Source organism: Pseudonocardia xishanensis, assembly GCF_039541715.1.
GTDB classification, from domain to species: domain Bacteria; phylum Actinomycetota; class Actinomycetes; order Mycobacteriales; family Pseudonocardiaceae; genus Pseudonocardia; species Pseudonocardia xishanensis.
The window spans coordinates 1-41,846 of sequence record NZ_BAABGT010000077.1 but is presented as its reverse complement, the minus strand read 5'-3'; the positions used below and the strand labels follow the sequence as shown (position 1 = coordinate 41,846).

At 73.3% G+C, this 41,846-nt stretch carries 35 protein-coding genes and 2 pseudogenes; 12 read left to right on the top strand and 25 right to left on the bottom strand.

Annotated features, from left to right (window positions below):
- Positions 1–55 precede the first annotated feature (55 nt).
- The 9 genes from ABD993_RS25610 to ABD993_RS25570 all read right to left on the bottom strand — a co-directional run bounded on the left by ABD993_RS25610 (position 56) and on the right by ABD993_RS25570 (position 12,713).
- On the bottom strand, positions 56–1,108 hold the full coding sequence (locus ABD993_RS25610; RefSeq protein ID WP_345423617.1) for a 3-isopropylmalate dehydrogenase: 1,053 nt from the start codon (positions 1,106–1,108) through the stop codon (positions 56–58).
- A 245-nt stretch (positions 1,109–1,353) separates the two neighbouring features.
- Positions 1,354–4,419, bottom strand: a complete 3,066-nt coding sequence (locus ABD993_RS25605) for a S8 family peptidase (protein WP_345423614.1) — start codon at positions 4,417–4,419, stop codon at positions 1,354–1,356.
- Positions 4,420–4,591: 172 nt separating this feature from the next.
- The gene (gene serA / locus ABD993_RS25600) at positions 4,592–6,199 is read right to left on the bottom strand and encodes a phosphoglycerate dehydrogenase (protein WP_345423612.1); all 1,608 of its coding nucleotides are present in this window, start codon (positions 6,197–6,199) and stop codon (positions 4,592–4,594) included.
- Positions 6,200–6,349: 150 nt separating this feature from the next.
- Complete coding sequence (locus ABD993_RS25595; RefSeq protein ID WP_345423610.1) at positions 6,350–7,342, bottom strand: LLM class flavin-dependent oxidoreductase; 993 nt, start codon at positions 7,340–7,342, stop codon at positions 6,350–6,352.
- Positions 7,343–7,511: 169 nt separating this feature from the next.
- Positions 7,512–8,516: a ketol-acid reductoisomerase gene (gene ilvC / locus ABD993_RS25590; protein ID WP_345423607.1), complete on the bottom strand. Its 1,005-nt coding sequence runs from the start codon at positions 8,514–8,516 to the stop codon at positions 7,512–7,514.
- A 76-nt stretch (positions 8,517–8,592) separates the two neighbouring features.
- Positions 8,593–9,102, bottom strand: coding sequence for an acetolactate synthase small subunit (gene ilvN / locus ABD993_RS25585; protein WP_345423604.1), 510 nt, complete (start codon positions 9,100–9,102; stop codon positions 8,593–8,595).
- Positions 9,099–11,084, bottom strand: coding sequence for an acetolactate synthase large subunit (locus ABD993_RS25580; protein WP_345423601.1), 1,986 nt, complete (start codon positions 11,082–11,084; stop codon positions 9,099–9,101). The genes ilvN and ABD993_RS25580 overlap by 4 nt, the downstream gene beginning before the upstream one ends.
- A gap of 238 nt (positions 11,085–11,322) precedes the next feature.
- The gene (locus ABD993_RS25575) at positions 11,323–12,099 is read right to left on the bottom strand and encodes a maleylpyruvate isomerase family mycothiol-dependent enzyme (protein ID WP_345423598.1); all 777 of its coding nucleotides are present in this window, start codon (positions 12,097–12,099) and stop codon (positions 11,323–11,325) included.
- On the bottom strand, positions 12,096–12,713 hold the full coding sequence (locus ABD993_RS25570; RefSeq protein WP_345423595.1) for a TetR/AcrR family transcriptional regulator: 618 nt from the start codon (positions 12,711–12,713) through the stop codon (positions 12,096–12,098). Before ABD993_RS25570 ends, ABD993_RS25575 begins: the two co-directional genes overlap by 4 nt.
- 88 nt (positions 12,714–12,801) lie before the next feature.
- Here ABD993_RS25570 and ABD993_RS25565 point away from each other — a divergent pair, with 88 nt between their 5' ends.
- From ABD993_RS25565 to ABD993_RS25555, 3 genes are all read left to right on the top strand, one after another.
- Positions 12,802–13,254 carry a PH domain-containing protein gene (locus ABD993_RS25565; protein WP_345423592.1) on the top strand — a complete coding sequence of 151 codons (453 nt, stop codon included), beginning with the start codon at positions 12,802–12,804 and terminating at the stop codon, positions 13,252–13,254.
- A gap of 4 nt (positions 13,255–13,258) precedes the next feature.
- Positions 13,259–15,100, top strand: coding sequence for a dihydroxy-acid dehydratase (gene ilvD / locus ABD993_RS25560; RefSeq protein WP_345423589.1), 1,842 nt, complete (start codon positions 13,259–13,261; stop codon positions 15,098–15,100).
- Positions 15,101–15,188: 88 nt separating this feature from the next.
- On the top strand, positions 15,189–16,160 hold the full coding sequence (locus ABD993_RS25555) for an aldo/keto reductase (RefSeq protein ID WP_345423586.1): 972 nt from the start codon (positions 15,189–15,191) through the stop codon (positions 16,158–16,160).
- Positions 16,161–16,332: 172 nt separating this feature from the next.
- Here the strand turns inward: ABD993_RS25555 and ABD993_RS25550 are convergent, their stop codons facing one another.
- The 3 genes from ABD993_RS25550 to ABD993_RS25540 all read right to left on the bottom strand — a co-directional run bounded on the left by ABD993_RS25550 (position 16,333) and on the right by ABD993_RS25540 (position 18,831).
- Positions 16,333–17,187 carry a phosphotransferase gene (locus ABD993_RS25550; protein ID WP_345423583.1) on the bottom strand — a complete coding sequence of 285 codons (855 nt, stop codon included), beginning with the start codon at positions 17,185–17,187 and terminating at the stop codon, positions 16,333–16,335.
- A complete protein-coding gene (locus ABD993_RS25545) occupies positions 17,184–17,768 on the bottom strand; it encodes a DoxX family protein (protein WP_345423580.1) in 585 nt (194 codons plus the stop codon). Before ABD993_RS25545 ends, ABD993_RS25550 begins: the two co-directional genes overlap by 4 nt.
- 151 nt (positions 17,769–17,919) lie before the next feature.
- Positions 17,920–18,831 carry a 2-hydroxyacid dehydrogenase gene (locus tag ABD993_RS25540; protein WP_345423577.1) on the bottom strand — a complete coding sequence of 304 codons (912 nt, stop codon included), beginning with the start codon at positions 18,829–18,831 and terminating at the stop codon, positions 17,920–17,922.
- Between the two features lie 51 nt (positions 18,832–18,882).
- Between ABD993_RS25540 and ABD993_RS25535 the strand changes: the two genes are divergently transcribed.
- Positions 18,883–20,019, top strand: a complete 1,137-nt coding sequence (locus ABD993_RS25535) for a PQQ-dependent sugar dehydrogenase (RefSeq protein ID WP_345423574.1) — start codon at positions 18,883–18,885, stop codon at positions 20,017–20,019.
- An 82-nt stretch (positions 20,020–20,101) separates the two neighbouring features.
- On the opposite strand, the gene gatB is transcribed toward ABD993_RS25535, so the two are convergent.
- The 3 genes from gatB to gatC are packed head-to-tail and all read right to left on the bottom strand — an operon-like array spanning position 20,102 to position 23,393.
- Positions 20,102–21,595: an Asp-tRNA(Asn)/Glu-tRNA(Gln) amidotransferase subunit GatB gene (gatB, locus tag ABD993_RS25530; RefSeq protein ID WP_345423571.1), complete on the bottom strand. Its 1,494-nt coding sequence runs from the start codon at positions 21,593–21,595 to the stop codon at positions 20,102–20,104.
- Positions 21,592–23,085: an Asp-tRNA(Asn)/Glu-tRNA(Gln) amidotransferase subunit GatA gene (gatA, locus tag ABD993_RS25525; RefSeq protein WP_345423568.1), complete on the bottom strand. Its 1,494-nt coding sequence runs from the start codon at positions 23,083–23,085 to the stop codon at positions 21,592–21,594. Before gatA ends, gatB begins: the two co-directional genes overlap by 4 nt.
- On the bottom strand, positions 23,082–23,393 hold the full coding sequence (gene gatC, locus ABD993_RS25520; protein ID WP_345423565.1) for an Asp-tRNA(Asn)/Glu-tRNA(Gln) amidotransferase subunit GatC: 312 nt from the start codon (positions 23,391–23,393) through the stop codon (positions 23,082–23,084). Before gatC ends, gatA begins: the two co-directional genes overlap by 4 nt.
- A gap of 179 nt (positions 23,394–23,572) precedes the next feature.
- On the opposite strand from gatC, the gene ABD993_RS25515 reads away from it, so the two are divergent.
- The gene (locus ABD993_RS25515) at positions 23,573–24,232 is read left to right on the top strand and encodes an ACT domain-containing protein (protein WP_345423562.1); all 660 of its coding nucleotides are present in this window, start codon (positions 23,573–23,575) and stop codon (positions 24,230–24,232) included.
- Between the two features lie 16 nt (positions 24,233–24,248).
- Positions 24,249–25,397: a PucR family transcriptional regulator gene (locus ABD993_RS25510; RefSeq protein WP_345423560.1), complete on the top strand. Its 1,149-nt coding sequence runs from the start codon at positions 24,249–24,251 to the stop codon at positions 25,395–25,397.
- An 84-nt stretch (positions 25,398–25,481) separates the two neighbouring features.
- Here the strand turns inward: ABD993_RS25510 and ABD993_RS25505 are convergent, their stop codons facing one another.
- The 5 genes and pseudogenes from ABD993_RS25505 to ABD993_RS25485 all read right to left on the bottom strand — a co-directional run bounded on the left by ABD993_RS25505 (position 25,482) and on the right by ABD993_RS25485 (position 31,698).
- Positions 25,482–26,648, bottom strand: coding sequence for a fatty acid desaturase family protein (locus ABD993_RS25505; protein WP_345423558.1), 1,167 nt, complete (start codon positions 26,646–26,648; stop codon positions 25,482–25,484).
- Positions 26,649–26,656: 8 nt separating this feature from the next.
- Complete coding sequence (locus ABD993_RS25500; protein WP_345423555.1) at positions 26,657–27,712, bottom strand: ferredoxin reductase; 1,056 nt, start codon at positions 27,710–27,712, stop codon at positions 26,657–26,659.
- Positions 27,713–27,865: 153 nt separating this feature from the next.
- Complete coding sequence (locus ABD993_RS25495; RefSeq protein ID WP_345423552.1) at positions 27,866–28,588, bottom strand: 3-keto-5-aminohexanoate cleavage protein; 723 nt, start codon at positions 28,586–28,588, stop codon at positions 27,866–27,868.
- A 277-nt stretch (positions 28,589–28,865) separates the two neighbouring features.
- Positions 28,866–31,172: pseudogene (ligA, locus tag ABD993_RS25490) on the bottom strand (NAD-dependent DNA ligase LigA); the annotation flags it as partial.
- Positions 31,173–31,182: 10 nt separating this feature from the next.
- On the bottom strand, positions 31,183–31,698 hold the full coding sequence (locus ABD993_RS25485) for a MarR family winged helix-turn-helix transcriptional regulator (RefSeq protein WP_345423549.1): 516 nt from the start codon (positions 31,696–31,698) through the stop codon (positions 31,183–31,185).
- A 51-nt stretch (positions 31,699–31,749) separates the two neighbouring features.
- On the opposite strand from ABD993_RS25485, the gene ABD993_RS25480 reads away from it, so the two are divergent.
- The gene (locus tag ABD993_RS25480; RefSeq protein ID WP_345423546.1) at positions 31,750–32,178 is read left to right on the top strand and encodes an SRPBCC family protein; all 429 of its coding nucleotides are present in this window, start codon (positions 31,750–31,752) and stop codon (positions 32,176–32,178) included.
- Here ABD993_RS25480 and ABD993_RS25475 read toward each other — a convergent pair.
- From ABD993_RS25475 to ABD993_RS25465, 3 genes are read right to left on the bottom strand one after another with little or no spacing between them, the layout of a single operon-like run.
- Entirely contained in the window at positions 32,152–33,822 is a 1,671-nt protein-coding gene (locus ABD993_RS25475; RefSeq protein WP_345423543.1) for an AMP-binding protein, read from the bottom strand. The two genes, ABD993_RS25480 and ABD993_RS25475, sit on opposite strands and share 27 nt — an antisense overlap.
- Positions 33,819–34,613 (bottom strand): alpha/beta fold hydrolase, encoded by a 795-nt coding sequence (locus tag ABD993_RS25470; RefSeq protein ID WP_345423540.1) that lies wholly within the window; start codon positions 34,611–34,613, stop codon positions 33,819–33,821. The genes ABD993_RS25475 and ABD993_RS25470 overlap by 4 nt, the downstream gene beginning before the upstream one ends.
- The gene (locus tag ABD993_RS25465) at positions 34,610–35,428 is read right to left on the bottom strand and encodes a hypothetical protein (protein WP_345423537.1); all 819 of its coding nucleotides are present in this window, start codon (positions 35,426–35,428) and stop codon (positions 34,610–34,612) included. Before ABD993_RS25465 ends, ABD993_RS25470 begins: the two co-directional genes overlap by 4 nt.
- 86 nt (positions 35,429–35,514) lie before the next feature.
- On the opposite strand from ABD993_RS25465, the gene ABD993_RS25460 reads away from it, so the two are divergent.
- Positions 35,515–36,126, top strand: a complete 612-nt coding sequence (locus tag ABD993_RS25460; protein ID WP_345423534.1) for a TetR-type transcription factor C-terminal domain-containing protein — start codon at positions 35,515–35,517, stop codon at positions 36,124–36,126.
- 86 nt (positions 36,127–36,212) lie between these two features.
- On the top strand, positions 36,213–37,556 hold the full coding sequence (locus ABD993_RS25455) for an MFS transporter (RefSeq protein WP_345423531.1): 1,344 nt from the start codon (positions 36,213–36,215) through the stop codon (positions 37,554–37,556).
- A gap of 33 nt (positions 37,557–37,589) precedes the next feature.
- On the opposite strand, the gene ABD993_RS25450 is transcribed toward ABD993_RS25455, so the two are convergent.
- A complete protein-coding gene (locus ABD993_RS25450; RefSeq protein ID WP_345423529.1) occupies positions 37,590–38,834 on the bottom strand; it encodes an MFS transporter in 1,245 nt (414 codons plus the stop codon).
- Positions 38,835–38,917: 83 nt separating this feature from the next.
- Between ABD993_RS25450 and ABD993_RS25445 the strand changes: the two genes are divergently transcribed.
- The 3 genes and pseudogenes from ABD993_RS25445 (at position 38,918) to ABD993_RS25435 (ending at position 40,816) form a co-directional block, all read left to right on the top strand.
- A complete protein-coding gene (locus ABD993_RS25445) occupies positions 38,918–39,082 on the top strand; it encodes a GntR family transcriptional regulator (RefSeq protein WP_345423526.1) in 165 nt (54 codons plus the stop codon).
- Between the two features lie 355 nt (positions 39,083–39,437).
- Positions 39,438–39,806: pseudogene (locus ABD993_RS25440) on the top strand (AAA family ATPase); the annotation flags it as partial.
- A gap of 359 nt (positions 39,807–40,165) precedes the next feature.
- The gene (locus ABD993_RS25435; RefSeq protein ID WP_345423620.1) at positions 40,166–40,816 is read left to right on the top strand and encodes a hypothetical protein; all 651 of its coding nucleotides are present in this window, start codon (positions 40,166–40,168) and stop codon (positions 40,814–40,816) included.
- A gap of 131 nt (positions 40,817–40,947) precedes the next feature.
- Here ABD993_RS25435 and ABD993_RS25430 read toward each other — a convergent pair whose 3' ends face one another.
- Positions 40,948–41,631 (bottom strand): TetR/AcrR family transcriptional regulator, encoded by a 684-nt coding sequence (locus tag ABD993_RS25430; RefSeq protein ID WP_345423523.1) that lies wholly within the window; start codon positions 41,629–41,631, stop codon positions 40,948–40,950.
- Positions 41,632–41,846 lie beyond the last annotated feature (215 nt).

Here is a 41,846-nt window from a genome sequence, read left to right as displayed (position 1 = left end):
TCTGACCATGCACCGATCATGGAGCTACACGCCGCCGATGTTTGGGAGACACGCTCTAGACGTCCGAGCCCATCGGGGTCACGTCCCGGCTCGACACCAGCGCCGCGAGGCGATCGCCGATCGCCTGGGTGTGCCCGGTGGCACTGTGGTCGCGGGTCGCGAGGTCGAAGGCCACCGCGGCCTCGATCCGGCGCGCGGACTCCTGCTGGCCGACGTGGTCCAGCAGCAGCGCGACCGACAGCACCGCCGCCGTGGGGTCCGCGATGCCCTGGCCCGCGATGTCCGGCGCCGAGCCGTGCACCGGCTCGAACATGGACGGGTTGCGGCCGCTGGCGTCGATGTTGCCGCTGGCCGCGAGGCCGATGCCGCCGGTCACGGCCGCAGCGAGGTCGGTCAGGATGTCGCCGAACAGGTTGTCGGTGACGATCACGTCGAACCGGCTCGGGTCGGTGACCAGGTGGATCGTGGTGGCGTCGACGTGCTGGTAGGCGACCGAGACGTCCGGGTGCTCCAGCGACACCTCCTCGACGATCCGCGACCACAGCGCGCCCGCGAAGGTCAGCACGTTGGTCTTGTGCACCAGGGTCAGGTGCTTGCGCGGGCGGCGCTCGGCGCGGGTGAACGCGTCCCGCACCACCCGCTCCACGCCGAACGCGGTGTTCGTGCTGACCTCGGTGGCGATCTCGTGCGGGGTGTCCTTGCGGAGCAGACCGCCGGTGCCGACGTACGGGCCCTCGGTGCCCTCGCGCACGATGACCATGTCGATCTCGGCGTTGCCGGACAGGGGTCCGCGCACGCCCGGGTACAGCCGGGACGGGCGCAGGTTGACGTGGTGGTCCATCTCGAAGCGCAGCCGCAGGAGCAGCCCGCGCTCGAGGATGCCGCTGGGGACCGACGGGTCGCCGACGGCCCCGAGCAGGATCGCGTCGTGCTGCTGGAGCTCGGTGAGGACCGTCTCGGGCAGCAGCTCGCCGGTGGAGTGCCACCGGGCCGCGCCCAGGTCGTAGGTCGTCGTCTCGACGTCCGGGGAGACCTCGTTCAAGACCTTCAGGGCCTCGTCGATGACCTCCGGCCCGATGCCGTCGCCGGGAATGACCGCAAGGCGCATGCTGCTCGACTGTCCTCTCTCGCTACGGTCGCGACCGCGACCGGGGGGCGATCAGACGCTACTAGCCGAGACCGCCGTCCAACGCCGCCGTCCACCCCATCGGGGTCACCCGGGACGGTGAAGTAGTGCCACCCGGCACGCCGGCACCCGACCGACACACCCCCGAGTGGGTGCGATTGTGCGCCTCGCCCGCGACACGCCGGGACCCGGGGTCCCCGTGCGCAGTCGGGAACGCAGTCGGGAGCTCACCCGTTCGGTGGGTCCAGGAGGGCCGCTTGGGCGCCGACGGCGTTCTGCGGGAACACGACGAGCGCCGATCCGGCCGGTGCGGGCAGCCGCATGCCCGGATCGGCGGGCCCCGGCCACCCACCGTCGTCGGCCAGGGGGTCCCAGGGGTCCAGGTCGACCACGTCCACCGGCGCGGAGGGCTCCGCGCCGGGCGCGGTGACGTCGCTCGCCCCGTAGTCGCCCTCGACCAGGACCTGCATCCGCAGCGGCGCGGAGGCGGCGGCCGGGTCGATCCCGAGCGCCGCGAGCCGGACGGGCAGCACCCAGGTGCCGGTGTCGAAGACGTTCGAGTCCGTGTCGCCGTCGAGCCCGTTCACCGGGAGGCTGTCGACCTCCTGCGGCGCGGGGCCGCGCAGGTCCATGACCCGGGCGACCAGCACGTCGGTCTCGGGGACCTTGACCAACCCGACGGCGCGGTCGACGGCCCCGTCCCCGTCGACGTCGAACCCGACGGAGGGCACCGTGGTGGCGCCGACGTCGGGCAGGGAGCCCCACATGACCAGCGCGATCCCGAGGGTGTCGCCGGCGCGGGTGGCGCCCACCCAGCGGACGTCGCCGCCCCGGCCGGTCTCGCCGGTGACGCAGCCGACGGCCAGGCCGGGTGCGCAGGCGGGCAGCGCCGGGCTCGCGCCGAGCAGCCGGAAGACCCCGGCGCGCGAGCGGTAGGCCTCGGAGCCGGTGCCCTGGTCGACGCCCCGGCCCGCCAGGAGGACGGAGTCGCCGTCCCGGGTCGCGGTGAGCGTCGAGACGGGCTTGGCCGCCGAGGTGACCGGCACGCGGACCTCGCGACCGGCGGCGGTGAGCACGATCCGGCCGGAGGCGTCCGCGACGTACTGGCGCGGGCGGCCCTCCTGGGTCGGGCTCATCGTGGGGTCGAGGGTGCGGCGCAGGGCGTCGCCCCGCGCGGTGAGGGTGACGGTGACCCGGCCGGGCCCGGTGAGCGTGGTCGGCGAGACCGTGATCGCGACGCCGGGCATCGTGGTGATCGGTTCGTAGCGCAGGCCGGCCGCGCCACCGACCTCGACGGTTCTCGTCCGGGTGACGGTCTCGCCCGCGGGCACCTCCACCACTCCGAACCCGACGCCGACGGCACCCGGCAGGTCGGCGTCCCCGGCGAGCACCGGCGGGTCCAGCGCGGCCCGGGCGTCGACGCGGCCCGACCCGACGCGCATCGGAGCCATGAGCGCACGTGTCGTGCTCGCAGCGTCGTCCCCGGCGCCGAGCGGTTCCGCGTGGACGTCGACCGCCGTGGTCACGATCGCCGTCTTCACCTGGGCCGGCGTCCAGTCCGGGTGCGCCTCCCGCACCAACGCCGCGACGCCGGCGACGAACGGGCTCGCCATCGACGTCCCGCTCTCGGAGATCCGGCCCGTCCCCGTCCCCACGGCGGCGGACACGATCGTCTCCCCCGGTGCCCCGACGTCCGGCTTCACGCCCGGCCCGCGGGTGCCGCGCGCCGAGCTCGCGCTGATCGTGTCGGCGATCTCGGGGACCCGACGGGCGGCGGTCCCGGCGAGCGTGCCGTCCAGGTGCACCCGCAGCGACCCCGGCGACGGGCGCAGGGCGGCGGTCGACGCGGCGTCGAGCTGGAACATCGGGACGGTCGCGTTCCCGGCGATCCGGGTGTCGCCGGGGTCCTCCGCGGAGGCGAGCAGCACCCCCACCGCGCCCGCGGCGGCGGCGTTGTCGGCGCGGGTCGCGGACCCGCAGGCCCGCCCGCTCGCAGGCCACTCGAGCCAGGCGATCGCGCCCCGCACCCCGTCGAAGGGGGCACAACCCTCCCCGCCCACGGCGACGACCGGCGCGGTCACGTCCGGGACGCCGCGGAAGTCGACGCTGTAGAGCCCGCTCACCCGGGCGGGGCTCGGCGCGACGACGTCCGCGCCGTCGAGCAGCACGCCCGGGTCCCGGACGTTCGCCACGGCGATCACGCCGGGGGCGGTCGCGGGCGCCCCGGCGGCGTCGGTGACGTCCCCGCCGTTGCCCGCGGCGGCCACCACGGACACGCCTGCGTCGACGAGCCGGGTCGCGAAGTCGTTGACGGGGTCGTCGGCCGGGGCGAAGTCCGAGCCGAGCGACAGGTTGACGACGTCGAGGCGGTCGGAGAGGTCCCCGTCGCCGTTCGGGTCGAGGGCCCGGTCGAGGGCGAGCGGGGTGAGCGCGGTCGCGCCGTCGCAGCCGAACACCCGGATCGCGTAGAGCTCGGCCCGCGGAGCGGCTCCCGGGCCGATCCGCATCGCGTCGAGGGCCTCCGGGGTCAGCGCGGAGTAGTCGCCGGTGAACGTGCTGCCGTCCGCGTTCACGCCGAATCCGGCGGCGGTGCCCGCGACGTGTGTGCCGTGGCCCTCGCAGTCGAGCGGGTCGGCGTCCGGCTGTGGGACGGTGCGGGCGGGGTCCGGGCTCGCCGAGTCGTAGTCGTCGCCCGCGAGGTCGATCCCGCCCACGACCTTCGCTGTGGGGAAGGCGGGCGGCCGACGGAACGCCGCCACGGTCCCGGGGCCCCCGAAGTCCGCGTGGGTGTAGTCGATGCCGGTGTCGACGATCCCGATCCGCACGCCCGTCCCGAGCCTGCCGATGTCCTGCCAGGCCTTCAGGCTGCCCGCGAGCTGGGCCGCGGAGGCGTTGCCCGGCCGGGCGTCCGGGATCCGCCGGACGGAGCGGACGCCGGGGCTGCGGGCCAGCAGCGCGGCGGTGGCCGCGTCCGCGCGCACGGCGACGCCGGGGACCGCGTTGTGCGTGCGGTAGAGCTCGCGCTGCCCCTCGGCGCCGCGCAGCCGGCCGACGAGGTCGTCCACGCGCGCGTCGATCCGGGCACGGGTGCGCTGGATGATCTGGCGGGCCGGGTCGCGGCCCAGCGGGAGCGTGGCCTGCCAGTCGTCGACGGCGGCGGTGTCGTCCAGCTCGACGAACAGGTTCCCGACCGGGGCCGCGGGCAGGGCCTCCGCCGGGGTGACGCCGAGGAGCAGCAGCGCTCCCGTCACGACGCCCGCGCCGATCACCCTCCGCCACCGCGCGCCGTGCACCCGCCACTCCTTCCGTGGGCCGAGACGACTCGGCCCGCGGGAGGAACCTAGATCGGGAGACGCACGGTGAGCGGAGACCGCACCACATCGGGTGAGACACGGCCGGGTGTGACCGGCCCGGACGCACGAACGGCGCCCCCACCTGCTCGGGGCGCCGCTCGGGAGACGGGGGTCAGTCGTCGAAGCTGATCATGCGGGTGGTGCGGGCACCGACGGAGGCGCCGATCGGCTCCAGCACGCCCGGGTCGATCGCCCGGTCCACGCGCAGCAGCATGACCGCGTCCGCCCCGTCCGTGGTCTGGCTGATCTGGGCGGCCTCGATGTTCACCGCGGCCTCGCCCAGCAGCGAGCCGACCCGGCCCATGACACCCGGACGGTCCGCGTACTCGAGCAGCAGGACCTCGCCCTCGGCCCGCAGGTCGAAGTGCCGCCCGTTGACCTCGACGAGCTTCTCCACCTGCGCCCGGCCGGTCAGGGTGCCGGAGACGGTGACCGCCTCGCCGTCCGGCATGGCCGCGCGCAGCTGCACGACCGAGCGGTGGTTCTCCGACTCCGGGGCGGTGGTCAGCTCGACCGACACGCCCCGCTCGGCGGCCAGCGCCGGCACGTTGACGAAGGTGACCTGGTCCTCGACGACGTGGGTGAACACGCCCCGCAGGGCCGCGAGGCTCAGCACGGACACGTCCTCCGAGGCGAGCTCACCGGCCACGTCGACCGTGACCGAGCTCGGCAGCCGACCGGCGACGGCGTACAGCACGGTGCCCAGCTTCTGCACCAGCGGCAGCCACGGCCGGACCTCCTCACCGACGGCGCCGTTGATCTGCACGTTCACCGCGTCCGGCACGAACTCACCCGCCAGCGCGAGCTGCACCGAGCGCGCGACGTCCGTGCCCGCGCGGTCCTGCGCCTCGGTCGTCGACGCGCCCAGGTGGGGGGTGACGGTGATGTTCTCCAGCTCGAACAGCGGGCTGGAGGTGGTGGGCTCGGAGACGTAGACGTCCACGCCCGCCCCGCCGACATGCCCGGAGCGGACCGCCTCGGCGAGCGCGTCCTCGTCGATCAGGCCGCCGCGCGCGGCGTTGACGATGATCACACCCGGCTTGGTCAGCGCGAGCTGGTCCTTGCCGATCAGGCCGAGGGTCTCGGCGGTCTTCGGCAGGTGGATGGAGATGAAGTCGGCGACCTTGAGCAGGTCCTCGAGGCCGAGCAGCTCGATGCCGAGCTGGGCGGCGCGGGCCGGGGCGACGTACGGGTCGTAGGCGACCAGCTTGACGTCGAACGCCGCGAGCCGCTGCGCGACCAGCTGGCCGATCTTGCCCAGGCCGACCACGCCGACCGTCTTGCCCTGCAGCTCGACGCCGCCGTACTGCGAGCGCTTCCACTGCCCCTGGCGCAGCGACGCGTCCGCCGCCGGGATGTGCCGGGCGGTGGCGAGCAGCAGCGCGACCGCGTGCTCCGCCGCCGAGACGATGTTCGACGTGGGCGCGTTCACGACCATGACGCCGCGCGCGGTGGCGGCGGGGACGTCGACGTTGTCCAGGCCCACGCCGGCCCGCGCGACGACCTTCAGCCGGGTCGAGGCGGCGAGCGCCTCGGCGTCCACCTTGGTCGCCGAGCGCACCAGCAGCGCATCGGCATCGGCGATCGCCGCGAGCAGCGCCGGGCGGTCCGTGCCGTCCACGTGGCGGATCTCGACATCGGAGCCGAGCAACTCCACGGCGGAGGGCGCGAGCTTCTCCGCGAGCAGGACGACGGGACGGGTGGCGGCTGCGGTACTCACGATGCTCCACTGCTCGACGGACGGGTCGGACCTGATTCTAGGAGGCCGCACCGGCAGGTCTCCCCCGGGCGTGGTGCAGCCGATACCACGACCCGGTCACCGCCGGGTGAACTGTGACTCGGACCGGGTGCTCCGTTCCGCACGCCTCGCTCAGGCCGCGACCGCGGCGCGCTCCGCGAGCAGCTCGAAGGAGCGGTACCAGCCCTCGCGGTCGATGACCGGGCAGGCCACGACCAGCTCGTCGATCCCGACGCGGCCTGCGAAGTCCTCCAGCCACGTCTGCACGGTCTCCGGGGTGCCGACGGCGGTGTAGCGCATCATCCCGAGGATCTGCCGCCCGGACGGGGTGGACAGGATCGCCTCGGCCTCGGCGTCCGTCAGGGTGCTGCCGCGGCGGGAGAGGAACAGCTTGACCCGGGCGATCCGGGCCCGGCGCTGCCGCTCGGCGGCCTCCTCCGCGGTGTCCGCGGCGATGACGTTGACGCCGGCGAGCACCCGGGGCTCGGCGAGCTGCGCCGACGGCCGGAACTCCTGCCGGTAGGTCGCGACGGCCTGCTCGAGGGCCTCGGGCGCGAAGTGCGAGGCGAACGCGTAGGGCAGCCCGAGGACCGCGGCGACCTGGGCGCCGTAGAGCGAGGACCCGAGGATGTAGAGGGGCACGTTCGTGCCCCGGCCCGGGTAGGCGTCGACGCCGTCGACCAGCGAGTGGTCACCCAGGAACGCCTGCAGCTCCTGGACGTCCTGCGGGAACGTCTCCGACGCCCGCGGGTCCCGGCGCAACGCCCGGAAGGTGTTCTGGTCGGTGCCCGGCGCGCGGCCCAGCCCCAGCTCGATGCGGCCCGGGAACAGCTCGGCGAGGGTGCCGAACTGCTCCGCGACCTGCAGCGGCGAGTGGTTCGGCAGCATGACGCCGCCCGCGCCTAGGGTGATCGTCGACGTCTGCGAGGCGACGTGCCCGATCAGCACGCTGGTGGCCGAGGACGCGATCGACCGCATGTTGTGGTGCTCGGCGTACCAGATCCGCCGGTAGCCCCACCGCTCCGCGCGCTGCGCCAGCCCGACGCTCGCCTCCAGCCCCTCCCGCACGCTCTCCCCCTCGGCGACGGTGGCCAGGTCGAGGATGTTCAACGGGGGCAGGGACACGGTAGGCACCTCTCACGATCGGGATCACTCCCTCGTGCCAACACGAGAGCCCCCGCTCCTCTTCCCCGCCCGCACGCACGTCCCCGAACGCACCCACCCCGAACGCACGAACGGCACTCTCGTGCGGACCTACCGCACAAGAGTGCCGTTCGTGCGCAAGAAGTGGGGGCTACTTGGCCTTCTCGCCCACCCAGCTCATCAGGCCGCGGAGCTTCTCGCCGACCTGCTCGATCGGGTGCTCGGCACCCTCCTTCTGCAGGCGGGTGAAGTTCGGGCGGCCCGCCTCGTCCTCGGCGACCCACTCGTTCGCGAAGGTGCCGTCCTGGATCTCGCCCAGGATCTTCTTCATCTCCGCCTTGGTCGCGGCGTTGACCACGCGCGGGCCGCGGGTGAGGTCGCCGTACTCGGCGGTGTCGGAGATGGAGAAGCGCTCGTTGGCGATGCCGCCCTCGTACATGAGGTCGACGATCAGCTTGAGCTCGTGCAGGCACTCGAAGTACGCGATCTCGGGGGCGTAGCCCGCCTCGGTGAGCACCTCGAAGCCGGTCTGGACCAGGGCCGCGGCGCCGCCGCAGAGGACGGCCTGCTCGCCGAACAGGTCGGTCTCGGTCTCCTCCTTGAAGGTGGTCTCGATGACGCCCGCGCGGGCGCCGCCGATCCCGGCCGCGTAGGAGAGCGCGATGGCCTTGGCGTTCCCCGACGGGTCCTGCTCGACCGCGATGAGCGCGGGGACGCCCTTGCCGTCCACGTACTGGCGGCGGACCAGGTGGCCCGGGCCCTTGGGCGCGATCATGATGACGTCGACGTCCGCCGGGGCCTTGATCAGGTCGTAGCGGATGTTGAAGCCGTGGCCGAAGGCGAGCACGTCGCCGCTCTTGAGGTTCGGTGCGATGTCCTCGGCGTAGATGAAGCGCTGCTTCGTGTCCGGCGCGAGGATCATGATCAGGTCGGCCCAGGCGGAGACCTCGGCCGGGGTGAGCACCTCGAGGCCCTCGTCGGTCGCCTTCTGCCTGCTCTTCGACCCCTCGGGCAGGCCGATCTTCACCTCGACACCGGAGTCACGGAGCGACAGCGCGTGCGCGTGCCCCTGCGAGCCGTAGCCGATCACCGCGACCTTGCGGCCCTGGATGATCGACAGGTCGGCGTCGTCGTCGTAGTAGATGTTGACACTCATGACGGGTGGTGAATCCTCTCCAAGGGGGTACTGCAGAAGTATCGATGTCGATGCTCGGACCCTGACGAGCAGGTCCTCAGCGAGCGGTGGCGGCGGTGATGCTCCGGGGTCCGCGGCCGACGGCCACCATCCCGGACTGCACCAGCTCACGGACACCGTAGGGCTCCAGCATCCGGAGCAGGGCGTTCAGCTTGTCCATCGTCCCGGTGGCCTCGATCGTGAGCGCCTCGGGCGCCACGTCGACCACCTTGGCGCGGAACAGCGTCACGGTCTCCAGGACCTGGCTGCGCACGCCCGCGTCGGCGCGCACCTTGACGAGCATCAGCTCCCGCTGCACCGAGGCGGCGGGCTCCAGCTCGACGATCTTGATGACGTTGATCAGCTTGTTGAGCTGCTTGGTCACCTGCTCCAGCGGGAAGTCCTCGACCGACACGACGATCGTCATCCGGGAGATCCCGGGGGTCTCGGTCTGCCCGACGGCGAGTGAGATGATGTTGAACCCGCGCCGGGAGAACAGCCCCGACACCCGGGCCAGCACGCCGGGCTTGTCCTCGACGAGGACGGACAGCGTGTGCGTCTCGGTCATTCGGAGGCACCTTCCCCGAGCGCGCGCTCGGTGACCGCGTCGATCTCGTCGACGCCCGCCACCAGCTCGTCGCCCTCGAACAGCGGCCGGATGGTCCGGGCCGCCATGATCTCGTCGTTGCCGGTGCCCGCGGCGACCATCGGCCACACCTGCGCATCGGCCCCGACCGTGAAGTCGATGACGACGGGCTGGTCGTTGATCTCCATCGCCTGCCGGATGACGCGGTCGACGTCGTCCTTCGACTCCGCCCGCAGCCCGACGCAGCCCATCGCCTCGGCGAGGAGCTTGAAGTCCGGGATGCGGTGCTTGTGCGTGCCGAGGTCGGTGTTGGAGTAGCGCTTCTCGTAGAACAGCGTCTGCCACTGCCGGACCATGCCCAGGTTGCCGTTGTTGATCACGGCGACCTTGATCGGGATGCCCTCGATCGCGCAGGTCGCCAGCTCCTGGTTGGTCATCTGGAAGCAGCCGTCGCCGTCGATGGCCCACACGACCTTGTCCGGCGCGCCCGCCTTGGCGCCCATGGCGGCGGGCACCGCGTAGCCCATCGTCCCGAGCCCACCGGAGTTGAGCCAGGTCCGCGGGTTCTCGTACTTGACGAACTGGGCCGCCCACATCTGGTGCTGCCCGACGCCCGCCGTGTAGATCGCCTCCGGCCCGGCGATCGCGCCGATCCGCTCGATGACGTACTGGGGGGAGAGCGAGCCGTCGTCCGGCCAGTCGTAGCCCAGCGGGAAGGTGGAGCGCCAGTCGTCGAGCCGGGCCCACCACTCGGTCAGGTCCGTGAGCTGCTCGCCCCGGACGGCCTCGATCAGCTCGACCAGGATCTCCTTCGCGTCCCCGACGATCGGCACGTCCGCCCGCCGGTTCTTCGAGATCTCCGCCGGGTCGATGTCCGCGTGCACGATCTTCGCGTGAGGCGCGAAGCTCGACAGCTGACCGGTGACCCGGTCGTCGAACCGGGCGCCGAGGGCGATGAGCAGGTCCGACTTCTGCATCGCGCCGACGGCCGCGACGGTGCCGTGCATGCCGGGCATCCCGACGTGCTGCGGGTGGCTGTCCGGGAACACGCCGCGCGCCATCAGCGTGGTGACGACCGGGATGTTCGTGAGCTCGGCGAGCTCCATCAGCTCGGCGGCCGCCTCGGCCTTGAGCACGCCGCCGCCGACGTAGAGGACCGGCTTGCGTGCCGCGGCGATCAGCTTCGCCGCCTCGCGGATCTGCTTGCCGTGCGGACGGGTGGTGGGCCGGTAGCCGGGGAGCTTCAGCTCCGGCGGCCAGGAGAACGTGGTCTGCGCCTGCTGCACGTCCTTGGGGATGTCCACCAGCACCGGGCCGGGTCGGCCCGTGGATGCCAGGTGAAAGGCCTCGGCGATCGCCCGCGGGATCTCCGCCGGGTCGGTCACCAGCATGTTGTGCTTGGTCACCGGCATGGTGATGCCGGTGATGTCGGCCTCCTGGAAGGCGTCCGTGCCGATCAGCGGCTTGGCCACCTGCCCCGTGATCGCGACGACCGGGACGGAGTCCATGTGGGCGTCCGCCAGCGGCGTGATCAGGTTCGTGGCACCCGGACCGGACGTGGCCATGCAGACCCCGACCTTGCCGGTGGCCTGCGCGTACCCGGTCGCGGCGTGGCCGCCGCCCTGCTCGTGCCGGACGAGCACGTGCCGGACGGTCGTCGAGTCGAGCAGCGGGTCGTAGGTCGGCAGGATGGTCCCGCCGGGGATCCCGAAGACGATCTCGCAGCCGATGGACTCCAGCGAGCGGACGATGGACTGGGCTCCCGTGACCTGCTCGGGGCCGGATCGCGGCCCCGGGACGGTGCTGTTCGGGGTGCTGCTGCTCTCCGCGCGCTCGTGGCGTACGGGCGAGTCGCTGCGCTGGCCCGGGGCGCCGGTCGGGCGTCCCGTGGCCACTCCGGTGCGTCCCGGCGGCGGTGCCGGTTTCGGTCCCGGGGTGCCGGGACGGGGAGTTGCGGTGGTCATTCGAATGCCTCACTGGAGGGGGGCCGGACATGAAAAAACCCCCGTCGCCTGGACCAGGCGGGACGAGGGTGGCGCGTCAGGTGTCCGAGTACTCGAAAGCCTCAGGCGGTGACGCGCCTGGGAATTACGAGGAGTCGGAGGCCGGACATGCCGCAGAAGTTAGCACGGCCGCAACACGTGGCGTCAATCGGTTGGGACGGGTCGTCCCGGATCGTGGGAGAACCCGCCCCGTGCCGACTCAGAACGGCACCTCCGTGGCCAGCAGGCCGGTGCCCCGTTCCCGCAGGCTGACGGCCCGACAGAACTCCGATGCGTCCAGCTCCAGCAGCGGGCCGGACTGGCCGATCTCCCACCGTCCGCCCGCGGGTCCACTCAGCACGAGCGTGCACGGCGCCCCGTGCCTGCCCGCCCACTCCGCGACGACGTCCGCGACCAGCACTCCGTCGTGGTCCGGGGTCAGGACGGGCTCGCGACCGACCGCGCGGCAGGTGTCCATCCGGTGCATCCACAGGTCCCGGGTGAGAATCGTGTCCAGCAGGTACCCCAGGCTCCACGGCTCGCTCGCCCCACCCTCCAGGGTGATCGCGCCGATCGGCACCGCCCGCATCGGCGCGGGCCTGCGGCGCCTGCCCTCCGCCGCCCGCGGCGCGACCTCGGCGAACCGGGCGACGATGTCCGCGGCCGTCATGCCCGCCCGGTCGGCGACCTGACGGGCCGTCATCCGGTCGGTCGCACTGCCGCCTCCCCCGTCGCGGCGCATCTCGCGCAGCGACGCGAGGTGCTCGCGCATCATCCGCACGACCGAGGCCCCGTTCTCGGCCATGCCGAGGTTGTGGGCGGCCATCGCCCGCACGTCCCAGCCGGGGCACTCGGTGGGCCGCGACCAGTCCGCCGGATCCAGCGAGCGGAGCAGGTCGAGGTACCGGTCGTACTCGGTGGCGGCCAGCCGGGCGGCCGTCGCGTGGTCGAGTGTGGAGCGGCGGACGGACGGGCGCGAGGGTGCCGTGGTGGTCATGGGTCCTCCCGTGGAGTGGTGGTGGGCAGGCCGAGGTCGTCGGCCAGCAGGTCGACCAGCCGGCCGAGCAGCCGGGTGTAGCGGTCTCCGCCGGGGTCGTTGGACCACTGCGCGGCCACCACTCCCCCGACGGCGGCGACGAAGAGGTCCACGTCCGCCTCGGCGAGCGCGACCCCCTGCAGCGCCCGGAACCGGCCGACCATGCGCTCCATCGCCCGCTGCGACGGCGCGTAGCTCTCCGGACTGGGGGTGAAGTCCGGGATCACGCGCTGGTCCATGAGCTGGTGGCGGGGCAGGTCGGCGAGGGCGAAGTCCACGTAGAACCGGGCGATCCCGTGCACGGCCGCGCGAGGGTCCGCGGGCAGCTCCAGCGCGGCGAACCGCTCGTCGAACTCCGACCAGGCCTGGCGGAACATCGCGTCGTAGAGGGCGTGCTTGGAGGCGAAGTGCGTGTAGAGCGACGGCGGTCGCATGCCCACCCGGTCGGCGACGGCCCGCAGCGTCAACCCGCCCAGGCCGTCCCGGCGCGCGACCTCCCACGCGGCGGCCAGGACCTCCCGACGCGCGGCGGCGCGCCGCCGGTCCTGCCACGTCTGCGTCGGAGTTCCTAACATGGTTAGGCATCATGCTCCTGATCAGCGATGATGTCTATCAGCACCGCTCGAAAGGAGCAGTGCCGCGCGGAGGTGGGACGATCGAGGGGTGAGCGGAGAGCAGAAGTCCAAACCGGGCGTCGCGGAGGGCCGCGTGTCGGCGGCGGATCCCGTCGCCCGCGGCGAGGTGCCCGCCCGGCTGGTGTTCCGGGCGTCCCCGTTGGCGCTGGCGGCGGTGGCGTTCCTCCTGGTCGCGGCGATCCCGTTCGCGTTCGGCGCGCCGTGGCTGTGGCTGATCTACGTCGTCCCGCTCGCGCTGGGGTACGGGATCGTGCGGATGCGCACCGTGGTCGATGCGGAGTCCGTCACCGCTCGTCGGCTGTTCGGCTCGAGGCGCGTACCGTGGTCGGAGATCAGCTCGCTGCGGCTGGGCCCACGAACCCGGGTCGGCGCGGTGCTGAAGGACGGGTCCGAGCTACCACTCCCGACCGTCCACGTCCGCGATCTGTCCGCGCTGGCCGCCGTCTCCGGCGGCAGGCTGCCCGACCCGGCTGGAGAGTAGAACGATGCCGGCCCTTCGTTCCCGAGTGACCACCCACGGCCGCAACGCCGCCGGTGCCCGTTCCCTGTGGCGCGCCACGGGCATGGGCGACGGCGACTTCGGCAAGCCGATCGTCGCGATCGCCAACTCCTACACCCAGTTCGTGCCCGGCCACGTGCACCTCAAGGACATGGGCGACCTGGTCGCCTCGGCGATCACCGCCGCGGGCGGGGTGGCGCGCGAGTTCAACACCATCGCCGTGGACGACGGCATCGCCATGGGCCACGGCGGGATGCTGTACTCGCTGCCCTCGCGCGAGGTCATCTCGGACGCCGTCGAGTACATGGTCAACGGCCACGCCGCGGACGCCCTGGTCTGCATCTCCAACTGCGACAAGATCACCCCGGGCATGCTCAACGCCGCCATGCGGCTCAACATCCCCACCGTGTTCGTCTCGGGCGGGCCGATGGAGGCGGGCAAGGCCGTCGTCGTCGGCGGCGTGGCGCAGGCCCCGACCGACCTGATCACCGCGATCTCCGCCTCGGCGTCGCCGAACGTGGACGAGGACGGGCTCGCCGCCGTCGAGCGGTCGGCCTGTCCCACCTGCGGCTCCTGCTCCGGCATGTTCACCGCGAACTCGATGAACTGCCTCACCGAGGCCCTCGGGCTCTCGCTGCCCGGCAACGGCTCCACGCTGGCCACGCACTCCGCGCGGCGCGAGCTGTTCCTGGAGGCCGGCCGCACGGTCATGCGGCTGTGCGAGCGCTGGTACGGGGAGGACGACGAGTCGGCCCTGCCGCGCAGCATCGCCACGAAGCAGGCGTTCGAGAACGCGATGGCGCTCGACGTGGCGATGGGCGGGTCCACCAACACCGTCCTGCACATCCTCGCCGCGGCGCAGGAGGGCGAGGTCCCCTTCACCCTGGCGGACATCGACGCGATCTCGCGTCGGGTGCCGTGCCTGTCGAAGGTCTCGCCCAACTCGGACTACCACATGGAAGACGTCCACCGGGCAGGCGGAATCCCCGCCATCCTCGGTGAGCTGTGGCGGGCCGGGCTGCTCAACACCGAGGTCCACACCGTGCACTCGCCGTCGCTGGCGGAGTGGCTGAACGAGTGGGACATCCGCGCCGAGTCGCCGTCGGAGACCGCGGTCGAGCTGTTCCACGCCGCCCCCGGCGGAGTCCGCACCACCGAGGCGTTCTCCACGTCGAACCGCTGGTCCTCACTGGACACGGACGCGGCGGGCGGCTGCATCCGGGACCTGGAGCACGCCTACACCGTCGAGGGCGGGCTGGCCGTGCTGCGCGGCAACCTCGCCGAGAACGGCGCCGTGATCAAGACCGCGGGCGTGCCCGAGGAGGTCTGGCACTTCGAGGGCCCGGCGCTGGTCGTCGAGAGCCAGGAGGAGGCCGTGTCGGTCATCCTCACCAAGCAGATCAAGCCCGGGGACGTGCTCGTCGTCCGCTACGAGGGTCCCGCGGGCGGGCCGGGGATGCAGGAGATGCTGCACCCCACGGCCTTCCTCAAGGGCGCGGGCCTGGGCGCGAAGTGCGCGCTGGTCACCGACGGCCGCTTCTCCGGCGGCTCCTCCGGCATCTCCGTGGGCCACATCGCCCCCGAGGCCGCCGCGGGCGGGGTCATCGGCCTGGTCGAGAACGGCGACCGGGTCGTGATCGACGTCCGCGAACGCGTCCTCCGCATCGACGTGTCCGACGAGGTCCTCGCCGAACGCCGCGCGAAGATGGACGCGAGCGAACGCCCCTGGACCCCGCGCGACCGCGACCGAGTCGTCAGCAAGGCACTTCGCGCCTACGCCGCCATGGCGACGAGCGCGGACACCGGCGCCGTCCGCCACGTCCCCTGACCCACCCGCCGAGATGAGCCTCGGTGTCGTTCGGAGCATGATCGAACAGCACTGAGGTTCACCTCGGCACGCGGGTAGCGTCGTCGCCATGAGTCTTCCGACCCGCACCCTCGGAGAGCTGACCGTGTCGGCCCAGGGTCTCGGCTGCATGGGCATGTCCCAGAGCTACGGCGCAGGCAACGACACCGAGTCGATCGCGACGATCCACCGCGCCCTGGACCTCGGGGTCACGCTGCTGGACACCGCGAACGTCTACGGCGGCGGGGTGAACGAGGAGCTCGTCGGCCGCGCGATCGCCGACCGCCGGGACGAGGTGGTGCTCGCCACCAAGTTCGGCATCGTCTGGCAGGACGGCGTCCAGACCGCCCGTGGCGACGCCGCGTACGTCACGCAGTGCTGCGACGAGTCGCTGGCCCGCCTCGGCGTGGACCACATCGACCTCTACTACCAGCACCGCGTGGACCACGAGCGGGTCGAGGAGACCTGGGGCGCCCTCGCCGAGCTCGTCGAGGCGGGCAAGATCCGGTACGCCGGGATCTCCGAGGCGGGCGCGGCCACGATCCGCCGGGCGCACGCCGTGCACCCGGTCACCGCGCTGCAGAGTGAGTGGTCGCTGTGGACCCGCGACATCGAGCCCGAGGTCGCACCGACGTGCGCGGAGCTGGGCATCGGGATCGTGCCGTTCTCCCCGCTCGGCCGCGGCTTCCTGACGGGCTCGATCACCTCCGCGAGCCAGCTCGGCGAGGGCGACATGCGGGCGAACCTGCCGCGCTTCGAGGGCGACAACCTGGCCGCGAACCTGCGGATCGTCGAGACCGTGAAGGCGCTCGCCGAGAAGCGCGGCGTGACCGCCGGACAGCTCGCGCTCGCGTGGGTACAGGCGAAGGGCGAGCACGTCGTGCCGATCCCGGGCACCAAGCGGCGCACCTACCTCGAGCAGAACGTCGAGGCGGCCACCCTGGAGCTGAGCGCCGAGGAGATCACCGAGCTGGACGCCGTCGGGGCGGGTGTGGTCGGCGACCGCTACCCCGAGGCCCTGCAGCGCACCGTCGGCCGCTGACCCTCCTGCTCCACGAAGCGCCTCCTGAAGGCGCTGCGCCTCGGCGATCCCGCCCGGGGGGCGGACCTGATCGTGCGACTCGCCGTCCATCCCGCCTTCGCGGGGCGCACCGGAGGCGCGGCGCGCGCTTCGGGAGGCCACCGAGCGCCTCGTCGCCTGACGGCGCCCCGGTTCAGCCCCGCCGAGCCCGCAGCGCGGGGCCGAGGCGGGACAGGGCGGCCGCGGTCTCTCCGACCATCTCCGCCACGCGGTCCGCACCGAGGTGGTCGGCGGCGAAGCCCAGATACTGGATGTGCACGTGCGCCCGGGCCCACTCCCGTTCGACCGCCTCCAGCGGGCCCTCCGGGAGCTCCGCGCGGTAGGCTCCGAGGTCGACCGGGCCCTGCGCCCGCAGCACCGCGAGATCCAGGCCCGCGGGGGCGACGCGGGCGTTGCCCCAGTCGATCACGGTGTCACCCAACAGGTTCCCGCGGTGCGGGTCGCCGTGGCAGAGCGTCCTCGGCAGCACGGCGAGGGCCTCGCGGATCCGCGCGTCGCCCGCCCACCCCCCGACCAGCGCCGCCGCCTCGCCGTACACCGGTTCGCCGGTGCGGGCGGCCCCGCCGCGCAGGGCGGTCACGGTCCGCTCGCACAGCGCCGTCCACCAGGCGGCGTCGACGACGGGGATCCCCCGGGGTCGGTTGCGCGCCCAGTGCCGGTGCACCCGCGCGAGGGTCCGCAGCACCTCCGTCGACACCTCGCCGGTCGACGCGCCCTCGACCCAGCCCACCACCAGCGGTTCGGGGGCGAGGAGCCGCGGCACACGGGCCCCGTCGACCACACCGACCGCCCGCAGCGCGGCCACCTCCACCGGCTCGGCCCGCTTGACCACGACGGACACCTCGCGGCCGTCGACGACCAGGTCGACGCGCTCCACGCCCCCCGATGCGTAACCGCCGGACAGCGGAGCCCGCCCGACGATCTCCGCGGGACCGCCCAGCCGCCGCCCGACGGCCGAGAGCCAGCTCACCCGCGGGGGCGGGCTCACCTCAGCCCGTACAGCACACCCAGCGCGACGGCCGCCCCGACGACCAGGAACAACGTGGCCCACGGCAGCGGGCGGCGCTGCCAGGTCCGGCCGCTGTCCAGCGCGATCCGGCCCGCCCCGACGAACAGCAGCGCCGCGGCCCCGGACGCCATCGCGACGTCCAGCTCCAGGGCGTTCACCGCCTCGGCGGCGAAGAACGGGCCGCCCCACTTCACGGTGATCGCCACGGCCTTGACCGCGAGCAGCCCGGCCGCGGCGAGCGGGGTGAAGAGCCCCAGCACCAGCAGCGCGCCGAGGATCAGCTCGCCGAACCCGAGTGCCCAGGCCAGCGTGGAGGCCTGCGTGAAGCCGTAGCCCGCGATGATCGAGGTGGTCTGGCCGAGGCCGAGCCCGCCCCACAGCCCGAACACCTTCTGCACGCCGTGGGCCAGGAACAGCCCGCCGATGCCCAGCCGGAGCAGCAGCATGCCGACGTCCGCGCCGGTGTTCCAGGCGACGGGGCGCCGGTTCTCCTTCGTCGCCGCGGGCGGCTGCGTCCCGCCGAGGCTGCCGATGTCGAACTGCCGCGTGGGGTCGCTCATGACCGTCAGCGTATCGGCGGACACGCCCGTCTCGCCCCATCCGACCAGCGTGTTCGGCCACGATCGGGTTTCGGCGGGGGCCCGGGGGTCATCCGAGGGCATGGCCGACGACGTCGGCACCGAGGACTGAGCGGCCCGCTCCCGGGGCCGGTCAGTAGCCGTCCCGCACCAGGTTCGGCGGCTCCTCGCCCCGCGCGTAGGCGGCCAGCTGCTCGCGCATCACGCCGAACGCCCGGTCCAGGGCGCCGGGCACGCTCCCGCCGACGTGCGGCGTGATCAGCACGTTCGGCGCCGTCCACAGGGGATGGTCGGCGGGCAGCGGCTCCGGGTCGGTCACGTCCAGCGCCGCCCGCAGTCGGCCCGCGGTCAGCTCGGCGAGCAGGGCGTCGGTGTCCGCGACGGGCCCGCGGGCCCCGTTGACCAGCACCGCGCCGTCCGGCATCGCCGCGAGGAAGGCGGCGTCCACCAGGCCGCGGGTCTCGTCGGTCAGCGGGACGACGACCACGCACGCGTCGTGCTCCGGCACCAGGTCGAGGACCTCGTCGATGCCGTGGACCCCGTCCCGGGCGCGGCGGCCGACCAGCGTGGTGGTCACGTCGAACGGGGCGAGCCTGCGCACGATGTGCTCGGCGACGTCCCCCGCCCCGACGACGAGCACCCGCTTGCCGCCCAGCTCCTCGGTGACGTGCTGGGTCCACTCCCCCCGGTCCTGTGCGCGCACGAACCCCGGCAGCTCGCGGTACACGGCCAGCAGCACCCCGAGCACCCACTCGGCGGTCGCGCCGCCGTGCGCGCCCTTGCCGTCCGACAGCGCGACGCCCTCGGGCAGCCGCCCGACCCACGCCTCCGCCCCCGCGGTGAGCAGCTGGACGAGCCGCAGCTTCGGCAGCCGATCGGCGAGCTGGACGACCCGGGCCCCCGCCAGGAACGGCGGGACGAGCACCTCGGCCTCGTCGGCGCCCACGGGCAACGGCTCGGCGGCGTCGTAGAGCAGGGGCTGCAGGCCGGGGAGGCCTGCGAGGGCGTCGACACCCCGCGGATGCGGGACCAGGACCACGGTCATGCCCGGACGGTACTCACCGGCCGCTCACCTCACCCCGCCTAGCCTGGACCCGTGCGCCGCAGTCTGCTGATCGTCCTGGTCGCGGTGCTCGGGCTGCTCGCGGGCTGCGCGTCCTTCCCGGACGAGGGCCCGCGGGACTGGCAGGACAAGATCGAGGGCCAGGGCGAGCTCGGCGGCCCGCCGTCCGTGGCGCCCCCGCAGCAGCAGGAGGGTGGCGGAGGCGGCGGCGACTCCGCGCAGGGGGGCGGACAGGCCCCGACCGGGTGCGTCGACCCGGATCCGCAGGTCGTGGCGACGTGCCTGCAGCCGGTCGGGGCGGTCGCGGTGCTGCCCAGCGGGGTGGCGGCGCTGGTCGGCGAACGGACAACGGGGCGGGTGCTGCGCATCGAGCGCGGGCGAGACCCCGTGCTCGTCACCACGATCCCGGTCGACACCGCGGGCGGCGGCGGCTTGACCGGCCTGGTGCTCTCCCCCGGCTACGCCGAGGACCAGCTCGTCTACGCCTACGCCACGACCCCCGAGGACAACCGGGTGCTGCGACTCGCCCCGAACGAGCCGCCCAAGCCCGTGCTCACCGGGATCCCGAAGGGCCCCACGGGCAACGGCGGCGCACTCGGCGTCGACGCGGGCAACACCCTGCTCGTCGCCACCGGCGGCGCCGGCGGGGCACCCCCGGAGTCGCTGGCGGGCAAGGTACTGCGCATCGACACCCTCGGCAGACCCGCCCCGACCAACCCCGATCCCGCCTCACCGGTCCTCAGCAGCGGCCTCACCGAGCCCGGCGGGATCTGCACGGACACCGCCACCCAGACCTCCTGGGTCACCGACCGGGCCGCGTCCCGGGACGTCCTGTTCCGGGTCCGCCCCGGCCCCCTCGGCGCCCCCGCCTGGACCTGGCCGGACCGCCCGGGCGTCGCGGGCTGCATGACCCAGCCCGGCGTCGTCACGGTCGCCCTGACCACCGCCGCGGCCCTCTCGGTCCTGCGCCCGGCCGAGGACGGCAGCTTCACCGGCGTCCCCGAGACCCTGCTGGGCGGCGTCTACGGCCGCCTCAACGCCGCCACCCTGGGCTCCGACGGCCTGCTCTGGCTCGGCACGGTCAACAAGTCCGGCGGCAAACCGGTCCCCAGCGACGACCGCGTGATCCGCATCCAGCCGCCGAGCGGCGGCGGCGCGAGCAAGTCCTGAGCGTCGGCCGCGCGGGCCGGCGGTGAGATCAGCACCAGTGCTGTTCCGGAGGCTCGGGACAGCACTGGTGCTCAGAAGCCGGTCAGCTGCAGCGCTCGATGATCAGCTCGCGGACCCGCTTGGCGTCCGCCTGGCCCTTCGTGGCCTTCATGACCGCGCCCACGATGGCGCCCGCGGCCTGGACCTTGCCGGAGCGGATCTTGTCGGCGACGTCCGGCTGGGCGGCGAGGGCCTCGTCCACCGCGGCGATCAGGGGGCCGTCGTCGCTCACGACCTTGAGGCCGCGCCGCTCCACGACCTCGTCCGGCTCACCCTCGCCCGCCAACACGCCGTCGACGACCTGGCGGGCCAGCTTGTTGTTCAGCTCGCCGCTCGCCACCAGCGCGATCACGCGGGCGACCTGGGCCGGGGTGATCGGCAGCGCGTCCAGCTCGACCGACCGCGCGTTCGCCTGCTGGGCCAGGTACGCGACCCACCAGCTCCGCGCCTCGCCCGCGGGGGCGCCCGCCGCCACGGTGGCCTCGATGAGGTCCAGCGCGCCGGCGTTCACCAGGTCGCGCAGCTCCTCGTCCGAGATGCCCCACGACTCCTGGATCCGCGCGCGGCGCTCCCACGGCTTCTCCGGCAGGGTCCCGCGGAGCTCCTCGACCCACTCGACGGACGGCGCGATCGGGACCAGGTCCGGCTCCGGGAAGTACCGGTAGTCCTCCGAGGTCTCCTTGCGCCGCCCGGCACGCGTGGTGCCGGACTGCTCCTCGAAGTGCCGCGTCTCCTGGACGATCTCGCCGCCCTCGTCCAGCACGCCCGCCTGGCGGGACATCTCGTACCGCACGGCCCGCTCGACCGACCGCAGCGAGTTGACGTTCTTGGTCTCGGTGCGGGTGCCCAGCACGCCGGAGCCCGTGGGCGAGAGCGACAGGTTCACGTCGCACCGCATGGAGCCCTGGTCCATCCGGACGTCGCTCACGCCGAGCGACTTGATCAGGTCGCGGAGCTGCGTGACGTAGGCGCGCGCCACCTCGGGCGCCCGCCCCCCGGTGTCCGGGATCATCTTCGTGACGATCTCGATCAGCGGCACGCCCGCCCGGTTGTAGTCCAGCAGCGAGTAGTCCGCGCCGTGGATGCGCCCGGTCGCGCCGCCGACGTGCAGCGACTTGCCGGTGTCCTCCTCCATGTGGGCGCGCTCGATGCCCACCCGGACGACAGTGCCGTCGTCCAGCGTGACGTCCATGTAGCCGTCGACGCAGATCGGCTCGTCGTACTGCGACGTCTGGAAGTTCTTCGGCATGTCCGGGTAGAAGTAGTTCTTCCGGGCGAACCGGCCCCAGGGGGCGATCGAGCAGTTCAGCGCCAGCCCGATCCGGATGGCGGACTCCACCGCCGTGCGGTTGACCACCGGCAGCGAGCCGGGCAGGCCCAGGCAGGTGGGGCAGACCTGGGTGTTCGGCTCGGCGCCGAACTCCGTGGGGCAGCCGCAGAACATCTTGGTGTTCGTGGACAGCTCGACGTGCACCTCGAGCCCGAGCGTGGGCTCGTACCGCGCCACGACGTCCGTGTAGTCGACCAGCGTGGTCACCGGGTCACCTCCGGAGCGGTCAGGGCGCCCTCGTCCGCGAGGCGGGAGGCCTCGAACGCGGCGCCGACGCGGTACATCACGGCCTCGCCCAGCGCGGGCGCCATGATCTGCAGCCCGACGGGCAGCCCGTCCTCCTCGGCGAGCCCGGAGGGCACGGACATCCCGGCGACCCCGGCCAGGTTGGTCGGGATCGTGGCGAGGTCGTTGAGGTACATGGCCAGCGGGTCGTCCACCTTCTCGCCGATCCGGAACGCCGTGGTGGGCGCCGTCGGCGAGACCAGCACGTCCGCCTTGGCGAACGCGGCGGCGAAGTCCCGGCTGATCAGCGTGCGGACCTTCTGGGCCTGGCCGTAGTAGGCGTCGTAGTAGCCCGACGACAGCGCGTAGGTCCCCAGGATGATCCGGCGCTTGACCTCGGGGCCGAACCCGGCCTCGCGGGTGGCCGCCATGACCTCCTCGGCGGACGCGCCCCGGCTCACCCGCAGCCCGTAGCGCATGGCGTCGAACCGGGCGAGGTTCGAGGAGACCTCCGACGGCAGGATCAGGTAGTACGCGGCCATGCCGTACTCGAAGTGCGGGCACGAGACCTCGACGATCTCGGCGCCGAGCTTCTCCAGCCGCTGCAGCGCGGCGTCGAACGACGCACGCACACCCGACTGGTAGCCCTCCCCGCCGAGCTCGCGGACCACGCCGACCCGCAGGCCGGACAGGTCACCCTGCGCACCCAGCCTGGCCGCCTCGACGACCGACGGCACCGGCTGGTCGATCGAGGTCGAGTCCAGCGGGTCGTACCCGCCGATGACCTCGTGCAGCAGCGCGGCGTCCAGCACCGTGCGCGCGCACGGCCCGCCCTGGTCCAGCGAGGACGCGCAGGCCACGAGCCCGTACCGGGACACCCCGCCGTACGTCGGCTTGACGCCCACGGTGCCGGTGACGGCCGCGGGCTGGCGGATCGAGCCGCCCGTGTCCGTGCCGATCGCCAGCGGCGCCTCGAACGCGGCCAGCGCCGCCGCGGAGCCGCCGCCGGACCCGCCGGGGATCCGGCTGAGGTCCCACGGGTTGCGGGTGGGGCCGTACGCCGAGTGCTCGGTGGAGGAGCCCATGGCGAACTCGTCCATGTTGGTCTTGCCCAGGATCGTGATCCCGGCCGCGCGCAGCCGGGAGGTGACGGTCGCGTCGTACGGCGGGCGCCAGCCGTCCAGGATCTTCGAGCCGCAGGTCGTGGGCATGTCCGTGGTGGTGAACACGTCCTTGAGCGCGAGCGGGACCCCGGCCAGCGGGGACGCGGGCGCGCTCCCGGCCTCGACCTGCTCGTCCACCAGGGCGGCGGAGGCCAGCGCGGCCTCGGTGCCGACGTGGAGGAACGCGTGGACCTCCCCGTCCACCTCGGCGATCCGGTCGAGGTGGGCCCGAGCGACCTCGACGGCCGAGACCTCCCCGCTCTGGATCTTCGCGGCGAGCTCGGACGCGGTCAGGTGGATCACACTCATGCCTCCTCCCCCAGGATCCGCGGGACGCGGAAGCGGCCGTCCTCCGCCGCGGGCGCCCCGGAGAGCGCCTGCTCCTGGGTCAGCCCGGGGCGCAGCTCGTCCGGCCGGAACACGTTCTCCAGCGGGACGGCGTGCGAGGTCGGCGGGATGTCGTCCGCGGCGACCTCGCCCACGCGGGCGACGGCGCCCAGGATGACGTCGAGCTGGCCCGCGAAGGTGTCCAGCTCCTGGTCCGTCACGGCCAACCGGGACAGTCGGGCGAGGTGCGCGACCTCGTCCCGGGAGATGGAGCCGGATTCGGCGGGCATGTCTCTCCAGGGGATGTCGAAGGGTGTGCCCCGAGTCTATTCGGGCCCGCCGACAGTTCTCACCAGCCCTGTCAACCCCCCGCAACCGCCCGCCTCCGGAGCGCGTTTGGCAGGATTCCCCCTGCGGTGCCGACGGCTCCGCCCGGTGGTGTGCAGTGGTGACGAGGAGGCTTGAAGGCGTGTCGTACCTGCTCCGGGTGGTCCTTCCGGACAAGCCGGGCATCCTGGGTGCCGTCGCGACCGCGCTCGGCTCGGCGGGGGCGGACATCCTCGGGGTGGACGTCGTGGAGCGGGTGGACGGCCAGGCCGTGGACGACCTGGCGATCGAGCTGCCCTCGGGGCGCCCGCCGGACGTCCTGATCACCGCCGCCGAGTCCGTCGTCGGGGTGCAGGTGGAGTCCGTCCGGCCCTACTCCGGGCGCCTGGACACCCACCGTGAGCTGGAGCTCGTCGACGCGATCGCCTCGGACCCCGAGCACGGGCTGTCCCGGCTCGCCGAGGAGGTCCCCCGGCTGTTCCGGGCGGGCTGGGCGATCGTCGCGGTCCGCGAGGAGGGGCGCTCCTACCGGGTCGCCGACTCCTCGGCCGCCCCCGAGACGCGTGCGGGCGACCTGCCGTGGCTGCCGCTGGAGCGGGCCATGATCGTGGACCCCGAGGTGCACTGGGTGCCGGAGCCGTGGAGCGCGCTGGACACCGAGCTGGCGGCGGCGCCGTTCGGCAGCGGGTCGCCCGCCAAGGCGCTGGTGGTGGGCCGTCCGGGCGGGCCGGCGTTCCGGCCGTCGGAGCTGGCCCGGCTGACCCACCTCGCCGGCATCGTGGCCGCGGTCCTGGGAGCCTGACGAATGGCACGGCCCCGTGGATAGGCCCTGGTCGCGGGTCCCGGCGGCGGTCGGGGTGGCGCTGCGGCCGTACGTCGTCAGCGCCACGGACGCGATCATCACCGCGGTCCGGGCCGAGGTCGCGGACTACCAGCTCCCGCTGCAGGGCAACTTCGGCACTCGGATCACCCAGGGCGTGACCTACGCGCTGGGCCAGTTCGTGGGGCTGCTCGGCTCGGACACCGACCTGCCGGACACCCGCATCTACGCCGAGCTGGGCCGGGTGGAGCACCGGCACGGCCGCACGCTCGCCGCGCTGCAGACCGCCTACCAGGTGGGCACCCGGACCGCCTGGCAGGCGATCGGGGACAGCCCGGCCGCCAAGGGGCTGCCGCCCGCGGCCATCTTCGCGCTGGCCGAGGCGCTGTTCTCCTACGTCGAGCAGCTGTCCGCGGCGTCGGTCGCGGGCTGGGCCGAGGAGGAGTCGATGCGGGCCGGGTCGGTGCAGGCGCGCCGGCACACCCTCGTCGAGGCCCTGGTCCGACGGCCCCCGGTCGCCCAGGCCGAGATCGAACGGCTGGTGACGGCGGCGGGCTGGACCCCGCCCGCCCGCGTCGCCGCGCTGGTGGTCGACGACGCCGTCGGGGTCGCCGCCCGCATCCCCGGCGCCATCGCCGCGGACCTCGAGCCCGCCGGGATCGCCGTGGTCCCCGCGGTGCGCGAGGGCTTCGCCGACGCCGTGCGGGCCGCCGTGCGCGGGCGCGCGGTGCTGGGCCCCGCGGTCCCGCTCGCCGAGGTCCACCGCTCCGCCGCCCGGGCGCAGTCGGCCTGGACCGCGCACGCGGCGGGCCTGCTGACCCGGGACCCGGAACCACTGCTGCTGGCGGACACCCACCTCGTCGAGCTGCTGCTCGTCGGGGCCCCGGACCTGGCCGCCGACCTGCGGGAACGGGTGTACGGCCCGCTCGCGGACATGCCCGCGGGCGCGGCGGAGCGGTCGGTCGAGACGCTGCGGGCCTGGCTGGACGCGCACGGCGACGTCGCCACCGCAGCGGCGACCCTGCACGTCCACCCGCAGACGGTCCGCTACCGCCTCGCGAGCCTGCGCGAGATCTACGGGGACGCCCTGGACGACCCGGCGAGGCGCCTGGAGCTCACGATCGCCCTGCGGACCCCCGAGCCCTGAGCGACGCCCCCTCCCGACGCACAAACGGCACTTTCGTGCGGACCTACCGCACAAAAGTGCCGTTCGTGCGAAAAAGGGAGGGGGTCAGGCAGCCAGGCGGGCCGGGGCCGACCTGCGGCCGAGCTTCGTCACTCGCTTCTTCACCGGGGTCGGCGAGCCGTAGCGCTCGTGGCCGCCCGGGAAGGCGAGACGGATGATCTTCTTCCACACCTTCGCGTACTGCTTCGGCAGCGGACCCGCGTTGTAGGGCAGCCCGTAGCGGCGGCAGATGTCCCGCACCTTCGGCGCGATCTCCGAGTACCGGTTGCTGGGCAGGTCCGGGAAGAGGTGGTGCTCGATCTGGTGGCTCAGGTTGCCGGTCATCAGGTGCATCGCCTTGCTGCCGGTCAGGTTCGCCGACCCCAGCATCTGGCGGATGTACCACTGGCCGCGGGTCTCACCGTCGAGCCGCTCCTCCTCGAACGTCTCGGTGCCGTCCGGGAAGTGGCCGCAGAAGATCACGGCGTGGGACCAGACGTTCCGCACGATGTTCGCGGTGAAGTTCGCGGTGAGGTTCGCGACGAAGTTCGGACCGGACAGCAGCGGGAACAGGACGTAGTCCTTGGCCGCCTGCTTGCCGATCTTCTTCAGCGTCCGCATGACCTCGGGCTTGGCCTCCGACCACGGCTTCTCACCGCTGCGGATCTTGTCCGTCTCCATGTCGTACATGGCGATGCCGTACTCGAAGATCAGCGACAGGCCGACGTTCGTGAGCGGCTGGATCAGGTCCGACGGCTTCCACTCCTGCTCCGGGGTGATCCGCATGACCGTGTAGCCCAGGTCGCGGTCCTTGCCCCGGACGTTGGTGAAGGTGTGGTGCTCGTAGTTGTGCGAGCGCTTCCAGAACTCGGCCGGGTCCGCGTGGTCCCAGTCCCAGGTCGTGGAGTGGATCTTCGGGTCCCGCATCCAGTCCCACTGGCCGTGCAGGATGTTGTGCCCGAGCTCCATGTTCTCGAGGATCTTCGCCACGGAGAGCGCGGCGGTGCCCGCGATCCACGCGGGCGGGAACTTCGCGAACAGCAGGATCCCGCGACCGCCGAACTCCAGGCTGCGCTGGGCGCGGATGACGGCGTGGATGTAGCGGGCGTCGCGCTCCCCACGGGAGGCGACGACCTCCTCGCGGATGGCGTCGAGCTCGGCGCCGAGAGCCTCGACCTGCTCGTCGGTCAGGTGGGCGGCGGCGCTGGGGCGCTCGAGGGCGGTCACACTCATGGTTTCTCCTACAGATCGAGGGTGACGTCGCCGGTCGGGGCGGAGACGCAGGTACGGACGGGGCGACCGGGCTGATCGGCGGCGTCGTGACACTCGCCGGTCTGCAGGTCGCGCACGGCGCCCGCGGTGAGCTTGCCGACGCAGGTGTGGCAGATCCCCATCCGGCAGCCGCTGGGCATCAGCGCGCCCGCGGCCTCGGCGGCCACGAGCACCGGGACGTCCGGGCCTGCCTCCGCGACGACGCCGCTGGCGGAGAGGGTGATCGTGCCGCCGGTGCCGTCCATGTGGGCCGCGCGCTTCGGGGCGAAGCGCTCGACCCGGACGTCCGGCCAGGCGTCGGTCAGCGCGTCGAGCAGGCCGGCCGGGCCGCACGCGAGGACCTCGCGGGCGGGACGGTCCGGGACCAGCTCGTCGAGCAGTTCGGGGGTGGGGCGGCCGTGCAGCGCCGTGTGGTGCTCGATCAGGCGCAGCCCGGTGCGGGCGGCGAGCTCGCGCAGCTCGGGGCCGAAGACGACCTCCGCCGGGGTGCGGTCGACGTGCACCAGCACCGCGTGCCGCAGGTCCGCCGGGTCCGCGCTGCGGAGCATCCCCATGACGGGGGTGATCCCGCTGCCCGCGGTGACGAACAGCGGCTTGCCGCCGGGTGAGGTGAACTCGCCCTCGGCGGGCGCGATCCCGACGACCGCGCCGACCGGGGTGTGGTGGGCGAGCCGCCCGGACACCTCGCCGCCGGGCACGGCCGTGACCGTGACCTGCAGTACCGGGTCCCCGGGACGCGAGGTGAGCGAGTAGGTGCGCCAGTGCCAGATCCCGTCGATCTGGAGGCCGATCCCCGCGTACTGGCCCGGCAGGTGCGCCGCGTACGGCGCGCCGGGGCGCAGGAACAGGGTGGTCGTGTCCGCGGTCTCGCGGCGGACGGCGACCACCTTGGCCCGCGGCGCACGCCGGGACCAGAGGGGGTTCAGGGTGCCGAGGACGTCGTCGGGCAGCAGCGGCGTGGTGAACGCCCGAGCCAGGGACCGGACGTGCCTCCCGACGGTCCCGAAACCGGTTGTCACGCTCATGGGTTCCACGCTAAGGATCGTGACCTGTTCGAGACCACCACCTCGACCACGGCCCGGCGGGCAGTTCTGTTGTCCTTCCAACAAGCCGCCGAACGGTGCGTGTCGCTGCCGCGGATCGGGAACCCTACAGCCCTGTCCGGAGTTCCGGAGCGGTCAGACGCGGATGGCGAGGGCCGAACGGACCAGGTCGTCGTTCCCCGTGGCCAGCCAGCCGTCCGGGCGGACGAGCACGTCCTCGAACCCGATCCGGGTGTCCACACCCATGCGCAGCGCGTACTCCAGGACGGGCCAGGCGCCGTCCTCCTCGCCGTGCAGCAGGACCGGGACGGGCAGCTGACCCAGCGCGCGGACGATGCGGATGGCCTCGGCGACGGCGGTCTCCGGGTCCGAGACGACGGTGGACTCGGCGAGCACCCGGACCGTCATCGGCGGGACGCCGCTCTGCCGCAGGGTCACGGCGTCGCCGCTGGTCCAGACCCCCAGCTCGACGCCGATGTTGTTCTGCGCGGCGGCCCGGCAGACGTCCACCCAGCCCTTCTCGTGGACGTTCACCGAGCAGACGTCCGGCTTGCCCTGGCCGAGCCTGCCCCAGCCGTGCACGGCCTCGATGCGCTTGCGCGGGTCCGGCTGGATCCAGCGGCCCGTGGTCACGCCGATCTCGACGCCGGGCGCCTCCTGCCGGATGAGCGCCACCGCGTCCCCGACGTGCACGGGCTCGATGGTCTCGTGGCCCAGCGGGTCCCGGGGGTGGACGTGCACGGACTGGACGCCGAGGCGGGCGACGGCCCGTGCGTCTCGCGCCAGGTGGCGGGCCAGCACGGGCAGCGCGGGGTGCGCGTCCTCCGGACGCGAACCGTTCAGAACCGCCTGCAGCACCGTGCCTCCTTCTCGTCCCAGTGTCCGTGCCCGTGCCGGTTCCGGTTCGGACGGATCACGAACCGGGTGCGCCGACCGGTCCTCGTCGTGCGGGGAGCGAGCGTGTCCGCGCACCGGCGGCGGGCCCCGAGAGCCTAGTCCGCGCGCGCCGGGAGATCGGCTCACGGCACGGCGAGATCCCCCCAACTGTTGACGCGTCTCACGCCCCCGCGGCGGCCTCCGCGTATCGGACGGCCTCCTCCGGACCCCGGTCCAGCAGGACCCGGAAGCCGGCCTCGTCCAGCACCGGGACCCCGAGCTCCTGCGCCTTGTCGAACTTCGACCCGGGTGCCTCCCCCGCGACCAGGAACGCGGTCTTCTTCGACACCGAGCCCGCCGCCCGCCCGCCGCGGGCCATGATCGCCTCCTTGGCCTCGTCCCGGGAGAACTCCTCCATCGAGCCGGTGATGACGATCGACTGGCCCTCGAGGGTGCGCGGGACCGACTCGTCCACCTCGTCGACCATCCGCACGCCCGCGGCCCGCCACTTCGCGACGACCTCGCAGTGCCAGTCGACGCTGAACCAGTCCCGGACGGCCATCGCGATCGTGGGGCCGACGCCCTCCACGCCCGCGATCGGCGCGATGGCGGCCGCGAGCGCCTTCGCCTGCGCGCGGGTGGCGGCCTTCGCCGCCTTCTCGACCTCCGCCGCGAGGGCCTCGGGGGCCGGCACGTCGGACTCGGCGTCCGTGGCGTCGGACTCGCGGGCTGGGGTGTCGGACTCGCGTGCTGGGGTGTCCGATTCGGTGGCCGTGGGGTCGGACTCGCGGGTGGGGGTGGCGGGCTCGGGTACGGGGGTGGGGTCGTCCTCGGCCTCGGAGCCGTCCCCGGTGATCTCCACGCCCGCCTTCTCGGTCTCCACCCGGGCGGTCTCGGCGGCGGCCTCGATAGCCTCCATCGACGAGAACTCCCTGGCCAGCGCCTGGGCCGCGGTGGGCCCGACGTGCCGGATGGACAGCCCGACCAGCACCCGCCACAGCGGGCGATCCTTGGCCGCCTCGAGGTTCTGCAACAACTTGCGCCCGTTCGCCGACAGCACGCCCGCCTTGGTGCGGAACAGCTCGGTCTGGAGCAGGTCCTCCTCGGTGAGCGAGAAGACGTCCCCCTCGTCCTGCACCACGCCGGAGTTCAGCAGCGCCACGGCCGCCTCGTACCCCAGCCCCTCGATGTCGAACGCGCCCCGGCCCGCGACGTGGAACAGCCGCTCCCGCAGCTGCGCGGGACAGGACCGCGCGTTCGGGCAACGCCGGTCGACGTCTCCCGCCTTCTGCTGCACCAGCTCGGTGCCGCACTCCGGGCAGTGGGTGGGCATGACGAACTCGCGCTCCGCACCCGTGCGCACGTCCACCACCGGGCCGAGCACCTCGGGGATCACGTCCCCGGCCTTGCGGATGACGACCCGGTCCCCGATGAGCACGCCCTTGCGGCGCACCTCGTCCGCGTTGTGCAGGGTCGCCATGGACACCGTGGAGCCCGCGACCAGCACCGGCTCCATGACCGCGAACGGCGTGACCCGCCCGGTGCGCCCGACGTTGACCTGGATGTCCTTGAGCGTGGTGGTCGCCTCTTCGGGCGGGTACTTGTAGGCGATCGCCCACCGCGGCGCCCGCGAGGTGGAGCCGAGGCGCCGCTGCAGCGCCACCTCGTCCACCTTGACGACCACACCGTCGATCTCGTGCTCGATGTCGTGGCGGTGCTCGCCCCAGTACGCGACGTGCGCCACGACGTCGTCCACCTTCGTGAACACCGTCGTGCGCGGGGAGACCGGCAGCCCCCACGCCTGCAGTGCCTCGTAGGAGTGCGACTGCGTGACGGGGGTGAACCCGCGACGCTTGCCCACCCCGTGGCAGATCAGCCGCAGGTTCCGGGACGCGGTGACCCGCGGGTCCTTCTGCCGCAGCGACCCCGCGGCGGTGTTGCGCGGGTTGGCGAAGGGCGCCTTGCCCGCCTCGACCAGCGAGGCGTTGAGCCGCTCGAAGTCCGCCAGCCGGAAGTAGACCTCGCCGCGCACCTCGACCAGCTCGGGCACCGGGAAGTCCGCCGTGCCGGTGAGCTGCTCGGGGACCTCCTCCAGGGTGCGCATGTTCAGCGTGATGTCCTCCCCGGTGCGCCCGTCCCCCCGGGTGAGCGCGCGGGTGAGGGTGCCGTTCTCGTACAGCAGGTTCACCGCGAGCCCGTCGATCTTCAGCTCGCAGAGGTAGTGCAGGTCCGACCCGACCTCGCGCACCGTGCGGTCCGCCCAGGCACGCAGGTCCTCCTCGGAGAACGCGTTGTCCAGCGACAGCATCCGCTCGAGGTGGTCGTGGGCGGTGAAGTCCGTGGAGAACTGCCCGCCGACCTTCTGCGTGGGCGAGTCCGGCGTGCGGAGCTCCGGGAACTCGTCCTCCAGCGCGATCAGCTCGCGCCACAGCGTGTCGAACTGGCCGTCCGACACCACCGGCGCGTCGAGGACGTAGTAGCGGAACTGGTGGTCCGCGACCTCGGTGGACAGCGCGGCGTGCCGCTCCCGGACCTCGTCGGGAACGCTGCTGGTGGGAGTGCTCACGTCGGGCAGGTTAGTGGTCGCCGCCGACAGTTTCCGACCATCCGGCCAGCAGTCGCCCGAGCAGGGTGTCGAGCCGGGCGCGGTCGGCGGCGGTGAGCACCGACAGCAGCGCCCGCTCGTTCGCCACGTGCTCCCCGACGACCGCGTCGACCAGCTCGCGCCCGGCCGCGGTCAGCGACACCAGCATGCTGCGCCGGTTGTCCGGGTCCAGCTTCCGCTCGACCCGGCCCGCGGCCTCCAGCTTGTCCAGCCGGTTCGTCATCGCCGCCGGGGACAGCATCAGGGTGCGGGCGAGCGCGGTGGGCGTGAGCGTGTACGGCTCGCCGCTGCGCCGCAGCGCGGCCAGCACGTCGAAGTCGCCGGTTCCCATCCCGTGCCGCGCGAACGTCCGCCCGACCAGCGGCCCCGCGACCTGCGCCAGCCTGCCGAGCCTGCCGAACAGGGCCATCGCCGCGAGCCCCTCCTCGCCCAGGTCCGGCCGCTCGCGGCGCCACTGGTCGGCGATGTCGTCGATCGCGTCCTCCACGTCCGGCACCCTACCTTGACACCGAACATTTCGACGTCGTACTTTTCGAGTATGACGATCAGCTTCTCGGCGGAGGCCGAGGCCCCCGTCCCCGCCGAACGCGCCTGGGCCGTGCTCGCCGACTACTCCCGAGACGCCGAGTGGCGCCACCAGGTCGTGAGCATGGTCTCGACCCCGCCCGGCCCCGCGGAGCCCGGCCAGACCACCGCCGAGGTCATGCGCTTCGCGGGCCGCACCCTGCACAACGACGGCGAGGTCGTCACCTCCGGCCCCGGCCTGCGGTTCACCTGGCGCACCACCTCCGGGGTGGACGCCGAGGGGGCCCGCGAGGTGGTCCCGCTCGGTGCCGACCGGTGCCGGGTGGTGCTGCGCACCCGCGTCCACCCCACCGGCGCCGAGCGGTACTACGCCCCGCTCGCCCGGTTCGTGCTGCGGCACGGCCTGCGCAAGGACCTACGCCGGTTCGTCCAGCAGCTGTGAGGCCCACTCCCGCAGCGTGGCCGCCCGGATCTTCGTCCCGTTGGTGCCCGACGTGGTCGGCATGGCCTCGACGACGCGCACGGACTCCGGCACCTTGAACTTCGCCAGCCCCTCCGCACACCACTCCCGCAGCCCGGTCGGGGTCCGCCCCTGCTCCGCCACCACGAACCCGATCGCCACGGTGGCGCCGGAGGCCGACGGCACGCCGACCACCTTGGCGGTGTGCACGTCCGGGTGCGCCGCGAGCCGCACCTCGATCTCCGCCGGGTCGACCAGGAACCCGTGCAGCCGCAGCGCGTCCCCCATCCGGCAGAAGTAGGCGAACGCGCCGTCGTCGACCAGCACGCCGAGGTCCCCGGAGTGGAACCAGCCGTCCCGGGTGAGCGCGTCCGGCACGTCCGCGCCCAGGTAGCGGTCGACGACGTTCGGGCCGCGGAACTGCAGCTCGCCCTCCCGCCCCGCGCCGAGCACCTCCTCGGTCACCGGGTCCACCACCCGCACCGCGATCGCGGGGTCCACGACCCGGCCGCCACCCGCCCAGCGGTCGGGTTCCGGTTCGTCGAGGGGCCAGTGCGCGACCAGCGCGAACAGCTCGGACGAGCCGTACACCCCGGACGTCGAGGTCCCGAACTCCGCTGCCGCCCACGCGGCCAGCTCGCGGGAGCGGCCCTGGAAGTCCGCGACGCCCCACCAGCGCCACGCGGACAGGTCCTGGTCCCGCCACGCCTCGCGCAGCCGCAGCACCAGGTCGTCCCCGCCGACGACGTGGGTGACGCCGAGCCGGGCCATGTCCGCGAGCACCTCGTCGGCGTCGAAGACCGGGGCGAGCACGCAGACCGCGCCTGCGGCGAGGGCCGCCATCGCGGTGTTGTAGCCGAACACCCCCGACAGCGGGAGCGCGCACAGGACGCGGTCGCGCTCGGTGATGCCGATGGTCGCGGCATCCGCCACCGCGTGCCGCAGCACCCCGGTACCGGAGTGGGCGGCGAGCTTCGGCATGCCCGTCGAGCCGGAGGTGGTGAACGCGACGGCGGGGGCGTCCGGGTCCGACGCCGGCACCGGGCCGTCGATGCCCGTGGGCACCCAGGCCCCGCCGCCGACGTCCGACGTCGCCGGGTCGGGTGCCTCCCGCCCCGGCCCCGCGACCACCGCGACCGGCGGCGCGGGTCCGTCCCCGACGGCCGCCTTCAGCCTGCCGAGCAGGTCGAGGCCGTGGAAGTCGTGTGCCAGTACGACGAGGGCGGGGCGGGCGCGGGCGAGGACGTGCCGGACCTCGTCGACGTTGTACCGGGTGTTGATGCCGATCACGTGCCCGCCGAGGCCCGCGACGGCGAACTGCCAGACCAGCGCGTCCGACCAGTTGGGCAGCCACACGGCGACGCAGTCCCCCGCGCCGATCCCGCGCCCGTCCAGCTCGGCGGCCAGCGCCCGGGTGCGTCGCCACAGCTCGCCGCGCGTGACCGGAACGGGCCCGGCGGGCCCGCGGTCGATCACGACGACCGCGTCCGGGTCCCGTGCGGCGAGGCGTCCGAGCAGGTCGGGCAGGTCGCGGGGTGGGGGGCCGGGCTCGGGGAAGGGGGCGACCGGGTGCGGAACGATCGCGTTCTCCCGCGGTGCCGACGGTTCGCTCGCACGCTCGCTCATGCCGCGGCCTCCCCCAGCTCCGCCAGCCAGCCCGCGAGCACGCCGCCGAAGCCCTCGATCTCCTCCATCGGATAGTGCCCGATCCCGGGCAGGACCGTGCACCGCGCGCCGGGGATCCCGGCCGCGGCGGCCCGCACCCCGTCGGCGGGCACCCACAGGTCGTCCGCGCCGACGACCAGGTGCGCCGGGCACCGGATCTCGCCGAGTCGTTCCCGCAGGTCGTGGGTGGTCCAGCCGATCAGGTCCGAGGTGGAGACGGTGGGGTCCTCGCGCCGGTGCATCGTGGCGATCAGCCCGGCCCGCTCCCGCGACACCGCCCCGCCGACGACGGCGAGCGTCCCCAGCTCGGTCCGGTCCGCCCGGCTCGGCGCGGCCACGTCCGACAGCTCCCGGCGCAGCCCCCGCTCCGACGGCCGCCCACCCGTCCACGCGTCCGCCGCCATCGCGACGATCCCCGCGAGCGGCACCCGGGTGGCGAGGTCGAGGGTGATCTTGCCGCCGATCGAGCAGCCGACGACGTAGGGCGTGACCAGCCCCAGGTCGGCGATCAGCGCGGCGACCCAGGCCGCGTAGTCCCCGAGGTCGGTCACCGGGCCGCCGGGCGCGGGCTCGGAGCGGCCGTGCCCGGGCAGGTCCGGCACCACGACCCGGTACCCGCGCGCCGCGAGCGCCGGCGCGACGTGGCGCCACTGCACCCCGCTCTGCCCCGCCGTGTGCAGGCAGAGCACCGGCGTGCCCGCCCCATGGTCCTCGACGAACGCCGGCGCGCCGCCGATCTCGACGTACCTCATGCGATCTCCCGCGCGGCCGCGACGATCAGGTGGAGGACCCTCGTCAGCCGCAGGTACTCGTAGCCGTCCCCGCGCATGCCGATCCGGCCGGTCATGGCGAACCGCGTCAGGTCCGCGCCGGTGGCGAGCTCCAGCCAGGTCGGCTCGTCCGCCTCGACGACGAACGTGGCCCCCCGCGCCGCCCGCGGCGCCACCTCGATCACCCGGCCGCGGTAGATGCGCAGGTGGACCTCGTCCTCGCCCGCCCGCAACCCGATCGCCCCGTCCCAGCTCGCGACGTGCTCGGCGAACTCCGGGGTCAGGGCCGCGACCAGCGCCTCGGCCCAGGCGACCGTGCCGAACGCCCGCCCGACGGCGTCGGGCCCGGTCCCGCGGGCGTCCACCAGCGCGCTGGTGGTGCCCTCCTGCACGGTCCGCCCGGCGTCGTCGACCAGCCGCATGTGCCGGGTGACCACACCGCGGGTGCCGCCGCGGGTCCGCCGGCAGCGCACGATCGCGAGCTCGAGCCGCAGCACGTCGCCGACGCGGATGGGCGCCCGGTAGGACCAGTGCGTGTCCAGCAGCCCGCGGACCGCCTCGCCGTGCAGCCCGAGGGTCTGCATCAGGCCCATCGCGACCGCGATCCCGAACGGGCCCTGCAGGATCCCGCCCTCGGCGTGCAGCGGATGGTCGTCCCCGGACAGCGCGGTGAACGCGGCGAGGTCCTCGGCGGTCACCGCGCGGGGCGCGCTGGTGAAGCGCTCCCCCACCGTGAAGTCCTCGAACTCGCGGCCCGGCCCGGTCCGACCGGGCCGGACGATCTGCTCGGTCGTCATGCACACCCTTTCGTGAGAACGAACGCCCGTTCTTGCGTCGACGGAACCAGGCCCGACGGCTCGCGTCAAGCCTCTAGACTGCGGGCATGAACGAGCGTTCCGTGGTGGCCCCGAGCCGGGCGAACGAGGCCGCGATCCTCGACGCCGCCCTCACGGCGTTCGGCACGCTGGGGTTCCACGGGGCGTCGATGCGCGAGGTCGCGAGGGGCGCGGGGACCAGCCTGTCGAACCTCTACAACTACTTCCCGTCCAAGGCCCACCTGCTCGCCGAGGTGCTGCGGCACGCCAACGCCGAGCTCGCCGACCGCCTGGCACGGGCGGTCGCCGAGGCCGGGGACGACGCGTCCTCCCGGATGCGCGAGGCGGTGCGCGCGTACGTCGGGTACGTGGTGGACCACCAGCTCGCGATGGTCGTGTCGACCGCCGAGGTCCGCTACCTGCGCGGGGACGAGCGGGACCGGCTGGTCGCGGGGCGGGACGAGAACGAGGCGCTCTTCACCCGGATCGTCGAGCAGGGCGTCGCCTCCGGGGAGTTCCGCTCGCCGTACGCGGCCGACGCCACCCGCGCGATCCTGTCCACCATCAGCGCGATCGCCCTCTGGTACCGCCCGGACGGGCGACTGTCTCGCGGCCAGCTCGCCGAACAGCACGCCCGGTACGCCCTCGCCCTCCTCGAGGCACCCCTCCCGCGACCGTGACCCTTGTGTTCGACGGGCTCCGCCGGCTAGCGTAAGAACGATCGTTCGTACTGAACAGCTCTCGCATCGTCGCGGAGGTCGAACCCATGACCCAGCACCAGCCCCCGGTCCGGATGGGGCGGCTCGCCGGAGCCGCCGTCCTGGCCACCACCCTCGAATGGTTCGACTTCCTGATCTACGCCACGGCCGCGGCACTCGTGCTGGGGCCGCAGTTCTTCCCGTCGGCCAGCCCGGTCGCGGGCACGCTGGCCTCGTTCGCGACGTTCGCCGTCGGCTTCGTGGCCCGCCCGCTCGGCGGAGTCATCGCCGGGCACGTCGGCGACCGGTTCGGGCGCAAGCCCCCGCTCGTCGCGGCGATGCTGGTCATGGGCCTGGCGACCTCCGCGATCGGGCTGCTGCCCGGCTACGCGACGATCGGGGTCTGGGCGCCGGTCCTGCTCGTCGTCGCGCGGCTGGTGCAGGGACTGGGGGTCGGCGCGCAGTGGGGTGGGGCGGCGCTCCTGCTGACCGAGCACGCGCCCGTCGAGAAGCGGGGGTTCTACGGCTCGCTCGTGCAGACCGGCGCGATCTTCGGCGCGGTGCTGGGCAACGTGTTCTTCCTGATCCTCACCGCGAGCCTGACGGACGAGCAGTTCACCGGCTGGGGCTGGCGGGTGCCGTTCCTGTCCGGGCTGCTGCTCGTGCTGATCGGGATCTTCGTGCAGCTCAGGATCTCCGACACGCCGGTGTTCCGCGACCTGCAGCAGCGCTCGCAGGAGTCCACGCGGGAGGCGGGGCTGCGCAAGGCACCCCTGGTGCAGGCCGTGCGCCGGTACTGGCGGCAGATCCTGCAGGCCGCGGGCGCGTTCTTCGTGGTCAACGCGACCTTCTACATCCTGATCAGCGGCATGCTGGACTACGCGACCAAGACCGTGGGGATGTCGCGCTCGTCGATCCTGTGGTGCGTGATGGGGGCCGGGCTGACCCAGGTCGTCACGATGCCGTTCTTCGGCGCGCTGACCGACCGGATGGGCACCCGCAAGACGCTCTACCTCACCGGCACCGTGCTCATGGCGGTGTTCGCGTTCCCGCTGTTCTGGCTGGTGAACACGGGGTCCGTGCCGCTGGTGTTCCTCGCGATGCTGATCGGCTTCACCATCCACGCCACCATGTACGGGCCGCAGGCCACGCTCTACGCCGAGATGTTCCCGGCGGACGTCCGGTACTCCGGCGCCTCGCTCGGCTACCAGTTCGCGTCGGTCTTCGCCGGTGGGCTGGCGCCCTTCATCATGGCGGCGCTGCTCGCCGCGACCGGCTCCTCCTGGTCGGTCTCGCTCTACATCATCGCCGCGGCCGCGATCACCTTCGTCGCCGTCGCGACGATCGGGGAGCGGTTCCGTCGGGACCTCTACGAGACCTCCGACGCCGTCCCGGCCCGGGCCGCCGCCTGACGAGGTGCCCGCAGGCTCGGCGGGGAAGGCGGGTCAGACCGCCGCGGGCACCTCGGCGGGGACGGGCCTGCGGGTCGCCGCCCACCGCGCGACGGGGCCCGTCGCGAGGCCCGCGGCGAGGAACACCAGTCCGAGCGCGAGCCAGCCCGCGATCCCGCCGCCGAGTACGACCCCGGTGAGCAGCAGCGGGCCCGCCGCCCGGGCGACCGAGCTTCCCATGGCGAAGAAGCCCTGGTACTGGCCCTGGCGACCGGCGGGGGCGAGGTCGAAGGACAGCTGCCAGCCGCCCGCGGAGAGCAGCACCTCCCCGACCACCTGCAGCACCGCGGCGGCCAGCAGGACCGCCCCCGCGCCCCAGGGCGACACCCCGAACGCCGAGGCGGCGAAGGCCCCGCAGGCGGCGAGCAGCAGGATCCCGGCCCGACGGACCGCGCGGCCCGCGCCCGGCACGTCCCGCACGCCGCGCCCGGCCCGGACCTGGAACAGCACCACGCCCACCGTGTTCACCACGAACAGCGCCGCGACCGTCCAGCCGGGGGCCGCGGTCCGGGTCGCGATCCACAGGGGCGCGACGACGCTGAGCATCGGCATGTAGAGCAGCATCACGCTCTGCAGCAGCGTGACCAGCGCGTACGGGCCGTCGCGCAGGACGTCCGAGCGGCTCGGCGCGGGGGCCGGGTGCGCGGCGGCCGACACCGCGGCCGACACGGCGCCGGGAGGGGTCGGTGGGAGGACGCGGAGGACGAGGGCCGCGGCGAGGAAGCCGAGGGCGTCGAGCACGAACGCGGAGACATAGGCCCCGGGGGTGTCGAGCAGCAGCGCGATCCCACCCAGCGCCGCGCCGATCCCGATCCCCGCGTTGCCCAGCGCCTGCATCCGCGCCCGGACCGCCGTCCGCTCGGCGGGCGCGATCACCGCGGCGAGCAGGGCCTGCCGGGCCGCCGTCGACCCGGTCTGCGCCGCCGCGTAGAGGCAGCACACCAGCGTGAACGCCAAGGGCGCGCCGACCACCAGGAACAGGCTGATCGCCAGCGCCGTGGCCAGCCCGGCCGCCACCGCGACCGGCCGCGGGCCGAGCCGGTCCGCGAGCTGGCCGACCGGCACGCCCGCGAGCAGCCCGGTCGCCCACCCGACCGTCAGGCCGATCCCGATCTGCAGCACCGACAGCCCGACCACCCGGCTGAAGAACAGCGCCGAGCACACGTGGAAGGCGCCGTCGCCGACGGAGTTCACCAGCTGGGCCAGGGCCAGCACCCTGGCGGGTCCACGGAAGGTCATGAGGAGACCGTACGAACCCGAGCGGTCCGATCGAAGAGCCAAGAATGCGGCAGGTGAATGGGCCAATCGGCTAGCCTGCCCCGGTGGACTGGCAGCTCGACGTGGGCGCGCGCGGGGACCGCACCACCGCCCTCTACCAGCAGATCCGCGCCGCCGTGCTGGACGGGCGGCTGCGCCCCGGCGACCGCCTGCCGCCGACCCGCGAGCTGGCCGCCCTGGTCCGGGTCGCGCGCGGCACCGTCAGCTGAGCCAGGGCTCCCGCCGCGTGGACCCACATATGGCACGAACATGGGTCTACGGGAGTACTCGGAGAGCATCGGAGGGTGCTCCGCGGAGACCGTAGTGCTGGTAGATGCGGTGGATCACCTCGACCCGTGGCCTTCCAAACCGGCTACGCGGGTTCGATTCCCTCGCCCGCTCCACCTCTGAACAGCGAAAACGCTGCGTTCATGATCGCAACCAGCGACATCATGGAACGAGAAATGGAACGAACGAGGTTTACTCCCGTTCCATGGCAGACAAGCTGGGCACCCGGACCAAGCGCGCGACGGGCACATCGAGAGGTCCCGAGCGGCGCTCTGCGCATCCGCGTGACTGGCGGCCGTGCGGGGCGTGCTGACGTCCGGGGCGCGGGTCGAGACGTTGGTCGGGCCGGCGGGGACCGGGAAGTCGTTCGTGGTCGGTGCGATCGCCCGCGGTTGGACAGACCCGGTGCTGCACGACGGCGACAGCGAGCGTCGCGTCTTCAGCCTCGCCACCTCGCAGGTCGCCACAGAGGTCCTGGCAGGGGAGGGACTGCGCGCGCGGAACGTCGCGCAGTGGCTGGGCACCCAAGAACGCGACGAGCCGGAGTGGCGGCTGCGCGCGGGCGACCTGGTCGTCGTCGACGAGTCCGCGATGACGGACACCCCCGCGCTCGCCGCCATCCATCAGCGGGTCGACGCGGCCGGCGCGAAGCTCCTGCTGGTCGGCGACCACAAGCAGCTCGCCGCGGTCGGCGCCGGCGGCGGGATGGACCTGCTCGCCGGGTCCGGCGCCCGCTACGAGCTCAGCGGGCGCCCGCCGGTTCACCGAGGACTGGGAACGCACTGCATCGCTGCGGCTCCGCGCCGGGGACGAGTCCGTGCTGCGCGAGTACCACCGGCAGGGTCGGTTGCTCGACTCCGGCTCCGCCGAGCTGGCCGAGGCGTCGGCGTCGCGCGCGTGGCTGGCCGACACCCTCGCCGGGCGCCGCTCGATCCTGCTGGTCGACACCAACGAGCAGGCCGCGCAGCTGTCCGCATCCCTGCGCGCCGAGCTCGTCCGCCTCGGCCGGGTCCAGGGAGATCGGGGTGTCGCTCGGGCTGCAGGGCACGTACGCGGGCGTTGGGGATCTCGTCGAGGCGCGGGCGAACGGTTGGGATTTGGCCGGTCGGCACGGGAACCGGCGAGGCCCGATCAACCGGGAGACCTACCGGGTCACCGCGCTGCGGGAGGACGGCGGGCTGGACGTCGAGACGCTCGACGGCGAGCCGATCGCGCTCCCGGCGTCGTACGTGGGTGATCGGTTGGCTCTGGCGTACGCGTCCACGGTGCATTCGGCGCAGGGGTCGACGGTCGACACCAGCCACGTCGTCGTCACGCAGCGGACCGGGCCGGCGGCGCTCTTCGTCGGGATGTCGCGTGGTCGGGCGTCGAACACAGCTGAAGCGGGAATGCGGGCCCAGCGGCATCGCCTGAGCGCCGCCTCGACGGTCGCGGAGTTCGTCCTGAAGCGCCTTCGAGGCGCCCGTCTTGGTGGGACCTCGGCGACGGATCTTGCGGGTCTTCCCGTCGAGATCGCGGTAGCGGCACTGGGCGACCCAGACGCCAGCCTCCCGCCAACGCAACAGCAGTCGACAGCATCGACGAGCTCGCCCAGGACGGGATCTTCGAAGACGACGCCGAGCTCGACGAGTTCCTCGCCGACCTCCGTCAGATGCGCCGCTCCCAGCATCGCCTGACGTGCGACGGATCATCCTCGACACCGACGTCGCTAGCGCCCGGGTACGACGACTCCACGCCCTGACGTTCGACTGGGCCGCGAGAGACCTCAGCGAGGCACGCGACAGATGCGCCGGCCCCATGGCCCTGCTCACACGGTGTCAGACTGCGCACGTCCGGGTGCTCGTTGCATGATCTCGATCGCCTTGTCGATGAGCTTGGCGAGCTCGGAGCCGCCGTCGTCGGCCTCGCGGACCAGCCCGCCCAGTATGGTGCGCGAGAACAGGAGGACGATCTCCTCGACGCTCTGGGGGCCGTCCGGCCGATACCAGGTCCAGGCGTAGTTGCACATGCCGAAAACCTGGAGTGCCGTCATACGCGGGTCGGGCGTGTGAAATACACCCCGTTCGACGCCTTCGCGCAGGATGTCGACCACAAACCCGGTGTAGCGGTCGCGCTCCTGCCTCGCGTACTGATTCAGCTCGCCGTCGAAGTAGCGAACCAGCTCCCGCAGGCAGGAGAGGCTTGCTGCCCGGTCGTCCCGGTGCGCCGCGAGCAGGGCGTAGATCATCGCCACGAGGCGGGAGACGGGGTCTTCGAGCTGGGCATGGACGTAGTCCACCTCGGCGAAACGACGCGTGAAGTAGGCGACATGGAGTTCCCCCAGCAGCGCTTCCTTGCTCTTGAAGTGATGGACGATCGTGCCTTTGCTGAGGTTCAGTTCCGCCGCGACATCGGCCAGGCTCGTGTCGGCGTATCCACGGTCAGCGACGTGCTCGGCGAACACCCGCAGGATGGCGTCACGCGAACTGGCGCGTGGGCTCCGGTCGGGCATGGACGCAACTATAGAGAGCGTCACGATAGTGATCTGGGCCATATTACTGCACTGACCGTACGGGCGGTCAGTACAGTTCCGGCGTCCGCTGCTGGCACCGAAGCCACGAGGAGCATCGTGACCTCTAGCCCTACAGATCCCCCCGCGCTCTCCTACGCGTCGGGGATCTCCGATGTGCCCCTGCTGGGGGACACGATCGGTGACAACCTGGACCG

What these genes read in the sequence shown, in the direction of transcription:
- ABD993_RS25610 (WP_345423617.1), bottom strand. Translation starts at nt 1,108, where the DNA reads ATGCGCCTTGCGGTCATTCCCGGCGACGGCATCGGGCCGGAGGTCATC.
- ilvC (WP_345423607.1), bottom strand. Translation starts at nt 8,516, where the DNA reads ATGAGTGTCAACATCTACTACGACGACGACGCCGACCTGTCGATCATC.
- ilvN (WP_345423604.1), bottom strand. Translation starts at nt 9,102, where the DNA reads ATGACCGAGACGCACACGCTGTCCGTCCTCGTCGAGGACAAGCCCGGC.
- ABD993_RS25580 (WP_345423601.1), bottom strand. Translation starts at nt 11,084, where the DNA reads ATGACCACCGCAACTCCCCGTCCCGGCACCCCGGGACCGAAACCGGCA.
- ABD993_RS25575 (WP_345423598.1), bottom strand. Translation starts at nt 12,099, where the DNA reads ATGACCACCACGGCACCCTCGCGCCCGTCCGTCCGCCGCTCCACACTC.
- ABD993_RS25570 (WP_345423595.1), bottom strand. Translation starts at nt 12,713, where the DNA reads ATGTTAGGAACTCCGACGCAGACGTGGCAGGACCGGCGGCGCGCCGCC.
- ilvD (WP_345423589.1), top strand. Translation starts at nt 13,259, where the DNA reads ATGCCGGCCCTTCGTTCCCGAGTGACCACCCACGGCCGCAACGCCGCC.
- ABD993_RS25555 (WP_345423586.1), top strand. Translation starts at nt 15,189, where the DNA reads ATGAGTCTTCCGACCCGCACCCTCGGAGAGCTGACCGTGTCGGCCCAG.
- ABD993_RS25545 (WP_345423580.1), bottom strand. Translation starts at nt 17,768, where the DNA reads ATGAGCGACCCCACGCGGCAGTTCGACATCGGCAGCCTCGGCGGGACG.
- ABD993_RS25540 (WP_345423577.1), bottom strand. Translation starts at nt 18,831, where the DNA reads ATGACCGTGGTCCTGGTCCCGCATCCGCGGGGTGTCGACGCCCTCGCA.
- gatA (WP_345423568.1), bottom strand. Translation starts at nt 23,085, where the DNA reads ATGAGTGTGATCCACCTGACCGCGTCCGAGCTCGCCGCGAAGATCCAG.
- gatC (WP_345423565.1), bottom strand. Translation starts at nt 23,393, where the DNA reads ATGCCCGCCGAATCCGGCTCCATCTCCCGGGACGAGGTCGCGCACCTC.
- ABD993_RS25505 (WP_345423558.1), bottom strand. Translation starts at nt 26,648, where the DNA reads ATGAGTGTGACCGCCCTCGAGCGCCCCAGCGCCGCCGCCCACCTGACC.
- ABD993_RS25500 (WP_345423555.1), bottom strand. Translation starts at nt 27,712, where the DNA reads ATGAGCGTGACAACCGGTTTCGGGACCGTCGGGAGGCACGTCCGGTCC.
- ABD993_RS25480 (WP_345423546.1), top strand. Translation starts at nt 31,750, where the DNA reads ATGACGATCAGCTTCTCGGCGGAGGCCGAGGCCCCCGTCCCCGCCGAA.
- ABD993_RS25475 (WP_345423543.1), bottom strand. Translation starts at nt 33,822, where the DNA reads ATGAGCGAGCGTGCGAGCGAACCGTCGGCACCGCGGGAGAACGCGATC.
- ABD993_RS25470 (WP_345423540.1), bottom strand. Translation starts at nt 34,613, where the DNA reads ATGAGGTACGTCGAGATCGGCGGCGCGCCGGCGTTCGTCGAGGACCAT.
- ABD993_RS25465 (WP_345423537.1), bottom strand. Translation starts at nt 35,428, where the DNA reads ATGACGACCGAGCAGATCGTCCGGCCCGGTCGGACCGGGCCGGGCCGC.
- ABD993_RS25460 (WP_345423534.1), top strand. Translation starts at nt 35,515, where the DNA reads ATGAACGAGCGTTCCGTGGTGGCCCCGAGCCGGGCGAACGAGGCCGCG.
- ABD993_RS25455 (WP_345423531.1), top strand. Translation starts at nt 36,213, where the DNA reads ATGACCCAGCACCAGCCCCCGGTCCGGATGGGGCGGCTCGCCGGAGCC.
- ABD993_RS25450 (WP_345423529.1), bottom strand. Translation starts at nt 38,834, where the DNA reads ATGACCTTCCGTGGACCCGCCAGGGTGCTGGCCCTGGCCCAGCTGGTG.
- ABD993_RS25430 (WP_345423523.1), bottom strand. Translation starts at nt 41,631, where the DNA reads ATGCCCGACCGGAGCCCACGCGCCAGTTCGCGTGACGCCATCCTGCGG.